This is a genomic window from Bacillus sp. AFS017336 (genome assembly GCF_002555445.1).
Classification (GTDB): Bacteria; Bacillota; Bacilli; order Bacillales; family Bacillaceae_G; genus Gottfriedia.
Genome location: NZ_NUCO01000134.1, coordinates 1 through 57,671 on the forward strand (window position 1 = coordinate 1; position 57,671 = coordinate 57,671).

Sequence of the window (57,671 nt, forward strand, 5' to 3'; positions counted from 1 at the left end):
AAAGTTTACGAAAACAGCCTATTTTTAAAATCAAACACACTTTAAACTATTATATGTACTTCGATTCCCTCGTTAATAATTCTTACTTAATTATCCACTTCATCTGAATTGTATAAATTTGGGGGAATTTCACAATTTTTCATATAAAGTCGCATAATCGATATTAAACTAATTATGACATTTAATTTAATTAAAAAAACTGCATCTAAGCAGTTCTTGATTTTCAACATGTGGAATGGTTAGTTACTTAATGAAGTTTCTATTGTTCCTTATATCCAAGCATTTTCTTTAATATTTTTGCTTCCGATTGATCAATTTTTCGATAATCTCCCATATCAATAATCGCACCATCATCAGTAAACCATATTCGTATTTCCATCAAACGGATCCCTTGTTTTGGACTATTGATAAACAAGTGTAAATCTGATTTTCCAAGGTCTTTTTTATTAACGTTAATTTGCTTAGCAAAGGTTAGCATTTGTTGGATAAAATCAATTTTGTCTTGATTATTTACATCATTAATAACCTTACGTATTTCGATCACACCTTGTTGACCTGGTTCTTCATATCCCACTTGTATCTCCCTTGTTGGTTTGTTATAAAGTAATTTCGCGCTAATAAAACCACCACTAAAAACAATTTTGATTAATAGTAGAAACCCAACGAACTTTATAAATTTATTCAAATAAATGACCACCTCTCAGTCTCACTATATGAATACTAATTTTATAAAATTTATTTTATTTTTACTTAGATAGAATTTTAATTCAAAAAACCCCTAGTACCTCATGTTCTTAAACTATTGTATTCTCTGAACATCAATAATTTTACAAATCAATATTATTACTTATTATGACTAAAATAACCGTTCCCACAATAAAAGTACCAATATGAATTAAGATTTTGTATCTTAGCTTATTTTTCACGTTGAAATATAGCTTAAATGTGAAATATAAAATAATCAAATCAACAAGTGTCTTAATCATTGAAACAACAAGTTTATTATTAATGTGAAGGACTTGATCACTAAACCCCTTAAAAAAATAATTATTTGCTATACCAATAATAGAAAAAACGACTAGATAAATAAAGAATCTAAATAGATTCATATAATACAACTCTCTTTCATTAATTCCATATGAAAAAATCTACTAAACACAACAAAGCTACAAAAAAATGAAAATATGTTCTTTTGTTGTTTAAGCGAAATTCTCTTAATCCTGACATCAAGAACACTAATCCTAAGATAAGGAACATATAATGTAGCATTAATTCCGTCTCATTCATTATATAGCCGTATATAGCTAGGACTACAACGACTAAAGGAAGTAATATACCTAAAATTGTTACTAAAAGTCTCAACAATATTTTCACCACCTGTTATTACAAAACTCTTTCCTAACTAATACTTAATTATATCTCTCGTGGAAGTGATTGTAATTTGGGGGAATTTAACATTTTTTATATTAAATTTCATTTTATCTTGGGCCAACTAAACTTTCACTATATTATTTTCATTTGAAGACATTTTTCCCTTTATCCTGAATAACTTGTATCAAGTATTTACTAGGAAATAAATATTTCATTTAGCAATACAATTAGTTGAGAAAACCCTATATTCGCAACAAAAAAACCTTTGTTAACAAAGGTTTTCAAATGTATTCTATTTCAATCGTAAAAGGCGCGTTCCGACGGATAGGATTATTTGGTGATAAGTTTTGCAGATCTGAGTCTAGCATCCGTTTATAATATATTTTACGTATAAACCTTTTCAAGTGCATATTGATTTCTATTGGATCTGCATTACCCTTTTCAATTTCATCCAGTACGGTTAAAACATTGGACAGCTTTTCTGTATCTGACGCAGAATGAGTATTTGCGAGTCTAACAGTCAATTCTTCATGTTCTGCTTTTAAAAATTCTATAGTATCGGTTATTGCTTCCTTCTTACTTGCTATTTCATTAACCGTAAATACTCCACTAATGGCTAATTCAATTAACTTGTTAAATTGTTTTGTTTGCTCTTCTATTTTCCCATTTAAATGGACTAATTGTTCTTCTAAATTGGTTGTTAAATCAGTTGTATCATTATTTAGTAGGCGTTCAATTTCTAATTCAATTTCATCTCTTAACTTCCCTACTTCTTGCATAACTAACTCTTCAACATAAATAGCATTTATACCAATATTCGGGCATTTTGTGCCATCATCCATTAAGTACTCGCACCCTTTAATGTAATAACTTGCATTTCGATTGTTTTTACAAATAACTAGCTTTCTACCACAGTTATAGCAAAAACATAAATCTTTTAATCTGGTTACACCTGTAACTGAGCTAGGTCTTTCTCTATTAATATTTGCCGTTTCTGCCCTTGCATCACGTATTCCATTAGCTTTTTCCCAATCTGCTGCAGTAACAATTTTGGGATGTGCATTTTCTACCTCTATCGTATTAACGTTAACATAAACATACTTACCATTTTGTTTAACTCGCTTACGATCATTAAACACAACCGTCCCCTTATAAGCTGGATTACGAATGATCCGTTTAATACTAGGTAAGTTAAACGCTTTACCTGTTGCACTTTTATATCCTTCTGCATTCAGTATGTCTCGTATACGATAGCTCCCTAATCCTTCATTATGCAGTTTAAATATGTAACGAATAATTTCTGCATTTTTCTCTTCTATTTCTAACCGTTTCGTATTTTTATTTCGTTTGTATCCAAATGGTACAGTACCACTAACGTGCATACCTTGTTTAACCATTGATAATTTATTATTTTTACTGCGAGCACCTATTAAGGAGTGTTCTTGTGAAGCAATTAAACTTCCAAAACGGTACATTAATACGTCGGATTGACTATTCGCCAAGTCGTAAATTCGTTCTCTAGTAATGATCGGCTTATTATAATCTACACATGTCTGCAATACTTTTTCACTAATTAGTCCATTACGGCTTAAACGGCTTAATTCTACTACCAAAATACCATCGTATAACTCGATTTCCTTTAACATTCGTTGTAGTTGGGGGCGTTCACTTAATTCGGATTTACCACCACTTAATACTTCTTGGTACAGTTCGAATTCCCATCCACATTCCTTAGCAAATTCCGTTAAAATGGTTCTATGGTTAAATAATGTGTCCGCATTTTCACCTTTCTTTTCTTGGGATATTCTTAAGTAAATAGCAACATGTTTTATACTGTTATTTATCTTACTTTTTTCTACGATACTCAATAATAATCCCCCCTAGTTATTATTACTGTTAGGATCGTTCAAAAATTAATATAAATATAAAAAATATAGGATTAAATAGTTCTGCATGATAAAAATGCAGTAGGTACTGCATAACCAGAAGTATGACCTCTCAAACCTTCAATGATCTCTAATCCTTTAGCTACTGGCGCTCTAAAATGACCAATCCCTTCTGATAAATCACATTGATAAATATAATATGGTCTGACTCTGATTTTTACTAAATCATGCATTAACTTTTTCATAATTGGTACACTGTCATTAATTCCAGTTAAGATAACAGACTGATTTCCTACTGGAACTCCAGCATTTGCAAGCATTTCACATGCTTTTTTAGCTTCTTCGGTAACTTCAATACTTGTATTAAAATGCGTGTTTAACCATACTGGATGGTATTTTTTTAAAATTTCGCAAAGGTTTTCTGTAATCCGTTGAGGAAAAACTACAGGTGCTCTTGTGCCAATTCTAATAATTTCTACATGATCAATTGCTCTTAAATTTTTTAAAATATATTCTAAAATATTGTCATTAATTAATAATCCATCTCCACCAGATATAAGTACGTCTCTAATTTCTTCTGTATCACGAATATAGGCAATTGCTTCGTCTAATTGTTTTTTTGGTACGCCCATTCCAATTTGGCCTGAAAAACGACGTCTTGTACAGTAACGACAATACATTGAACATTGATTTGTCACTAAAAAAAGTACTCTGTCTGGGTATCGATGTGTTAAACCTGATACTGGACTATCGTCATCTTCTCCGAGCGGGTCTTCTGAATCATATTTTGTTTTATTTAGTTCTTTACTAATTGGTACAGATTGCATTCGAATTGGACACCGTGGATCAGTAGGATTCATTAATGAAGCATAATATGGAGTGATATTTAAAGGAATGGTTTTTGTGGATATTCTAACTCCTTCTTCTTCATCCTTTGTTAAATCAATCACTTGCTTCAAATCATCCAAAGTTCTTACAGTATTCGTTAATTGCCATAGCCAATCGTTCCATTGTTCATCGGTAACGTCTTTCCATAAAGGAATATCCTTCCAATGTCTTTGCGGTTTATAAAGCTGATTTTTCATTTATGGTCCTCCTTGTTTAATAGGACAAATTGAATAAACTAATTTAAGTAGAATTTCTAGTTATATACCTACTTCTTTATATGCAATTTATAAAAAGATGGTGAAAAAACTACTAATTGAATTCATAGTTAGAAATGAAATAAACCGACTAACTTGTTGTTAGTCGGTTTAAGTGGCTGACGCTCAATAGTTTTTAGCAATTTACAAATGAAGCACCGATGATAATTAATAAAATAAACAATACAACGATTAGCGCAAATCCTCCGCCGCCACATCCAAAGCCACAACCGCCACCGCCGTAGTAAGGTGAATAACCTTTCATGTATATTGCCTCCTTCAAATACATATTAGAAATCACAATAAAGTATATGTAAGGTTCACAATCCTTGTTACATGGGCATTCGTCTATATTTTAGGTAAGATTTAATCAATTATCATTAATACTCAATGAATGACTACTAAAATGGCATTAAAAAATTATAAAAGTCCAATCGTAAAAAGAAAAAGTCTCGAGAAAATAATTTCCCAAGACTTTTTCTACTCTCAATTAGATTGCGAATTAATAACAAAAAAGACCTACGTCAATTGAAGTTTTATTGTACAAATAGTCATGATTATTCTTTATTCTCAAATCAGTTATGTATTATCAAAATATTTGATGGGAAATATAAACTAAATTACATACAAATAAACTTACTTATTTACATAGAAGGAGTAATAGAATATGTTGAAATTTTTTCGAATATGCCTCCTTTCGATCCTTGTTTTTTGTCTAGTTGGTTGCCAAATTAAACCTTCAAATGAGGGGCGAAATGAAGCAAATCATAAAAATAGGTCAGAAATGAGCTTTAAAAATAAGCTGTTAAAAAACTCTTTATTTTTCCTTGTCATCGGTGTTGATTCTCGTGGTGAAAAAAATTCTAGATCAGATAGTATTGCAGTTGTTCAATATAATGTTGAGGACCGTACTTTAAAGGTAGCTTCAATTTTAAGGGATTCATATGTCAAAATTAAGGGCTATAAGTATGGATATGGAAAAATAAATCAAGCCTATTATTTAGGTGGTGAAAAACTACTAAAGGATACAATCTATCGTAATCTCGGTATTCCAATTGACCATACAGTCATCATCGATTTTAAAGGTTTTGTTGGCATCGTAGATACGCTAGTTCCAGAAGGTATAACGGTAGATGTAAGTCAATCTTTAATTGATGATATGAATTTGAAAATGAAACCTGGAAAAAACAACTTACATGGTGAGCAGCTTTTAAAATACGTTCGCTTTAGACATGATCAAAACAACGATTTTGGAAGAGTCCAACGTCAACAGGAAGTATTATTAAAAGTAGTAAGTGCTGTTAAAGAAAAGTTAAATACATTCGGTGGTATTGCTAGAGTTCCGCTTTTACTAGACGAAACAACAAAATATGTCTCCACCGATCTAAAGCTAGAAGACATACTTTCACTAGCCTCTATTGCATTTACTCAACCAATTGAAAAAATTGATCGCTTAAGTATTCCAGTAGATACCGGATATACGAATGAAACTGTAGAACACTCGGGGGCAGTACTAAAGTTAGACTTGACTAAGAACAGGCAATCAATAAAACAATTTTTTAAAGCTCCTTCACCTGTCATTAAAAGTAAAAATAGTAATGGGCAAAAAAAATTAAAGAATAAATGAAAATTTGAACTACAAATTTTCATGTAAAAAAGCAAATCAAAAAGGTAGGGGGATCCCTACCCTTTTATTCTCTAAACCCTCTACCGATTACTTTCTGTTTTTCACCATCAAAATACACTGTTATATCTCCTAATAAATCGCTGTTTTTCACTTTAAATGTTACTGCATACACTTCTTTTCCATCGTATTTCATATCGATTAGGTGTGCGATATCTTTTGTAACAACTTTCCTTTCCACTACACCATCTGGTTTGTCATTCACTAATTCAGTTCTGTCACCAGCATCAAGGCTATCATATGCCATTTTTGTAATTGATAAGGAGTGTTCTTCTTTTACTGTTTTTTTTGTATTGTTGATACAACCAGCTAAGATAAATACTATTAATGTAATGCTTACTACTATTAAATTTAGTTTTTTCAAATTCATCTCCTTTATTGTGATTTGTTATTAACTATTCTTTTTACAAATATTAAAAACCTTTTAATATTTTATAATTACCAAAATCGCATAGAGCAACAACAATGAATATTGTGGCATTTTAAAACACGAGATTTAGGTTTAGAATTTTTGATAAAAATAGGCAACTAATTTTATGCTAATTAGTTGCCTTTTCTTTTGGTGTTTTCTTGTTTTCTTCCCGCGCAGAGACTTCTTTTTTGCTTATTTTTATGGTTTTGTATCGTTTTTTTAGTTCTTACTGTCAAATTCATTGTTTTGTCTTGATATTTCTCTGAATCACTCATTTTTATTCTTAAATGAAGGTCTTATTTGCAGTTTACACGATTTTATTTGTAGTTTTACTATTTTTAATTGCAGATCCTTCAATTTTATTTGCAGTTTTAGCTTTTTTATTTGCAGTAGTAAGAATATATTTGCAGTTTTAGCCTTTTTATTTGCACTTTCACAAAGTTTAATTGCACTTTTCACCTTTTTGTTTGCATTCCAACATTATCAATTACTGATTAAAAGAAATCACTTTATATGTTTCAGATGAATATTCCAATAATGTAATACTAGCGTTCTTTATTTCTAATTCAATATTAAATTCCTCTGAAAATTTTTTTACGATATTGCGTATTGTATTTCCATGAGTGACGATTAAAACATTTTCATCGTTTTTATTGTTTTCTATAATGAGTTCATCAAGGCCTTTTTCTATACGATTCCATAGCTCACTATAGTTTTCGGCATGATGGTATGGATCAGATTCTTTAAAAAAATTTGTTATATCTTCAAGTGTTCGATTTCGCAATAGATCCCCAAATGAAGAATAACCATTATCTTTTGCAACTTTACCTAAGGCTACAGCTGAAAATTCTCCTTCAAAACTACCAAAAAAAGATTCTCGAAAGGCTTTTGTTTTTCTGATGACAGGTAGTTCGTAATTGTTTTGTTGTAAAATTAATTCGGCCGTTTCAACCGTTCTGCCTGAATCACTTGTATAAACGCGATCAAATTGAATATTGGATAATCTTTTACCACAATCAATCGCAACAATTTTTCCTTCTTCTGTTAATGGACTATCGGCCCATCCTTGCATTCTTTTATAGCGATTTAAATAAGTTTCACCATGTCGAATTAAATATAAATGAATTTTATTTGTCATAGAATCACCTACAATTTGAATTTTTAAATCTTAAAAGAAATTTTCATTTAGTTACTTCAAGTTCACTTTTTTCTTTATTAGCCAAAAAACCACCTAAATAAATTCCATTAGCCGCTGCTTGAGATAACGAATGTGTAACGCCTGAAGCATCGCCAATGACAAATAATCCGTCTAAACTAGTTTGAAAGTTTAAATCTGTTTCAATAATAGGAGAATAAAACTTTCCATCGATCCCATAAAGGAGAGTATCTTTATCAATCGTTTCTCCTATAAATTCTTCTAATTGATTTAAAAATCCTTGTAAAATAGTTAAATAAAATAAGGGTACTTCTTTCGTTAAATCACCGCAGTCTGCACTTAATGTAGGTTTGATACTGTTTTCTTCCATTTTTACTTCAGTAGTTGGTTCTCCACCTAGTAGATCACCTAATCGCTGTACTACGATTCTATCTGAATCATTATTAATTTTGCCTATGATTTTACTAGCATAAAGATTTGCTTCTTTTAAAGAAGGAAAATAGTTAGGAGTGAACAATGTAAAATTTAAATTAGTTGTTCCGGTCTCTTTTTCTTTAAAATTTTGTCCATCAGGCATGACTAAACCTTCCTGAAACTTTCGAACGATTCTACCTTTTGGATTCATGCAATATGTAGTTGAAATAACATCATCATATTCAAACGCTAGTTTTGTTTCAAAAGTATCTTCCAAAATTGAACGCAATTGTTGTTCTTTCATTTCAACTCTAATTCCTAAATCTAGACGAGTTTTCCCTTGCTTAACATCGAGATTTGTACATTGCTCTTTTAACCAATCTGTTCCAGATCTACCAGTAGCAAAAACAACATTTTTAGATTCAAATTTACCTAGATTCGTATGTATATTGAATGTATTCATTTCTTTTCTCAGATTTTGAATATCAACTTCGAAACGAATATCAACTTTACTTGCTAAAATAGTATACAAACGTTGAAATATTTCTGTTGAAAGCTGTGTTCCAAGATGTCTTACTTCTGTAGTTAACATTTGCAAATTACAATCTTGCGCTTTCTTTGCTAGCTTTTCATTTACAGTCGAATATTTTTGTACCGAGTCAGCACCGAAAAGGCATAATAATTCATCAACTTCATCCATTAATTGTATTAACTTTTCTTTTCCTACTTTTTGGGCCAATTCTCCACCAAAATCACAGGAATAATTAAATTTACCTTCTGATTTCCCAAGTCCTGCAAAGCCATAAAATTTACCACATACTTCACAATTACAAGTTTCCCCTCGGTCGAGTCCACACGTTCTATCCTCTAATGATTTTCCTTTTTCAAGTATTAATACCTTTTGATTTGTTTGTAATAATGTATATGCTAAAAAAATACTACTTACACCTGATCCGATTATTGTAATATCATACATTTCTACATCCACCTTCTTAACTTTTTCACTTAATCTAGTGTAATTGTACAATAATTATTTTAGATTAAGTGAATTTTGTATAAAACTGAAATAAAAAAAACACGCTTTTATAGCGTGTTACAAGGCTTACTATCTAATATCATGAGCGTCTTTAAGAATCTTTATTTCGATCCTTTTCTTTAAATTCTAAAATGGCGATTACAAACATTCCAAAGCTAATCATTAATGATAAAACTTCAAAAGTAACCATTTTAACGCCTCCTTACTTTAAGCCTTCCCGGAAGCAAGTTTGTCCTATACATGCTAATACACAATATTTTTAACAGTTCAAATTGTGTATTTCTTACCACTTTAGATTAACTTTGTTATGAAAATTTTATTTTAGTTCCGATTGGATTGATAAACACTCAATTTTCGGTTAGCTTTTGAAAACTTCTTTTAAATAGCGAAAGTAATAACAAGAATAAAGGAATTATGGTTTGAACAAAAAGAGCATAAAATGGGAATGCTGCGGTTTCATAATGACTAATTTCAACTGTACTAGGCAATGACCAAAAGCAAAATTCAACAATTAGAATCCCAACTGGTAATACGATTGGACGGTAATCAGATAGATTCAATAACTGAGCAACGACTAGTACCGATGCGTAATAAAATATAGATATTTTAACGAATGTTCCTAAAATCCATACTGCCATAAAGATTGCCTCTAAATGTTCAAAAAAATTGGCAATACTAATATATCGGGCTACATTCATTAAAGGATAGACTTTGTAGGGTGTTGTTGTTCCAAGAACTGCATAGGCTGACATATTCACGATAACTAAAGTAATCATTACTGCAAATACAGTCCAAGAAATTGATTTTGGCCCTTTTTTAGAATCCTTTAAAAATGGAAGGAGAAAGATGATTAAAAAAAATTCTGTAAACCAGCCTTGTAGTATGATTGACCCTTTAAATGAAGGCATGAATCCATCTTCCATTATAGGCAATAAATTGTTGAAGTTAAAATCTGGAAGTAGTAAGAGTAAAAGTAAAATAAGGGTAATTATAAAAATCGGCACAAATAAATCTGCCACTCTTCCTAGTAATTCAATACCTCCTCGAATCGCAAAAGAACAGACTAATATCATAGATCCCGTTATAACAACTACTGGCGTATGAGGTAGAAAGGAGTCGACCACAAATTCTCCATAACTTCTAGTAATTAAACCTGTAGTAGGAATGTAAAATATCAAAAATAGTAATCCAACTATTTTCCCAAAGAAGCGACCTACTATTTCCTGGCTAAATTGAATCACTGTTTGATTCGGGTATAGTTTATTTAATTGAATTGCTATGAAAACAGTTAAAAATCCGATTAAGCACGCCCAAATCGGTGACAGCCATAGATCTTGTTTAGCGTATTGAGCAGTGAAACTAGGAAGCATGAGAATAGCTGTAGCAATTATGGTTGGATACAGCATGAATGCCATTTGAAGCGATGAAATTTTACCTTTCTCCATTGTCTACCTCCTTTTTGGAATATTGCTATGACCGAAGTTTAGATTATTTTTTTCATAGCTCTACTAAACAACCGCTCTCAAATAATCTTGTTCCTTTAAGAATTGTAAAATTGATCAGTAATTACATATATTTTTCAAATGGTTTAAAAAGAGCTTCAACCCATGTAATTGGTCCAGCCATTTGCTGTAGATTAAACAATGAAAAAATCCATGCTAATAAAAGGATCAAAACAAAGCCAATCTGATCTTCTTTAGGAGCTAATTTCATTTTTTTCCATTCAAAAAAGAAAATTAGAGCTACAATTACTGTTGTACAAATAAAAGAACCCCACCTCATTTATTCCGAACCTCTTTCTCAGGTATTGCTCCTGGTTTGTTAATATATCCTTGTCTTCGAATGTTTGCATCGACGTCAATTTTTACTTCTACAGTAGGAAATTTCTCATCCCAGTGATTTTCGACTTTTTTCCATTGTTTCGGATAGGTTCTGTGAAACTCATCTGCGAAACCGATAATATCAGTTTTAAGATTTTGTTGAACTTCCTTAAGAGATTGTTCTATGCCATCTTTAATCTTTTCTTGAAATACTTTTTCTAGTTTCTTTTTAAGTAGTTCATTTGAATAATCTAGGTCTGTTCCATTTTGGACAATAGCGCCATTTGCCTTAACTTTCACAAGCATTTTCCATTTATCACCCTGAATTTCTGGTACAAGCTTTGTACGAAGCAAAACGGGATACAATGACACATTACCTTTCATATCAACAGATTTTAATGTTACAGTAAATTCTTTCTGTTCATTTCTTAATAATAGAACTCCTCTTGTTTCACGTTCCGAAATCTGTCCAATCATTTTATCCTTTTTAAAAACAGCCGTACCGATAATGGCTGGTAGACTATTGGATTGATCTGAGTCCTCATTCTTTGGTGCTGACTGTATTTCTAGTAATGGAATAGCAGCTGCATTTGCTTGGCTTGTTAACATTGCTTCAAAAGACTGCAAATTGACTTGCATTGAAAATCGGAAATCGGATAGTCCCATAATTGTTTCGGCTGAATATCGTTCTATGGGAGTAGACAACTCGAGTATTTTCTTTGGATCAATTTTACTCACGAATAAATAGGCTCTTTCCCTTGGTTGAGGATGACGAAGTAAAAAATCCATTTGCTCTTTTACCCCTTTTTTAGCTAACTCTTCGCTAAAAATGTATACCTCACACTGCCCCCAAAATATTTTACGCGGTAATTTCGTTTGCAGTTTTGAGATTGCATCGGCAATATTTTTTCCTTTTTGAGATCTAACAATAGTTAATGAACTTTGTTGACCTACTCCAGCTTGTCCATTACCAGAACTTAAATTTTTCGGAATAATTACTTGAGTTGAAAGTTCAATCGTTTTATCATCTATTCTATCTATGGCTACTGCAGTGACAATGGCTAAATCATTTATTTCCAATCGATCCCAGCAACCACTTAACAATAAAATCGATCCACATAAGGATAACAAATAGAGAACACGTTTCATTAATTGATTCTCCTTTCGTCTTTCCTTTAAATTTTTTACTAAAGGCCATTTCATTTATCATTTTTTGGTGATTGCCCGTCGGTTTGACGGTTTAAATTTGTCTTTCCAGTGAGATGAGGCCGTGTATCCATCATCCAAAATGGTGCTCTCCATAAGACATCCTTTAGTTCTTCAGTTTTAAGCGGAGCAAGTGGAGATAAATATGGAACACCAAATGAACGTAAGCTACATAAATGGATGACGATCAGGATTATTCCTAACATGATTCCAACTAACCCTAATGAACCAGCAAGCAAAATCATCGGGAATCTGAGCAAACGGATCGCAATCCCTGCAATATAACGAGGCAACATGAATGAAGCTATTCCAGTAATCGCTACTACAATTACCATTGGTGACGAAACCAAACCTGCCTGAACAGCAGCTTGACCAATTACTAAAGCACCTACAATACTTACGGCCGCTCCTATTTGTTTAGGTAATCGAACTCCTGCTTCCCGCAGTGCTTCAAATGAAACTTCCATAATCAATACTTCTACAATTGATGGAAAAGGAATTGGTTCTCGAGAAGCTGCCATACTTAGCAACAAATTAGTTGGTACCATTTCTTGATGAAAAGTCATAATCGCAACATAAAATGATGGAAGCAAAAGTGAAATACCAAGAAATAAATAGCGTAACCATCGAATCGCTGAACTAACGATAAATCGTTGATAGTAATCTTCATGTGATTGAATCAATGAAAAAAATGAAATGGGTGCAATTAAGCAAAATGGCGTTCCTTCAACTAAAATGCCTACCCTTCCCTCAAGTAAATTAGAGCAAACTACATCTGGACGTTCTGTAGACAAAATCTGTGGAAAAGGCGAAAAAGGATTATCTTCAATCAATTCCTCAATGTATTCACTTTCCAAAATTCCATCTACTTCAATACCTGTTAATCGGCTAACGATTTCATCGATTAGCGTTTGATCTGCAATACCTTCTATGTAGGTAATAACAATTGTCGTATTCGTATAGCGCCCAATTTTCAGCGATAGCATTTTAAGTGAAGGACTTTTAATAATTCTACGTAATTGAGATTTACTAATTTCTATCGACTCATTAAATCCCTCTCGCGGTCCTTTAATGCCAACTTCAGCTGTTGGCTCCTCTATTGAGCGTTTTTCCCACTTTGCAAGCCCTAAAGAAAACCCAGCTTTTACACCTTCTGATAAAAGAATTGGATTGCCAGATGAAATTGAATCAATACATTGCTGAAATGAAATGACCTTATTCACTTTAGAAACTGGAATTTTATCCTCAATTACATCATTTATTGATTGCTTTGTGGTTATTACTTTTTCCATTAGTGGCACTAAAACAAAATTTTCAATTCCTTCTTTATCTGTTAGGCCTTCAATATAAATAATCGTTGCCCTAGTATTTCCGAATAGTAAAAATGAACGAAAAATTACATCTGAGCAATTATCAAAAATTAATTCGAGTGCTTCGATATTTTGACCATAATTGTCATATAGGGGATCTTGTCGAACATTTATTTCGTCATTCTTTTTTGACTTAAACGTTCTTAGCAATTTATGTTTATTTCGAATCAAATAAGCCCCCCCTTTTTTGCAGCATTGTCTTTTCTATAATTTTCTATTTTTAACTTCTATATACGGAAATTATTGGCAATTTTAATTATACTTTGCTGTCGATTGACCCAATACGAAAAAAGCGAACTAGGAAAAGGATCTTTTACGCTTTATAAACTTAAATTCTTGCGTATTTTTTTTATAAGTTGGAACAATATCATCGATAGGAGGAATCAATATGGATCATTATGAAGCATTTTTAAGTAGTAAAAATTGGATTGATAATGATTTAGATGCAAGATTTATCAATTTAAACCATCCATATGCAATCTTAATTTCTGGAGAAGAAGGACAAATTACTTTAAGAGGTAATAATGGTACTGATAACGGACAAAATGGTGAAGAAATTTTTTCCTTTACTTCTTTAAAAGAGCTGCAGGAATGGTTTGAAGATAATATTGGAGAATGAATACTACATCCTTAAGAAGCAAAACGATTTTTACTTATTTAAAATGAAAAATCCCACTCATGCCAAAATTAAATTATTGGCTGAGTTTTTTTACTTTATAGAAATGTTAAAAATACTTAATACAAAAAGGATATTGAATATTATGTAACGAATAATGTCATTGGAGGTGTTTGATATGAGTAGTAAGCTGAATGAATTAAATCAGAATAAAGAAGATTTGTTTTTAGAGGTAATAAGTGAAATGAAAGGCATACAAATTGAATTGTTAGAAGAGATTCATCGATTAAATAATGAGGTTAATTTCCTTCTATCCGTTGTCATGCCAACAATTCATAAAGAAAGTCTAAATAATGATCAATTAGCCATGTTTGGCGAAATCGTATTAAATAAAAGAACTTAAGTTGTCGTCAAAAACGTTTAATCCAAACCCTACCTTTTAGATAGGGTATTTACCTGACTAGCTAGATTATTAACTTATCGAGTTGTTTTCAATGTGAAATTTTAATATTAATAAAACTAAATTTTAGTGATTCATTTTTTTAGAAAATACCTTTCCGTTATTTAATTGACACCAGTCTAGATCTGTCGTATCACTATATTTCCCGTTAAATTCATTTATCGAAAGAAATACTTCAATCGTACCTTTTTCAAGTTCTAAAAGAAGGGTATATGGAGTTAATCCGTACACGTTTGAAACTGCAATCAATTCACCTATATGGATTTTTTCTGAAAAATCTATCTTATCACTCAACACAATCTCTCCTTATGCATTGTAATACATACTCTTCACATTTAGTTCGTCTTTATCATTCGTTCTTTATATAAAAATTTCTTCATTATAGATTTTGTTGATTTGAATAGAATTAACCCTAAAAAAATCAAAATGACTCAAGAATTGCTTGAGTCATTTTCAATCTGTTCAAATATATCTCAGCTTTTTATGATTTTAGTGACTAACCCAAGTAAAGAAATCCTATCCTTTGTCCATTTTGTGAACTAATTAACAATATGACTTATACCCTTTTGAACTAGATTTTTTAAAAAATCCCCCTGTATACCTTCAAAATAAAGAACTCTACAAATAATTTATTTACTTTTTCATATTTTCACTTTAATAAAAAAACCAAAACTTGTGATATATATCACAAAGAATTGTTCATTAAATTGTTATTCTTTTTCTAGTTAGAAAAAAAATGATGGAGGCTTTTTTATGAATCAACTATTTAATGAATTTGATAAAATTAGCAAGATTGTTACCGAATTTCCAAAGGCTAGTGACCTTTTTAAATCATATCGAATTGATTTTTGCTGTGGTGGTAATAGACCACTAATTGAAGCGATTAAAGAAAAAAATTTGAACGTTGAAGAGATTTTAACAAAATTAAATACACTTTATCATGAATCGAAACAAATAAACGAAGCAAATATTGATTATAATAAAGCTTCAAATAAAGAATTAATTACTCATATTGTGAACAAACATCATCACTTTTTAAACGAAGAATTACCACTTTTAAGCCCTTATGTAACGAAAGTAATGCGAGTTCACGGTCAATCTCATCCTCATTTAGTACGCTTACACAAATTATTTTTTGACTTAAAAACAGAACTGGAACAACATACTTGGAAAGAAGAAGCAGTAGACTTTAAGCTAATATTAGAGCATGAACAAAATCCAACTGCTGAAAATCGTAATAAACTAAATAAAATCGTTGAAGAATTAGAAAGTGACCATAACTCTGCTGGTAATATCTTAAAGGAATTACGTGAAATTACGAATGACTTTACACCTCCAGTTGACGCTTGTGGAACTTATCGTCTTGTCTATCAAAGACTTGAGGCTCTTGAGGCTGATACGTTCCAACATATCCATTTAGAAAATAATATCTTATTTAATCGAGTAATCGAAAGAGATTAATCAAATATTACGGGTTTAAAAATATGTGAAAACTTATAAAGGCATATGAAATTTAACTTCATATGCCTTTTTTTTATTCTTAATAAAGCTCATTTTCGAGTTTGTCTATATTTATGATAAAAAAACCTTCAGAATCCATGCTAATTACTTCTTTTTTTCTTAATTGATTGATTGTTCGATTAACCGTTTCTCTTGATGTACCAATCATATTTGCAAGCTCACGATTGGTAAAATGGGTTGTTATTTTAAATTGATTACTATTTAATGGTATTCCATTTGACTTACATAGTCGTCTTAATAACATTGTGATTTTATCGTATGAATTATGTAGTGTTTGTTCAACTAACCTAGCTTGTAAATCAACAATCTTTTCGCTAAGAAACTTAAATAATTTAATGCATAATTCAGGATGTTTAATTAGAATTAGCTCAAAATCTGCAATTGGTAAAACAATTAATTTGGCAGCTTTAATAACTTCAGCATGTGCAGGAAAAGTACCTTTAAGAAATAAACCAACATGAGGAAACATTTCCCCAGCTTGTGGAATCGAAACAATTTGCTCTTTCCCTGACTGATCATTTATATGTATTTTTATTTTACCGGAATGGATAAAAAATACTCTGTCTAGACTTTCTCCCTGCATAAAGACAAATGATTTTGCAATATATTCTCTTGTATATGAAATGTCCACAATAGATTGAAGCTCATCATCTGTAAGGCCTTTAAAGAGTGGAACATTTCTTAAATGGTTAAAAATCACTTCTGACATGCATTCTTCTCCTCAATCCATTTTAACCTGATTGTATATCGAATGTTTCTCATTTACTATTGTATAAGAATTTCATCAATTCTATTTAAAAATTCAAATTTAATTTTAGGTAATGTGACCTTCAAACTGTTTAAACTTCAAAAAGACCCCAATTCTCGGAGTCTCATTTAGTACAGTATTCTATTTTACTCATTTACCAAAACAGGAATAAATTTAAATTCATTTACATTAAATAAACCTTTAGTCGTAATTTTTATACTAGGTATAACTGGCAATGCAAGGAAAGATAAAGTTAAGAAAGCATTAAATGTATTGTTAGGTCTGATTTTTAACAATGAATTCTCAATTTGATGTAAACCTGCTTCTACTTCTTCTGCAGACTGATTACTCATTAATCCTCCAATTGGCAATGGTAATTTAACGATTACTTTTCCCGAAGATACGACGACAATTCCACCGTTCATTTCTTCAATTGTCTTAATCGCTACATACATATCCTCATCATTCATGCCGGCAACTATTAATTGGTGAGAATCATGAGCAACGGTCGTTGCGATCGCTCCATCAATTAAATTTAGGCCTTTAACAATTCCTAAACCAAGTTCTTTTTCTGAATGATAGCGATCGATTACTGCTATTTTACATAAATTTTCTTTTGCACTTGGCTTGAATGAATTATTTTCAATCGTGATTTTATCAATTATATGATTTGTAACGATACTATTCGGATTAATTTCAATAATGTTAGCGAACGTTTGTGAGTCTGTTTTCAACTCAAAATCTTCAATCTTTATATCACCTAAGCTTAATTTAGATTCAATCAATTTTGACTCTTCATTTTTAATAAAATTGATATTTTGTCTATTTCTTACGATAAATTCATTTTTACACCATACATCAGTAATTTCTACTAATTCTAAATCACTTAAAAATACAAAGTTTGCTTCATATCCAGGAGCTATTGCACCTTTTTGTTTTAAACCATAGCAAGTAGCTGGATTTAAAGTCGCCATTGAATAAGCAGTTACTGGATGAATCCCATATTCGATTGCTGTTCGAATACAAAAATCAATCGAACCCTCTTTCATGATATCGTCTAAATGTTTATCATCAGTACAATACATAATACGCCCAGCATTTCTTTCATTTACTGCAGGTAACAAATCCTTTAGATTTCTTGCAGCGGAACCTTCTCTAAATGCAACATACATCCCTACTCTAAGTCTTTCAAGTACTTCTTGAACATTTGTACATTCATGATCTGTTGAAATACCAGCATAGGAATATGCGTTAATTTCATTTTTAGTTAGTCCTGCTAAATGGCCATCTATAGGCTTTTGATACTTATGTGCTAAATTTAATTTATCCATCATCTGTTTTTCCATCGCCATAACAGAAGGATAATCCATTACTTCTGCTAAACCTAACACTCTTGGATGACTCATAAATGGCTCTAAATGCTCTGCATAAAGTACCGCTCCCCCTCGCTCTAACGAAGTTGCAGGAACACAAGACGGTAGCATCACCCGAACATCTAATGGAATATTTTCCGAAGCATCTAACATCATTTTAATCCCATTAACCCCAGCAACATTTGCAATCTCATGCGGATCTGTTATGACAGTCGTAACTCCATGTGGTAGGACTGTTTTTGCATATTCACTAGGTAAAACCATAGAGGACTCGATATGAACATGCGAATCAATGAAGCCTGGTGAAATATATTTACCATCTGCATCTATTACTACATTCGCTTCATACTCACCGATTCCAACAATGATCCCATTAGTTACAGCAATTGAATCCTCTATTATTTCTTTCGTAAATACATTAATTATTTTTCCATTTTTTATTAAAAAGTCAGCTTTTTCAGCCTTTGTGGATGTTTTCATTTCATGTAAGTTCATTTGCTTATTCCTCCTAAAAATAGGAGAGATTATGTTATGTCATATCTCTCGTAGTCAAACTATGCGGCAGTTTGGTAGAAACTCTTGGACCGTTTATTTCCAAAATTATACGAGCGTATTAAGAATCACTATAAAATAAAAGTGACTGAACTTAATTAGCTTATATTTAGTTGTAAAAAACTATATTAAAAGTATTCTATTAAATTTTGAGTATAATATGCAATAACTATTTTAAGAGTTTTAAATATAAAATAATTCTCAATTTTCTTTCTAATGAATTATATTATAAATGGGAATAAAGGTTGGTGTTCATAGAAGGAATGGAGTTTGAAAAAGGGGAAAAAAAAGGTGTTTATGTTCCAAGTTAATAATAAACAATTTGTCTCGTTTCAACGAATAAAACTAAATTTAAAGAAAATACAGTATATGATTTAGTATCAGTAGGGTGTGTTAAAGAGGAAACAAGATTTGACGTTAATAAATTATTTTAGGATTATTATAATAGGTGTTGAAAAACAGGATTGTCAAATTAGACAATCCTATTTATTTTTGCAGTTTTTTAGTCGAGGAAGTTATTTAACTCATACATCCATTAGTTGACTTTTTCTATATAATTATATTAATAACATTTTCTTAAGTGCATTGTAAATTCCATGCTCATCGCAACTATCTGTGACTAAATTGGCTTTTTCTTTTACTTCTGTTTCGGCATTTCCCATTGCAACCCCAACTCCTGAGTGTTCCATCAGTTCAATGTCGTTCATTCCATCTCCGAAAAAGATGATATCCTCCTGCTTAAATCCATTTTCTTCTGCGATTTTTAAAATGGTTTTTGCTTTTGATCCTTCTTTCGGAATGACATCAGAGCCAAATTTATGCCAACTAACATATCTGAATTCATTGATATCATATTTTGGAAGATCTTCAGGCTTGCAAAAAAGCATCGCTTGAATAATTGAATTTTGTTCCCAATACAGATCATCAAACTCCGGAATGGTCAATCCTAGACTATCGTAGGCATTCGTTAACGAATCTCCTGGTAGCTCGAAATGTCTTTTTAATCCGCTCGCTGTTTGGAATACAATCTGATCATTGTTTTCCGTTGCAATTTTAATTAATTGCATAATAGATTGCTTTGTAAAGTTTTCCTCATGCGCCAACTCATGTCGGACATATCCAATTGATCCATTACATAAAACATAAGTATCAATTTCAAGCTCATCAACGATTGCTATTGCTGAAGTATAGTCCCTTCCTGTCGCAATCCCGATCTCATGTCCTTTTTCTTTAAGAGAAATTAATGCTTCTTTTGTACTATCTAAAAACTTCATTTCTGTCGTGAGTAACGTTCCATCAATGTCAAAAACTATAAATTTTTTACTCATTTTCTTTCCCCACTTTAAACTAATTTTTTATCTATGTTATAAATATTCTCTTTGTTAATACCACCAAAAATGTGATTTAAACAGAATCTCTTTCCACAATGCGATACGGTATTTTTACTTTTTCTGTAGACTTATTTATTACTAAGTCACAAGCCTGTGCACCAACTTTCATTAATTGGTGATCCACTGTAGATATTCCCATACCGATTCCAATTGGTTGATTTTCTTGACCAATGATCGCTAAATCACTTGGGATTTTCAATTGTTGAGACTTAGCAAATAAAAACATACCACCAGCCACTTCATCGCCATTCGCATAGATTGCAGTTGGTCTTTTCGACAATTGCAGGAATTTCTTTGCTGCCATGTAACCATCTTCTAAGGAATGACAATCAGATATATGATATTTAGGTTGAAGCTCACCAAAAATCTCAGTATAAGCTTCAATCATTTGATTTGTACTATTGCTCTTTAGCCTAGCTGTTGTGAAAGCTACCTTATAATGGCCTTTATTTTTTAATAATTGAAAGGCATCTAGATAAGAAGAATAACGGTCCATATAGGAACAGCCAATTTCCTTGTGCTGTGTATATTCACAAGCTACGATTGTTCCATATTCGCTAAAAGGAATGATCGTCTCCCAATCATTTGCTCTTGAAGCAATAATGATCCCATCATACAGCTTACTTTTTAATTTTTGCAGATATTCCACTTCTTTTTCTTTACTATAATTTGAAGGAAGTACTGTAATCAAAAAATCATTTTCTAATGCTTTATTCAAGATCCCGTTCAGGATTTGATCGAATGCCGGGTTATTGTTATATGGGAGAATCACACCGATTGTTCTTGTTTCTCCTCGAATTAAATCAATCGCATTTTTATTTGGTGTATAATTCATTTCTTCAATAACTTTAAGGACAGCTTCTCTTTTATCACTAGCAACATACTTATAATTGTTAAGCACTCTAGAAACAGTAGAGACGGATACACCTGCTAATTTTGCAATATCGTTAATATTTGCCATCACTTACCTCCCACAACAACCTCTGATGAAGAATACTACGCATTTTCTTTTAACTTCTGAAAAGCTTTTATAAAGTAAATTAGATTTCCATTGTACGCCCATCTTACCTCAATTCTGTGTTCCCCTACAATAAGGGTAGAATTTTTAATAGTGTCCATCTCTCCTTCAAACCAAAAAGACTTTTCAAAATTTATAAGTTTATTGCTTTCTATAAATAATCTTTTATTTGTTAAAAACAAGTCTCCATAGTAGATATTTTGCATCCCATCAAAAATTTCTACTAAACCTGTAATAGTAGATAGTACAAATTCGTCCTGGTGAAGATTAACTTTTCTAATCATCTTTCTTCCCCCTTTGTTGAAATTTAACTTATTTTCAATCTAAATTATGAAATGGATTTCAAGTCAAGAAAAAAAATCAAAATATTTCTAAACCACATATATAAAGCAGACTATAGTTTAAAAGCGTATAATGATTTGTCATTTAACATAAAAAAAATAGACTGCCGAAACAGTCTACATGTTATTAAATTTCAATTCTCTAATGAATATGTATAAACAAAAGATATAGAGGCATGCTTTTATTTATTGCTAATTTGTCTTAAAACAAATGAATGTTTTCCTTCTTACATGCTTCTCGCATTTCATCAGGCCATACAGAAGATTGAACTTCACCAATATGTGCTTTACGTAAGAAGTACATGCACATTCTTGATTGCCCAATACCACCACCAATTGTTAGTGGAAGCACATCTTCTAAAATGCCTTTATGAAAATTATACTCGCGTTTGAAATCTTCACCTGTCTTTGTTAGCTGCTCATCAAGTGATTCACTATCAACACGAATACCCATTGATGATAATTCAAATGAAGATTGCAATACTGGATGCCAGAATAAGATATCACCATTTAATTTCCAGTCATCATAGTCAGCTGCGCGTCCATCATGTTTTTCACCAGAACGAAGTACATCGCCGATTCCAATAATAAAGACTGCTCCGTGCTCTTTTGCAATCGCATGCTCACGATCTTTTGGTGTTAACTCTGGATATTTATCTTCTAACTCCTGGGATGTAATAAATACGATCTCTTCTGGTAAATACTTCCCAAGATACGGATATTTTTCAAACAAATGATTTTCCAATTCTTTAAAGATTCCATAAATTGTCTGTACAGTTTCTTGTAAATAATCTACTGTTCGCCATTCTTTTTGAATAATTTTTTCCCAATCCCATTGGTCAACGTAAATTGAATGCGTAGCATCAAGTTCCTCATCACGTCGAATCGCGTTCATGTTTGTATAGATACCTTCACCAGCTTCGTAACCGTATTCATGCAGTGCAAATCGTTTCCATTTCGCTAGTGAATGAACAATTTCTAACTCTTCTCCTGAATGAAGCATATCAAATTCAATTGGGCGTTCTACACCGTTTAAGTGATCGTTTAAACCTGATTTTTTCGTTACGAATAATGGTGCAGATACACGGAACATTCCAAGACGTTTTGCTAATTGATCCTCAAAAAATGTCTTAACTTCCTTAATTGCGATTTGAGTCTCTCTTACTGTCATTAATGATTGATACATGCTTATTTCCCCCTAAAATGTTTGGATGTTATAGAAAAAAGCCAACAAAAAAAGCCCTTCTTTCCCAAAAAAACTGGGACGAAAGGCTTTGGTTCCGCGGTACCACCCAAATTAGCAACAGAGGTTGCTCACTTATTCAGTACGGAGATTAGAGAGATCTCGATACTGCTCTTCTTGTAACGTCGAAGATCACGGCTAAGTCTACTTTCCTCTAAAGGATTTCGGTCAGCGACTCCAGGAGGTTCTTCATAATAGGCTTCGTATCAGGCTCACACCACCCCTGACTCGCTTTGTCTACGTCCTACTACTACTCGTCCTTTCACAGTCGTTTTGTTGTCACATCTCTGAAACATTTTATTAATAATTATTCTATACATAAATATGAAAAAGTCAATATTTTTTTAATATTTTTATTCTTTATCAAGATTTTTATTTCCATTAAAAATTGACCAAATCAAGCCATTATCGAGTTCCTTATTATTGTTTAAATCGATAATGTGTAGTGTTTCATATAACCAAGATAATGAAAGATACAGGACAAAAAGCTTTTCTTATTTTACATAAGAGAGTTCTATAGTTTGGAGGAATTCCACCTTTTTTTATGTAGTTTCAGACAATCCTTTTTCAACTAAGGCATTGCATTAGTTGAATAAAATTTACTTAAGATTCAATAATTTTTCAATTGCTATAACTAATGTTGCATCATCTTTTTTTGTCTTTCCTTCTATTTCGCTTGTTGTGAAACTCTTTAACTTTTTGTCTTGATTATACAATGTAACACTGTATACCCATCCCTTTACATCAGTATTTTTATTTTGGGCAACTTTAATATCTTTAATATCACTAATAAAATTATCAATTGCCTTCTGTTCCGTTATTACTGTGTTTCCTCCGTTCTGACCGTTAGTAATTTTAATTTTGCTGATTTCATTTAAATTTCCGTGATACAACTCTGAAAAACTCTTGTTATCCGAATTGCATCCAGATAATAATGAAAATACAAAAATACAAAGTAGTAACCATATAAATTTCTTCATATTTACACCACCTACAAATATTTTTAAGTTAATTATATCAACTTAACGTCTTGTATAATTTGGGGGAATCTCACATTTTTTCATATAAAATTAAACAATCCTTATGGTACTAAACTACCATTTTTTCAAATAAAAAAAGAGCTGATTAGAGCTCCAAAATGTTATCGAACTAACAATGTTTTAGTTACATAGGCATAATTTCTTTTTTAACCAATTAGTTTTATTAACCTAATCAATCACCTATAAATTTTACATAAGTTACCTCATTGAAAGTATATATTTTTCTCAGATCAATCAATATTTTTTCATATTCTATCTGATAAGTAGTTTGGATCCATTTTGAATATTCCTCCCACTCTTCAATAAATTGAAAAAAATCTTTTTTATTCATTTTCAATCCATAAAGATAATAATCACTTATCTTTGAAAGTTGTTTATAGGATTTCCACACTGTATTTTTTTCAAATATTTCATCATGAAGATGTTCTTCTATTACAAAGCTTTTAACAGTTTTATCTTTATAATTTACAGTTGCACTTAAAGCCATAATTTTCTCCTATACCTTTTTTAAGTTAGTATATTATTTATATCAATTTTGCTAATTTTATCAAAGCCTTATATTCTTCTATCAAAAGAATTGCTTCCTGTTACCTATTTTCAAAGAACTTACTATTCCCCTCAATATCATTTGAAGAAAAGAAAACGAATTGGCTGTTCGATTGCGCCATACGTTACCCACCAATTCATTTTAATTTCCCTCAAAAATCATTAGGTACTACTCGTTACAATCTTTTGCTTAAAGTGTTAAACAGAAAATAACTCATAATTATCTATTTATTGAATATTAGTTTAAGTGGGACGGTTGAATGATACATATAGGAGGTGTGCAATTTGAAGAAAGTAGCGCATATGGATCGTTTGAAACCAAATATAGTTAATCACTTTTCATCCTATTCAAATAACAATGATGATTTTTACCATATCAAATATCAGCAGTTTGATTCGTTTGAAAGATTAATTATAAATAATGCACCATTAAGTCATGAAAAACAGGCGATAAAAAAACAAAATTTATCCTTTATTAGACTATTAAATGTAATTCCTAACAACATTAGCATTGATATTTTTATTAATAAAAAACCATTAATTTCTAATTTATCATTTAAAAACTCGACTCATTATTTAACCATTTCTTCTGGAGTACACCAAATTGACATTTTCAAATCTGGGGATTTATCCAACCCGATACATTCTGAAGAAATATCGTTACTTGATGAGCAAAATTATACAATTGCAATTGGTGCTAACGTAGAGAAGATTTCACTTTTTTCTTATACTGATGATCTTTCATTATCTTTAGGAGAAGCTAAAATTCGTTTTATTAACTTATCTCCTAGTTCAACTAATCTTGATTTTGCTGTAAAAGCTGGGGAAGGAGACGTTGTTTTTTCAAATGTACCATATAGAAATGCATCAGAATATCTCCCAATTTCACCTATGACTGTTAATTTAGAAATAAGGTTATCAGGTACAAAATTAATTATTCTGCCGCTTTATCAATCAAAATTCCAAGAAAATATAGTATATGATTTAGTGTTAGTTGGGAGTATTGGTGGGGATTTAAAATTTGATGTTATAAAATTATATTAGTAAAATAAAAAAACTCGGGTTTTTTTCCGAGTTTTTTTATGCCTCTTTTGGCAGAGTTATGCAAAATGCTGTCCAATCCTCATCAGAAATACATTCGATTTTACCATCGTGTTTTTCTACAATTTGTTTACATACAAATAAACCAATTCCAGTACCATGATTTTTTGTCGTAACAAATGGTTCAAAAATTGTCCGTATGCTTTCTTCACTTATTTTAGGGCCATTATTTCTAATTTGAATTTCAATTTTATCTTCTAAATCGACAACTTGATAGTGAATCGTTTTTTGACCGTTGTTTTCAGCAAGTGCATCAATTGAATTCATCAGTATATTAAGTAAAACTTGGCGAAGTTCGTTTCGGAAACCTGGTATGTATATATGATTAAAAAGTCCTTCTTGTAAAATAACATTCGAATTTACAATACTTGGATATAGAAAATCAGTTATCTCTTTGAATAAATCATTTATTAAAAAGTTCTCCACCATTTGATCATGATCTTTTTTCGAAACATGAAGAAATTGATCAATTCTAAAATTTAATTGATGCAATTCATGATCTATTATGTCTAAATATTTCAATTCTGGATGATCACCTTTAAGCAATTTTACAAATCCAATAATTGAAGTAAGTGGATTTCTAAATTCATGTACAAAGCTAGCTGACATTTGACCAAGAATTGTCAGTCGTTCTTTATGTGTTTCATCTATGAAGTGCTTCTTTTCTTCAATGTCTTGAGTAATAATATAAGAATACTGTTTAACTGTAAAATAAATAAACTGATCAAAGACATAGTTTATTTTATTAATTAGTGGTTGAAGTAAGCTAATACTTTCTTCAAATTCTGACAAATGTTTAAAAAGTTCACTTCTGCCTATATTCGAGTTATACACAAAATCACCGATGTTTGCGCTAGCCTTCGCTCGTTCAAGGGCTATTTTATGTGCCAAATCAACTACTTGATCCTCATTAATTTTACCTTCAATAAATAATAATGTATAATCAATCAATTTGGTTCCATTAATGATAATCTCGGATTTAAATGGATCATCATCGCTAATTACCGCTTGAGCGACCCAATTCTTCGTTAATGTAGGCATACTTTCCTTTATGAAAGAGCTATACCTACTCTCTATTGATTTATCAATAAGGAACACCTCCAATAAAAATCTATTAATTAAATAGTATCAAATTTTTAAATATTCGTTAAGTAAAAAATAAAAATTTGTCGAATTTATTACAAAAAGGTATTATTTTTTACAATTTTCCGATTTTACATAAAATTAAAATTATAATTATAATGAAGTTAAAATCCAATTAATTTTAAAATTGGCTTTCAAAATTCTCATTATCAATCTTATAGTCAGTTATTAATAAACTAAAAGTATGAAAAAATGTCAATAATATCGTATGTAGAATAGAATAAATTTAGATACAATTAAATTAATAAACTGAAAGTAGGTTTTTTTATGGCTAGTAATAATGTTGAAGATTATTTAATTAAAGGTATCTATGGTGAAAAGCAAGTAAAAATTGAAGAACGAAACGTTTTTTTAGGCACAATTCGCGAGAGAATTGAAATTGCATTAACAACTAGTCAAGTTATGTCGAATTCAATTTATCCAAACGTTGAAAATTCAATTAAGAACAAGGATGTCACATTATTATTAAATGGTACCCTTCCTTACAATTCAATCTCAAAATATATTTTAATGGCTAAGAATAAGAATATTCCATTCTCACTTGTCAACAATCTACCCGTCCCTACCCCAATCGGACTAGTGGTGACTCATAGCAAAGCAATTGAAAAGAACGAAATTTTTGTAAAAGATGCACTTTTTAAATCAACTGATTTTTAATCACTACGGTATGTGAAATTTTAAAAATGATAGATAAAAGCGCAGCTTAATTGTTTGACAATTTAAGTTGCGCTTTCTTCTTGGCTTTCAGTTTTTTTAACTGGTTCACGTGTTAATTCAATTGATTTTATATAATGCCCATCTAGTTTAAGTACTTTAAATGTACAGTTTTGAAATTTAATAAAGTCTCCCTCTTGGACATCAAAATTTTCGGTTAAAATCCAACCACCAATTGTGTCGACATCTGTATCGTCAATATCCAAACTAAAAACATCATTGATTTCACTAATTAATACTTTACCAGCGATAATAAATTTATTTTCGTTTACTTTCGTAATATCCTCTTTTTCATCAACATCAAACTCATCTCGAATTTCTCCAACAATTTCTTCTAAAATGTCTTCAACGGTTACAAGCCCAGAAGTTCCACCATATTCATCAACTAAAATCGACATATGTATATGTTCTCTTTGCATTTTCACAAGCAGATCATGAACAGAAATTGACTCGATAACCTGAATGATCGGTCTAATATATTGTTCAAGTGTTTTTACCTCTGCATCTCCTTTGTGAAGGACAAAATCAGTAAAAACATCTTTAAAGTTTATTAATCCGACAACATGGTCTTTATCTCCATCTACAACAGGGAATCGAGTATACTTTTCTGTGCTCATAAAATGAATATTCTCATGAAAAGGTTCACGCAAATCAATTGCTGTCATTTCCGTTCTAGGTACCATAATTTCTTTAGCGACTCGCATATTAAAATCAAAGATATTATTTACATACTTAAATTCTGATTGATTAATTTCGCCACTTTTATAGCTTTCTGAAAGTAAAATTCTTAATTCTTCTTCTGAATGCGCTACCTCATGCTCCGAAGCAGGTGGAAGTCCAAATATTTTTAAGACTAGCCTTGCTGAATTGTTAAATAACCATATAAACGGATATGTAATTTTGTAAAATAAAATTAAAACTGGAGCAAACATTAACGTAATTTGTTCAGCCTTTTGAATTGCAATTGTTTTAGGAGCCAATTCACCAACAACTACATGAATAAATGTAATAATACCAAATGCGATTAAAAATGAAATCGTTTTTGTTATAGCAGGATTCAAATTCATATGTTCAATTAAAGGTGTAAATAGCTTATCTATAGTGGGCTCACCTAACCAACCTAAACCTAAGCTCGTAACAGTAATACCAAGTTGACAAGCTGAAAGATATTCATCAAGATGGGTAATTACTTTTTTAACAGCTCTTGCTTTTTTATTTCCTTCCCCTAACAACTGGTCAATTCTTGAACTTCTTATTTTAACAATCGCAAATTCTGAAGCAACAAAAAAGGCCGTAAATGCAATTAATACAACAACTAAAAGTAAATTAGTTCCAATTCCTAACAACTGAGTCATCCCTCCATTTGGAAGTGAAGGCTATCTTCATAATCTAAATTTTAAAATTAGGCTTATCTTAGTATATTCAGTTAAATAATTTGTTATCAAAAAATTTTTAAAAAGTATTTCATCAAAAGTGCAAATTAAACACCTATGTCCTGCCCTTCGCTAAAAAACAATATAAAAATAAGAAAGTTTACATAATCAGTCATTTTAATAGGTATATTAAATAAATTCGAAGTATTATAAGAACTTTTGCCGAGTCAACACTAGTTTTGTCAACCATAAAGGAAAGTCGAATTTAATAAAGAACTGTTTATATATAAATTATTAGAGGAGGAATGGCAATGTATACAACTTCTCAAGTAGCGGAACAGCTTCAACTAACAAATAAAAAAGTTTTATTATTTTCAAAAAAAGGTAATTTAGAATTAGAGAAATCCAATAATGGATATTTATTTACAGATGAACAAATAGAGCAAATTAAAGAAATTTATGAAGAATCAATTCAAGTAGTTGAATCAAAACAAATGGAAACTGACAATATTGATCTGATTAGAGAGTTAACTCAAAAATTAATCAAACTTGAAGAAAAAGTTGAAACAAAAGCAAACGAGGTTGTTTCAGTGCAAATCTTGGAACATCGCTGTGAAATAGAAGATTTAAAAAAAGTAATTGGTACTCTTGAAAATCAAGTTGACCAATTAAATGAACAAGTAACTTTACTAAAGGCTGATTTAGAGGATCAGAAAAAAATTCTAACATTTAAACCAAAAAAACGGTTTGCAATCTTATCAATTTTTGGAGTTTAACCGTAAGTTATTCAGTGCGAAAACTTAATAAGAGTTTTGAAACGTAGCAGATTTTCTCTGCTGCGTTTTTTACATACTTAAATTAATGTTGGTAAAAATAAAAATGAATGAATGAAGGGAGGAATTTCTATGCAAAAAAATGCACGTCAATTTACTCAGGATGCTACGACTGAACTTAAACACGCTATTGAATGTCTTCAATCTGCATTAGAAACTGTTGAAAAACCACAAAATCACGAAAGAATTGAACAAGCTCTACAAGCTTGTCAAACAGCTTATAATCAAACAAATCAAACTGCTTCTATTCTTGAGCAAGAATAGTGCAAATTGAAAAACTCAGGAATTCCCCTGAGTTTTTTTAGTGTGTTGAAATTATAGGTAGATAATCGGTCGAGATTAGCGAATATATTGAGTAATTCATTTCTATATTAAGACCCCGCATGCGCGCCTAGGAGACTCAGGTCCCGCCCCATGGAAAGCGAGAATCCTGTAGTTGAAATCAACATCACACCGCTTCCTCTACATTAAAAATATGCTCCTTAATTGAATAGTTCTTTTTTCAATAGACTGAAAAAACTCAGGTATAACCCTGAGTTTTTTAAAAAATTATTTATCGTAATACATCAATATTTCTTTAAATTCATCTGAATGTTTCAATAGTTTAATAGCATGCTTGATATCCAGTAAAAAAGGAACAGCAATAATATCATCACTAATTTCGAAATACTCGTCTATAGGTAAGATTTTAAACCCTACACTTCTAGCAAACATATAAAGTCTTTTATTAATTGTACCAATATACCAATCAGCGTTACTATTCATCGCATGATCATAACAAGCCAATAGAATATGTTTAAAAAACCCTTTACCTCTATTTTCCCGGGTTATTAATAACTTACTAATTTCATAGATTTCTTCATTTTGGATATATTTAATATACTTGTTTTCGGAAAAATTATAATAATATTTGTTTTTGTCTTCACTGCCAAACTCAAATTTATCAAACTCCAATGTGCCAATTAACTTTTTATCCGAACTACAAATACCATAACGAGTAACTTGATTATGCCTTTTTAAAAAAGGTATTTCGTTTTCTTCACAAAAATCTCCCCAAAGCTCGTTAAATAAATTATTCTCTTCATTTGTATGAATAACACGAAACACTCTCATTCACCCCTAAAATTCCTATATAAATATTCTTATCTTACGTCTATAAACCTATGTTTATACCAAATTTTAATAAACTCACATGAATTCTATTTAGTTATTTTGTTAAAAAAATATATAAATATCTTGAGTACATGGCTCTATTGTATGGTAAAATTTAGCTTTTGGCAACGCTTTCATAAGTAATTATGTATAAAATGTGAATTCCGAATTATAACATTATTAGTTTTGTAATATAAATTTCCAATTTAAAATAATTATTTTAATGAAATTTCATTTCTTAAAATAAGATATAGACAATGTAACGAAATGTCAAACCACAATACTTGTTGTTTAGAAAAAATATGCCCTACGCCTTTCGTTCGGTATAGGGCACTGTTTTTTCTTATAGCGTAGCTAACTTTGAACAATTTGTTCCAAGTTTACTTTCGAAAATCACTTTATTTCTTCAAGGGTTTTATTAATAATTTCAACTAATTCCCTTTCACCTACTAGCTCATAAAAATCCTCGCCCTTTTTCTTAGGGTAAAACTGAATATAAGTTCCGCAACCTGCCTCTAAAACTTTACGATGAACATTACTTCCTGGATATAAGCAAATTACTTCATTGATCGGTTTTCGCACAAATGATAATTTACCATTCACGCGTTCCACATATTTAAGTCCCCAGTATTTATACATTTGTTCCATAGCTTTTGTGTTTCCTACTGGCTGGTAAATATTAAACATAGGGCTATATTTAATTTCAAAAATGATTGATGCAACATATTCATTATTTTTTTTCCGGTAAAAATCTAACCGAATATCGGGTTTCTTAGATTCTTCACCGCTAAAAAAATTAGTTCCTTTCAACAGTGATACTTGTGGGCTTCCTTCAATGATTTCGTTATACACTAAACTAATAATCCATTCTTTGTTTTCAAGCTTTACAAAGGCACCATCCATTAGCTCATCATCTTTAATATGCATTAAAATCTGTTCAGCTAACGGTTCTTCATCATTATGAAACTTCAACTTAAGGAAAATATCGCATAATGAAAAAAAAACAAAGTATTCGTATAGTAAAAAAGTTGGCTTATAAACAGGTAAAAGCATTTGTTTTTTACCATATTCCTTTACCTTTTTATCAAACAAGCTTAACGAGTGAATAAAATTTAAAAACACTTTAGAAGGACTGGAAGGGTAATTAGACGTATCATTATCAGTCGCGATCCGAAAAATACCGATTGTATATTCTCTAAAATAAACTTCATAAAGTTTTTCTAAGGAATTCGTAATTCGTTCTTTCTCTGAAACGCTCTTCACTAATTTTTCTAGCTCGATTTCCTTTAATAATTTTGACTGTCGATATTTAGCTTTTTCCCGATCCGTAATTGATCCATTACCGACAACGTTCTGCATCATTTTTTCAATATCTCTTATTTGAAAATCGATTTGATTCATTTTATTTTTGTCTTTTACTAATTCATATTTTACAAAAGTTAATAGCGTTTCAATTGTTAATAAAAATTTGCGCACTTTATTTTTTGCATACTTGATTTCATCTAAATAATTTTCCTCTTGAACAACAGGCTGCATCGTTAAATTCGTTGCGTTTGAAATGTCTGGATGCAATAAATTCCATCTAATCGTAGTGAAATCTAATTTTTTAACTTGCCTTTTTAATTCATATTCTTTTTTTTGTTTCCGCTTTAGTTTACTAATAAATTGCTGAATAGCTACAAGTAGTCGCTCTTCATTCGCTTCGATAAAGCGAATAATTGGCCAAAAATACATAGTTCCATTTTGTGTTAAAGAAGCTGAAGATTTTTTAAAGTATTGGGAATCATTCATTATTCCATTTATTTGTTGATGTAAAGTGGCATGCATCCACTCTAATTGATCGTACTCTAAATTTTTCGGTACGATTTTAATCATTCCGTAAAAATGTTGTTCCTGATAAACAATGCAAAATTCATAATAGCCACATCTCCAAGGATATGCATTTTCCGTTTTCCCATGTTCATAAATTAGTATTCTTCTATTTTCAGAGGTGAAAATATATTGATGATCATCTAAATTTTCTTGTTGAAAATGATACAAATTGTTCCAAATGAATGTAATTTTACCGTCAAATTCACCATCAACTTGAAATAAAAACCTTTTTAATTCCTGTATTTCATAGGCAAATAAATAAGCTTCCTTTGGGTTCATTGTTAGTGCATCAAGAGAGATTTTTTCTTCTTTGCCTCTAGTTCCAACTAGAATTGCAATTGTAAATGGTAGATAAAGAGGTTCAAAAACTTCTGGACTTTCGTTAGTTGACATATCCATCAATCTCCAGCTGTTTTCTTTTCTTTTTCAATTCTTTAATAGAATTCTCAAAATCAGAAATTGATCTACCTAAATTTGATTTCATAATCATGTTTAACAGCCCTTCTTGTTCATTCCCCTCTCCGGTACCAATTAGTTCTTCTAAATTTGCAAACAGTCCCCTGACCTTCGTTAATACACGTTGCTTTACAAAAAGATCGATTGCTTCTCTACGTTCAAATTGGATATGTGAGGGCAATGTAGGGATATTAGCTAAATAATTTGATAAATCTTTTATCATTCGAGGAGAGATAATTCGTTCACTAAGCGACTGCTCAACTATTTTATTAAATTCGTCAAAAAACTTAAGCTCGTCATTTGTAAGCTCTGAAGAACTAAACGTTTTCTTCGTCCAATTATTAAAGGATTCTGCATTAATATAAATTTGAGGTACATTTTCATATATATTTTCATTACTCATTTTTTCAGCATAATTTACAAAAGACGTAGATCTAAGTGAGATGATATTAACACGGTCTAATAATCTTAAAGAAAACTCACTTGAAGTTTCATCAAAATTAACTGTACCAACAAAAATAATATTATTTCCTATTTTTACTTTAGGCTTATAATATTGGTTAATTACGACATTGTGATCATGAAACAATGTAATAACTCTCTTATCTTGTGGCATTTCTAAAATTGATAAAAATTTACTAAACCAATGTTCAATTTGAGAAAGATTCATCTCATCAAAAATCACCATATACATCCTGTGTGGAAATTGCTCTGCCTCTATAAGTAATTTTGTTAAACCAGTCTCTGAGTCTATATAGATTCCTGTTGCCGGATTTAAATAGCCTAATAAATCGTAATGTTCTCGATAAGATGGAGAAATTGGAACAAAAAGTAGCTCTTTTCCAAACTCCAGTCCTAAAGTTTCACCATAAACCCTTGCTAGCTGTGACTTCCCTGTGCCGCTGACTCCACCTAATATTGTCAATGCCTGGAACTTACAACATATATGAAAATTTATGATGTCTTTTTTTTCATATAATAAGCCTTGCTGCAAGCAATTTTGATAAAACCTTTCAATGAACGCATTTTCAGAATCACTACTCCATTCAATTGGAAATGGTTGTTTCTCAGTAAATTCTTGAGTATAGATCAGTTCTCTACATTCTTTTTTAAAGTCCTTTTTCAGCTCATCCCACTGTTTTTCCGGGATAAAATAAATTAAATTATTTAAATGAATAAAAGACTTTTTCAGTTCATTTTCATCATATTCTTGAAAAGTAACTTCATTTTGCTTTTCTAAGTAACTGATATCATTCATCATCGATTTTAAAAATAAATTTCCATATAGTCTATTTTCATAAAAAATAAATTCGGGTTGTTCAAAGTCATTAAAATATTTTGGTAGATGAATTGGCAAGGATCCTTTTATTAACCGATTTTCCACCTCTTCCCGTTTACCATCCCCTCTAAGTTCAATAACTGGTAAAAGATGATAGAATGAATCTCTTTTCCCATCAAAAAACTCAACTAAATCTGCTGTAATTACTTCATTCGCATATTCTAAACGAAACATGACTAACTTAGAATCAAACACCTTTTTTAGTCCGTCAATTATATCGTCTTTTTTCTTACTTTTAATCCATGGTTTTATTTTACTTTCATTATTTTTATTTGCAGTTGTCCCTACAAACAGCACGTCTTGAGTCGAAAAACTAGCCTTTAATTTTGATGGAATTGGAGATAAGCATTCTACATAAAAACGAATATGATCTTCATCCTCATAAAAAAGCAAACTCTGCTTTTCTTGATCCACTACTCTTTCTGTAACAATTTTTCCAAGAAATAAGAAATTATGAATTTTTTTCACTAATTTCTGGGTCAATGCGCGTTTTAATTTCAAAGTCATTTCCCCCACTTTCCGACATTTCTCCTACATTTTACGTTCAAAGTAAAGAAATTATGAATACTACGGCCTTAATACAAATAAAAACACCTAGGAAATCCTAGATGTTTAAATAGTAGACAAAGTATAAAATCAAGTTGTTGTTAATTGTTGCTTCTAATGTAATTTGTATAAGTTAAATAAATTGAAAAAGTCCTAAAGCATTAATTGATAATAAACAATATCTAACCATTGATTAAACTTCTGGCCAACTTTATAAAAATGTCCAACCTTTTGATATCCTAATTTTTCATGCAATCTTTCACTAACTTCATTTCCACTAGTTATACATGAAATAATTGTATAATGACCTAATTTTTTAGCTGTTTCGATCATCTCAACCATTAATGCTTTTGCTAACCCTTTACGGCGATGATCTGTATGGATATAAACAGATAGCTCTACAGTATGTTTATATGCATCTTTTTCTTTAAATTGTGTTATGGAACAATAACCAGTGACGATTCCATTCTCTTTAGAAACAATAACTGGATAAAGTTCTGGATGATTATGAAACCATATTAGCATTTCCTCTTCCGTTTTAATTTTCGTGTCAAATGTAGCAGTTGTGTTCATGATTGCGTCATTATAAATTGTTACAATATCTTTTACATCTTCTTTTGCTGCAAATGTTAGTTCCATTAAACTTCCTCTTCTCATTTATTAATTTTATTTTCTTATTTTACATTATAATAAACTTTTTCAACTAATGGTTTTATCAATTCTGGCTTATCCTGATTATTTTCTTTATCTTTTTTCACGTAATACCTGCACCTATATTAGGCTCATTACATATACTGCGTTAGTCGGAATGTTAGGAGGTATAAGTATGAGTGAAAAAGAAAATAACAACACTCCAGATGAAAAACAAAGCCATTCATCTATTGATTTACAACATTATTTAAAAAAGGTGGATGATTTAATCGATCAATCCCCTATTAGAGGTCTTTTTGATGAAATTGATAAATTCTTCCATAAACACGGTGTATTTTCTTCAATTGGAGTAGAAATCATCGAAAATGGAGAAGAGCTAATTATTCAAGCAAGTATGCCTGGTGTTAGCAAAGAACAAATTTATATGGACTTAGAAGGAACAATCTTAACAATAGGCTTAAAAGCTGATACGACTACTGAAGTTTTAAACGATCAAACAAACTACTCATATAAAAAATATTCTTATAGCCAATCACAACGAATTGTTAAATTACCATACCCAATCAATGCAACGACAGCGGCTGCAATTTACGAAAATGGAATGCTTGTCATAAAAGGTACAAAATTACCAGAATACCAAAAACAAATCTTTTTAGACTAAAATGACAATTTAATCATTTCAATTAGCTAGCAAAAACTAAATTAAATAATAAAAAAACTGAGTATCTTTTAAGTACTCAGTTTTTTATTAAATCATATTTTATTTTAACATTTAACCATTATTGCCCGTTCAATGTTTTAATATCTGACAAAATGTCATCAAATGGCACATTACTTACACCGCTGTAATCTTTCACAATCTTGCCTTTTTGATCAACTAAATAAAACATAGTACCATGAATAACTTGAGAATTGTTTTCTGGTTTTTTAACAATTGTTTTAAAATTTTCTGAAGCAAATTTTTCGATATGATTTTGAGAATAACCTGTTAAGAAGTTCCAATTACTAAAGTCAGCATTAAATTTATTAGCGTATTTCGTTAATAATTGTGGTGTATCAACTCCTGGATCGATACTAAACGATATAAAGTCCACGTTCAATTTCTTTTCTGCTGCCTTTTGTTGTAATTTTGCCATATTTGCTGTCATCGGCGGACAAACTGTTTGACAACTTGTAAATATGAAATCAGCTAGCCAAACTTTACCTTTTAAATTCTTTGTACCAAATGACTGATTTTCTTGATTTTTGTATGTAAATTTCTCTAAATCCCAATTTAAAGGATTATCAAGTTTATTTCCACAACCACTTAATAATGAAAGACATAAAATCACTATTAATGTCATGAATAACCTATTTTTCTTCATATTTCTCCCCCTAAGTTGCGTTGTACTCGTCCATTGTATCAAAAATGGCTTACTCTTTTCTAATATTTTAAATTAATTAACATATAAACTTTAAATTTTTCAAAAGATAATTTTACAAACTAAAGTTACACTAATCATGTTGATTAATAATCTTCGAAAGGATGACTGATCATGGCAAATAAAAAATACAAAAACTTAGACACGAGTTATCGTAAAACTTTTAAAGATTATGTCAAATGCGGAATTGAAAGAAGTAAAAAAAGAAAAGATTACAGCAGTACAATTCAACAAAGTAGTCAAAAGGAAATCTCATTTTTAAAAGAAAATCGTCATAAAACAACTATTACATGGATTGGACATTCTACTTTTCTAATTCAAATTAACGGAATCAATATTTTAACTGATCCAGTTTATGCGAATCAAATGGCTTTAAAAAAACGTTTATCAAATCCAGGGCTATCTTTATCCGAATTACCTCCAATTGACATAATTTGTATCTCACATGGTCATTATGATCATCTTGATTTTAATACATTACGCCATTTTCCAAAAAACACATTGTTCATTTTACCAATAGGTTTAAAGGAAAAGTTTCATAAACGTGGCTATCATAACGTAAGTGAAATGAAATGGTGGGAATCAAAAAACTATTCTGGAATTAATATTTCATTCGTCCCTGCACAACACTGGACGAAGCGAACATTATTTGACAGAAATAAATCACATTGGGGTGGGTTTGTTTTCAAAACATCTACAGAATGCTTATATCACGTTGGTGATAGTGCATATTTCTCAGGCTTTAAAGAAATTGGGAAAAAATTTAAAATTGATACAGCGATCATCCCAATTGGAGCATATGAACCTGAATGGTTTATGAAATACAACCATATGTCACCTGAGGAAGCTGTGCAGGCGTTTATCGATTTAAATGCAAAATTATTTATCCCAATGCATTACGGAACCTTTAAACTTGCAGATGACACTCCAATCGAAGCATTAGAGCGATTATGTTCTGAATGGAAAAGAAAGAAATTAAAAACAGAAAAGCTTAAAATATCTTTACTAGGCGAAACAATACTGCATTCTAAAATACTTAATAAAAAAGAAGAAGCCATTTTTTATTGAGGCTTCTTCTTTTTAGTATGAAAAAATATTATTCAGCGTAAAAAACAAACCCAATTGCACCTTTACCTGTATGTGTGCTTATTACTGGTGTCGTATAACCAGTTTTATCTAATTCAAAATTTGAAAATTGTTGAATTGAATTTCTAAGAGCATCTGCAAGTTCTGGAGCATCTGCATGGGCAATTCCTACGCCTTTAATCGTTTTTCCATTTGTATCTTGCTCAAAATACTTCGTTAAAGTTTTTACGACCTGTGGATGGCTACGCACCTTTCCAACTGGAGAATAAACGCCTCCATCAAGTGATGCGATTGGTTTAATATTTAATAATGAACCAATAAATGCTTTACCCTTCCCAATTCTTCCGCCTTTAACTAAATTTTCAAGTGTATCTACCATTATATATAAATATGAATTATTTTTAATTTCCGTAATACGTTTAACGATTTCTTCTTTTGTTGATCCGTCTTCTGCCATTTTTGCTGCTTCTATTACTTGAAAAGCCATTGCTCTTGTAATAAATGCTGAATCTATTACTGTAACATCACCTTCCACCATACCAGCTGCTACACATGCAGTTGAATAAGTACCACTTAAACCACTTGATAAATGAATTGAAATAACTTTACTACCATCAGCTGTTAATTTTTCAAATGTCTCTACAAATGTACCAACAGCTGGTTGAGATGTCTTTGGCAATTCGACTGTTTGTTGCATTTTATCGATAAATTCCTTCGGTGAGATCGTAACACCGTCTATATAAGTTTCACCATTTATTTGAATTGATAATGGAATTACTGTTATATTTAAATTTTCAATTTCTTCTTTTAATAAGTCGGCCGTTGAGTCAGTAACAATCTTAATATTCGCCAATTGATTCACATCTTTCTCTTCTAAAATTCTACAAATTTTGCAAGCTAACTTATTATATCATTTTTATTTTCAGTTAACAGTAACTATTAAAATTCCATTAAAAATTCAAAATTTATTAAAAAATCGTATTGACTTCAGAGAAAAATTAGGTAAGTGAAGCGATAAACTATTAGAAGGGACATTCAAATTGACCTTAATAAAATAAAAAAACTCGGTACTAGTCCGAGTTTTTTAGTAATTTATTTACTTTTTCTTCTCATCTTTATCTTCTAAAAGATCATTTGTAAGGCCTTGTGTAGAACGCTTAAATTCTCTAAGTGTATCTCCAAATGCCTTTCCGATTTCAGGTAATTTTTTTGGTCCAAATATAATTAAAGCTAAAATTAGAATTAAAATTAAACCTGGAAAGCCTATGTTAGCCATTATTTTCCCCCAACTTCCATCCACTATTAATAAGTAAGTACCAAACTTTCCTTATATAGTAATATTGTCAAAAATTTGTCCATTCGTCAAATAATTTCAAGGATTTTTATAAAATTTTAATAAGTATTAAGATTTAGTTTACATAATAATATTATTTCCATTTTATCCGCATTTTATTTAAGTTAAATTTTCTTTGAACTTCAAGTATTCATTTTCATTACTTGGTACAACAATACTACCTGATTCAATTTTATCTTTATATTCTCCAACCTTTAATAAAATGGGGTCCTCTACATTATTTTTAGCCCATATTAACCTTATGCCACCTTCATTAAGCCCATAAATTAATGTTTTATCACCATGAAATTCATTTGTTTTTGCTTGCTTAGCTAAATCATATACAGCTTGATCAATTTTTTTTACAATGGAGAAAAGAGTTACATTTTCAGGTAAACCTTGTTTATATTCGTTTTTGTTTACTCCAATAACCCACAATTCTCTTTTATTTGATTTCTTTATTTTTTTGGCAGTATTAAAAACACCCTTACTTGTTAAACCTGCGACAGGAAAAATAATATCTACATTTTGATTAAAAAAATCGGTGGCTATTTTAGAACCTTCTTTTGGATCACTAAAAGTATCAGAATAAGCCGTAAAAACTTCGATGTCTTTATTGATCGATTTAACGCCAGAAATAAAACCATATTTATAACGGTTTATTATTTCATTGTCGACACCGCCGATAAACCCTAATTTTTTTGTTTTTGTTTTCATAGCCGCAATTACGCCTGCTAAAAAGCCTCCATCTTGTTCTGAAAAATTTATACTAATCACATTAGGTAAATCGACCCTTGAATCAATTAAACCAAAATTTATATTTTTATATTGCGTGGCAACTGTATTCATGGAATTAGTTAAATTACTTCCGATTCCAATAATTAAATCATAATTTGAATCTGCCATTTTGCTTATTTTCTTTTCAAATTTTTTAGTACTTGTTGTTTCAATGTAATTATAATCTTTATCTATTTTTAGCTTCTCCTCTTTTGCAAATTTAGAAATCCCTTTCTTTGCAATTGAGTTTAAATAACTATCATTTTTACCATTAGAGTTTGATACGATCCCAATTTTAAATGAATCACCAGAATTTTGTTTAACACTGCAAGCCGAAATAACGACTGCAATTAACATCGTGAAGATTAATGCAGTCCTTTTTTTATACAAATCATTCACCTCATTCAAATACAATTATTTCTAGTATGAATTTCGGTTAATTCTTTTATTCGTCTCTAAATGCAGGTATTAGGAAATTAAAGGTTTTTAAGACAAAAGAAAATTATCAACTAGGGATTCAAAAGAGTATTAAAAAAGTAAATCCTTTCCTTGGACCGCTCTCAACCCATTAACCCCCAACTATTCAAATGTTCCTTTGACTAATAACTCATTATTTCGCATCATGATTTTACCTTTTGATATAACGCTTTCAATTTCTAAAGTAGTTTTATTTAAAAATACTAAATCAGCATCGAAACCATTTTTGATTTGACCCTTTTGTAATTTTAAGATGTTGGCTGGATTGATTGTGATGACACTAATTGCATCTTCAATCGAAATACCTTCGATTAAAATAGCATCCTTCACTTCGCTATATAAACTACTTACTCTTCCAACTTTCATTCCTCTTAATTTTCCCTTTTCATCAAAATCAGGGAGACTTCCTTGTCCATCAGATGTAAATGTAATTTGTTCAATATTAACTCCAGAGTCGAGCATTCTTTTTAAACCTACACTACATTTGACTTCACCATTATTTAAAAAGTGTGGAATGGAGCTTGTTGTAAAATCTACAAATCCACCATTTTTTGCAAAATTTATCCCTGCTTCAAATAAGTAACTATTTCGGTTAATATGCGTGGGATAGAATTGAGTGATTGGTAATTCAGTTTCATCTACAATCTCCTCAATCATTGATAGCATTTTTTTACTATCCCCTATATGTACATTCACAACACCAGCTTTTCCAGAAAGTAACCCTCCATTTCGAGCTTGTGCTGCTATTCTTGCAAATTCATCCTTTGTCGGTTGAGAAGATCGATGGTCTGAAATTGCAATTTCCCCAACACCAATAATTTTATCAATAAGGATGATGTCTTCTTCAATTTTAGGAAATAGTGTTTTAACAGGTGTTTGGTATGAGCCTGTGTAGACAAACGAAGTTATTCCTTCTTCCTCTAAAGTCCTACATTTCGCAAGTAAGCTTGCCATTGTTCTCGTTGTTCCATCTGTACCAAGCACCCCTACTACCGTAGTGATTCCACCTTTTATACAGTCAGATAATAATAATTCAGGTGTTCTAGTTTTAAACCCACCTTCTCCTCCACCTCCAATAAGATGAACATGTGCATCAATGAAGCCAGGCACAATATAGTAGTCAGTTGCATCCAATATTTGTATAGGCAGATTAGCTGAAGTAAAGTTTATTTCCTCATGAACATACTCAATTTTTTCATTCGAAATTAAAATATCGTTTTTACCTATTGATTTGGGTGTAAAAATTTCTCCATTTTTTATGAGTAACATATATACCTCCAATGATCTAAATCGGTTTAATTTCAGATTAACATAAATGGCTGTTTTAGGAATCTTTGTTGCTTTTAAAAGCTAATTAAAAGCTGTCTTCCCACAAAGATTACATACTACTAACAAAAGTTGAAAACATTAAATCTCTACATTTGTTCATAATACTCTCATGGATAAAAATGATTCAATTAATATAGGAGGCATTTTTATGAGTAGAGCAATGAAAGAAGAATTAGCAAATGCAATTACTCACGGAGTCGGCGCAATCCTGAGTATTCCAGCACTGTATTATTTAATTAGTAAAGCGCTTAATAACGGAACGCCTTGGCATTTATTTTCTTTTACAATCTTTGGATCTTCCATGTTGCTCCTTTATATTTGTTCAACTTTACTTCATAGTGTAAAAGACCCGAAGCTTATTAAAATATTTACCATACTAGATCACTCAGCTATTTATTTATTAATAGCTGGAACATATACTCCATTTTTACTCATAACATTAAAAGGGAAAATTGGTTGGTCGTTATTAACTATTGTTTGGGGATTAGCCGTTTCTGGTGTAATCTTTAAATTTATATATGTTAATCGGTTCGAATTATTTTCTACAATTGTTTATTTAATAATGGGTTGGCTAATGATGTTTGCAATTAAACCTATTTATGCTGGACTATCTGGAATTGGATTTTTCTACTTATTATTAGGTGGATTATTTTACTCTATTGGCACGATTTTTTTTCTCGTAAAGCGTTGGCCTTATAGTCATGCAATATGGCATTTATTTGTTTTATTAGGAAGTGCCTCGATGTATTTTTGTATTTTTAAATTCGTTGTTTAAAAAAGCAGGTTGAAAAACAAAGTAGAAAAGCGCTCAAATGATAAATTGAGCGCTTTTGTTGATTATTCGATAATCTCTTTTATATATTTAGTTAGTTCTTTAGAATCAGTAATGCCGATTTGTTCAGGATATACCGGCGGAAATACTTTAAGCGTCACATTTGCTGGTTTAATTCGATTTCCATTTGCCTCTAAAATATTATATGTACCTTCAATTCTAACAGGAATTACTGGAACTCCAGATTTAGTTGCTAAATGAAGGCTTCCTGATTTAAATTCACCCATTTTACTACTCTTACTTCTAGTACCTTCTGGAAAGATAACTAATGAATGACCATTTTTAAGTTTATCAACACCATCAATTATGGCTTTAAGTGATTGTCTTCGATCGCTTCTGTCCATAAAGACACTATGCATTTGTTCCATCCAGTCTGGAACGATTGGTAGTTTTTTTAATTCGACTTTTGCAATAAATCCAATTGGCTTTTTTAAATATCCTAATAGTAGGGGAATATCAAAATTACTTTGATGATTACTAACAAATAATACACCTTGGTCTTTTGGAATATTTTCTAATCCTTCAACGGTTACTTTACTACCAGTACAACCAATCATCATTTGACCAAAATAGTCAGGAAATTCATGCATTCTACGGTCTCTTTCACTTACTGGCAAATCTTTTGGTAATTTTTTTACTGATGATAATTTTAGCTTGGCTTCAATTACACCAATTACAATGCGTGTTGCAGCATATATTGTGCGAAACATACTATTCCTCCGATAATTGAGTATGTTAATTATTATACAAAATGCCCAACCACTTGAAAAGTATTATTCATTTTGTTTATAAATGTAAGGTAATTTAAAGACAGAGGCTTAGTTGGGATCTACTTTAATTTAAAATTCTAGAATTGCCAATTCAGTATATTTGTCTTCTAGATTGCAAAATTATATACTTAATAAAAAAAAAGAATCGACAAGTATTTGCCGATTCTTCGATATTGTGAATCTTTAGTTCGAAACTTTTGCATTGCTGAATTCTGCAGCAAGAACTTTAGCTTTTTCGATTGCATTAGCTTTAATTTCTTGTGCTTTATCAGGCATTGCAGCCATACCTTCAACGAATAAAGTAGTTACATCAGTAACACCAACGAAGTTTAAGATACTAGTTAAGTATGGGCTAGAGAAGTTAATTCCAGTAGCAGGACCTTCTGAATATACGCCACCGCTTGCTTGGATGTGTAATGCTTTTTTGTTTTCAAGTAAACCAACTGGACCATTTTCAGTATATTTAAATGTTTTTCCAGCAATTGAAATATTATCAATAAAGTTTTTAACTACTGATGGGAAACTAAAGTTCCAGAATGGAGTAACGAATACATACTCATCAGCTTGAGTGAAAACTTCTAAATTATGATTCATAGCAGCTAAAGTAGCTTGTTGATCTGCACTTAATTCTTCAAAAGCAGTACCGCTTGCTAATTTACCCCATGCATCAAATACAGTTCCATCTAACATAGGAACATTTTCTTTAAATAAATCGAAATGAACAACTTCATTTTCAGGATTTGCTTTCTTGTATTCAGTAATAAATGCTTCCCCTACAGAAAGACCAAATGAATTTTCAATCGCATTTGGATTTGCAGTAATATAAAGTAATTTTGTCATTTTAACAACTTCCTCTCAGTTTCGTTTATCTTTAATTCGAGATTTTATTTTAAAAAATTAAGGGATAACCAAATCCCTTAACCTCATAATAATATCTTTAATTCAAGATGTCAACACTTTTTTTCATATACAAAATAGCGATATTTTATTTCTGATTTTTCATCAATCTGCACTTCAGATACGGATTTAACATTCCAATCTCCCTTTAAAAAGTTTTGGAAAAATGTATCTCCTTCAAAATTATGTTCAATTTCAGTAATATAAAGGGTATCTAAATACGGGAAGGTTAAATTAAAAATTTCAGCCCCACCAATAATAAACAAATCCTCATTTTTATGATCTTCAAGATAACTGATCACATCATTTATAACCGTAACACCATCAGGATGAAAATCCTTTTGTCTTGTTACAATGACATTCTCACGTTTAGGAAGTGGTCTACCAATCGAATCAAAGGTTTTTCTTCCCATAATAATTGTATGTCCAGTAGTCACTTTTTTAAAATAAGCAAGCTCTTGCGGAAGATGCCAAGGCATCTCATTATTTAAACCAATCACATTGTTTTCTGACATAGCAACTAATGCAGCGATCATACACTTACTACTCCTTTAATCGCAGGATGAAATTCATAGTCTTCTAATGTAAAATCTTCAAATTTAAAATCAAAAATGTTTTTAATCTCAGCATTTAACTTCATTTTCGGTAATTTATGTGGCTCTCTTGATAGTTGTAAATTAATTTGTTCAAGATGATTTGTATAAATATGAGCATCTCCAAATGTGTGTACAAAATCACCTAATTCTAAATCACATACTTGAGCAATCATCATAGTTAAAAGTGCATAAGATGCGATGTTAAATGGTACTCCTAGGAAAATGTCAGCTGACAAGATCTTCAACCAAGCTCGTTACGCCTGGCCCGTCCTTTAAAGAACTGCTACATGTCACCATGCAGATGAGACTATATCACGACCTCTTAGACGAGGCCCCTTGCATTTCGAGTGCCAATCACTTGCACCCTACTCCATATTTGGATAGTCGTTAGGCATTTATTATTCTTTTTTATTTTGCAAAGAATAAATTTAGCACGGGATTGTCTTTAATTAAAGAGTTTCCCCGTTTAGCAAGGTTTTCGGTACAGATCACTCTGTAAAGGCGCTCAAATTTAACGCTGATAAAGCTGACAAGATAACTTTCCATCATTCACGTAAAATTGGAAGAAACAATGACATGGTGCTAAAGCCATTTTATCAAGTTCTCCAACATTCCAAGCTGAGACAATTATTCTTCGTGAATCTGGATTTGTTTTTATTTGATTAATAACTTCGGAAATTTGATCAATTGTTGAACCATCAGCTGCTTTCCATGATCTCCATTGTTCACCATAAACAGGACCTAAATTACCATTTTCATCGGCCCACTCATTCCAAATACGGACACCATTTTCTTTTAAATATGCAATATTCGTGTCGCCTTTTAAAAACCATAGTAATTCATGAATGATAGATTTTAGATGAACTTTCTTAGTCGTTACTAAAGGAAAGCCATCTTGAAGATTAAATCGCATTTGATAACCGAATGTACTGATAGTTCCTGTTCCAGTACGATCTGTTTTTGTCATGCCATTGTCTAATACGTGTTTACATAAATCTAAGTATTGCTTCATACTTGGCCCCCTAATTATGTATTCTTAATTCTTAATACTCCTCTTTACGAACCTCAATAAAGCCAAAGTGAAATTCTGAAGACTTACGAATTAACTGATTAAAACCATATTTTTTATATCTTTCACTTCTAAAATGATCTTTCAAAACTACTCTTTTTTTAGCAACGCGTCTAGCTTCGTTAATCACTTCATAATTGAGGTCATCATATGATGCTAAGTTTTTCAACGCTGCAATACCAGAAGAGGCTTCAATATTTTTTTCAAACATCGGATCAAAATAAACGATATCAAAAGAATGATCAGGAAGAGACTTCAAATAATTTTTATAATCAATATTTTTCACTTCAATTTTGTTGATGATATTCGACCAGTCATTAATGTTCTGCTTATTTGTTTTTAAGCCTTTTGAAGTTAAGTAAGCAATGATTTGATTTTTCTCTAATCCTAAAATTTTCCCTTGGTCACCTACAACATAGCTTGCAACAATGCTATCTGATGCCATTCCAAGTGTACAATCTAGAAGTGAATCACCTTTTGTTAGTAAACAAGCATCACAAAAAGGATCATGTTCACCTTTCATCAATCGTCTAATTCTGAAAACAGAGGAATTCGGGTGAAAAAAATATGGAATTGCTTGATCATCCTCATACCATTCTAATCTATTTTTACCTAAAACTAATATAGGTTTATTAAATTTATGATAAATTTCTTCTAAGCTAAGTTCATTTCGGATTATTGCCTGTCCATTTAAATCTGAGGCAATGATTTCAGCTTCTTTTACTAAATTAATATCCGGCCTTAAGCAAGTTGTAATAATCATAGTTCTCCTTAATTAAGAAAAAAAGAGGATAAATCCTCTTTTCAGACTGTTGACAAACGCTCGCTTTCTTCGTTGCTTCGCCTGTCTGCGGTGCTCATTACCGTTTTAGGTAACTCCGCTCCTCACCAGGCTTCGCGCCTCGAAAGACAAGCGCTCGCAATCAGTCTGAAAGTCAAATTGTTGAATTTTGTCTAAATACTGAAAAGAGGAATACTCCTCTTTTTACATTTGTTCGAATATTGATTGAATTCTAGCTTTAATATCTTCTGGTGTTGAACCTTCGATTTGTTCACGAGGTATAAAACCTACTACCTCTTTACCTTTAAATACTGCCATTGAAGGTGAAGAAGGTGGGAAATCTGCTAAATATTCTCTTAATGTAGCTGTTGCTTCTTTATCTTGTCCTGCAAACACTGTCATAACATTTGCTGGTTTCTTTTCTGAATCGATTACTGCTTGAACTGCAGATGGTCTAGCAAGACCAGCAGCACAACCACAAACTGAATTAATTACAAAAAATGCAGTATCATTTAATTCATTCATAAATGATTCTACTTCTTCCCCTGACGTTAATTCTGTAAAACCATTTGAAGTTAATTCTTCTCTCATTGGTTTTACAATACCTTTCATGTACTCATCGTATGCATTCATTGTTTTGTTTCTCCTTTTTCATTTTCTGATTTCATACGTTCAGTCATTTGCTTCCAAACTGAACCTAATGCTTCCTCACCATTTTCAATTCGATGTAATGCTAGTTGAACTTGTAACTTCACTTCGAATTCTGGGTCGTCTAATGCAGCTCTTAATGCTGGAATTGCACTTTCATCACCTAATTCGAAAAGAAACATTGCCGCACGCCATCTGACTAATTTACTTGAGTCATTTAACGCTTCAATCATAGCAGGCATAGCTTCTTCATAACCGATGTCAGATAAACAATCTCCAGCAATTCTTCTTACACCTACTGCTTTATCCTTTAATGCCTCATATAAATAAGGTAACACTAATTTAGATTTTAACATACCTAAATAAGCTGTTGCTAATCTTCTTATTGAAACATGCTCATCTTTTAATGCTATTTTTAGTAAAGGCAAATCTTCAATTGTCGGATCGATCTTTACAAATCTAGCATATCTTTTTTTCCAATCTTTTTCTTCAAAAATATCTGCAGTAAATGGTTCAAATTTAGGAGCAACTTTTTTCTCAGAAATTGTAGCATCGTTTGTCATTACTTCGTTTACAATATTTTTAATATCATTTTCAGAATGAGTAGCAGTTAATTCATCGATAATTTCTTTCTCGATGGTAGACAATTCACCGTAGCGAATTCCATAATCAATCCACTGTCTTTCAAATACTACATTTGATGCAGCCGTTGTTAGTTTCATAATTGCTTCTTTATAGTACGGTGGTAAAGCCGCTCTTTGTTCTTCACCATTAACAATTAATTTTAACTGCATTGGGATGTTATGATACATTTGAACAAATACTTGTACTTCACCAAAATGATTATCAATTACAGGTTCATCAGTTGCTACATCATTTACATCTTCTCCAAATACATTGCGTACTTGTAGTAAAATACTTTGCCAATTTGCATTTGACTTACGATCAATAGCAATAAAATCAGCTACATGGTATACACTTTTAATTCCTTCTATCCCTAATATTTGTTTAATAATTTCGGGTGCTTTTTCTATATTATCAATAGAATAGTGATTTCTACTGCCAGATGGCAATTCTTCATCTAATAGTACTTTCATTGTATTAGGACTTGGTGTTGGTTCAATCGATTTAATCTTCATTTTTAACCCCTCTTCTTGTTATTTAATTCATTTTATCAAAAAGAGGAGAAACTCACTATTGTAATGCTTTCACGAATTGCTCAAAATCATTTGCATTTGATTCCGCTACATTGTGAGTTAACTCTTCAGATTGACGAGTAAAAAGGTGAAATTTCTCAACTATGATTTCAGTCACATAAATAGGTCTTTCAGATTCCTTTACATAACTTGAAGTTTTAATAATTCCTTCAATTGAGACTTCCATACCTTTTTTTGCTTTTTTAGTAGCATATTCGGCAATAGGACCCCATAATTTTACTGATACATAATTCGTTCTTGTTTTTTTCAGATAGTCTGAATAAACATTTGTAGCAATATTAATAAAAGTTGTTTTTCTACCATTCGCTGTTGTTTGTAAAACCGGTTCTTTCGTTAATCTACCTACTAATACAACATTATTAATCATTATTACCATCTCCTTTATTTTTTTCTACAATACAAAATATTTGTACGTTCGTAAAAAAAGGAAAATAGTATTTTCAATTACTTTTTCATGTAAAGAATTCAATAAATATTATATAGATATTGAATATTAGTTCAGATTTATTGCTAAATACTTAAAATTAATACTTTACTTTAAACTTTCTACAAGGTCACTTAAAACTGACCAACGTTCCATTTTTTCCTCTAATAAGCCTTCTTTGTCTTCAATCTGTTTAGAAAGTTTAAATGCTTCATCAAAATCAGAGCCGACTGCTTGTAAGTCTTCATTTAGTTTTTCAATTTCATTCTCCAGCTTCTCGATATCTGACTCAATACTTTCCCACTCTTTTTGTTCTTGATAACTTAATCGTTTTTTCTTTTGCTCTTTTTGATAAACAGGTTTTTCAACCGCTACTTTTTCTAATTCAACTTCACGCTTTTCGACTGATTGACGCTCTAAATATTCTGTATAACTTTCTAGAGTAGATGATACTTTTCCTTCACCTTCAAATATTAATAATTTATTTGTAACTTTATCTAAGAAATAGCGATCATGTGATACTGTCACGACTACGCCACTAAAATTCTCAATATAATCCTCTAAAACCGTTAAAGTATCAATATCTAAATCATTTGTTGGCTCATCTAGTAATAGTAAGTTTGGAGCAGTCATTAATAACTTTAATAAGTAGAGTCTTCTTTTCTCACCGCCTGAAAGCTTACCTAATTGAACACCGTGTGATTGAGTTGGGAATAAGAATGTTTCAAGCATTTGAGAAGCTGAAATTGTTTTTCCATCTGGTGTATGGATGATTTCTGCTTCTTCCTTAATATAATCAATCATTCTCATAGTTGGATTCATTATTTCTTGTATTTGTGTATAGTACGCTACTTTTACTGTTTGCCCAACTTCAATTTCACCTGAATCAACTTGTTCATCTCCAACTAGCATTTTTAACAAAGTTGTCTTACCAGCTCCGTTTTCACCAATAATGCCAATTCGATCAGTTTGAAGTAAAAGTAAATTAAAATTATCTAAAATTTTCTTTTCATTAAATGCTTTACTCACTTCTTTAAACTCAACAACTTTTTTTCCTAAACGAGTTTGTTGAAAATTCATTTCCATTTCAGCTTTTTCTTGGTTATTCAATTTACCTGAAAGATCTTCAAAGCGCTGAATACGAGCTTTTTGCTTTGTCGTTCGAGCTTTTGCACCTCTACGCATCCAAGCTAATTCTCTTCTAAATAAGTTGTTTCTTTTTTCATTTGTAGCTGCTTCTTGCTCTTCTCGAGAAGCTCTTTGTTCAATATAATACTGATAGTTACCTTCGTATCGATAGATATTACCATTTGATAGTTCTAATAATGCAGTAGTAACTTCATCTAAGAAATAACGATCATGTGTTACGAATAGTACTGCATTTTGAAGTCTTTTTATGTACTCTTGTAAAAATACTATACATTCATAGTCCAAATGGTTGGTAGGCTCATCTAAAATTAATAAATCACACGGATGAATTAATGCTTTTGCTAAAGCTACCCTTTTTTTCTGACCACCAGAAAGTAGAGTTACATCTAAGTTTAAATTTGATAAGCCTAACTTAGTTAAAATGGTTTTAGCATTAGCTTCTATATCCCACCCATTTAATGAATCCATATCAGCTTGTAATTTTAATAACTCATTTTGTAATCCTTGGTTAGCTGGATCTACTTGAAGAGCTTGTAATGTTTTCTCATAAGATTTTACTAAAACCATTACTTTGTCTTCGCTCTCAAAAACTGCTTCAAGAATCGTTTGTTTTTTATCAAAATCTTCATGCTGGGGCAAATAACTGATTACATAATCCTTTGGAGTAATAATTTTGCCATCATCTGCAGCTTCTTCACTTGCTATGATCTTTAATAAGCTTGATTTACCTGTTCCGTTTATACCTAATAATCCAATTTTTTGCCCTTCACTTACGGTGAATGAAATTTTATTAAATAAACTTTTTTCTCCATACGTTTTAATTAAATTTTCTACACTTAAAATCTTCATATTTTAAAATTCCACTCTTTCATAAATTCGTCAATGAATTTTTCTACAAATTGATGTCTTTCTTCGGCTAACTCTAACGCTGCCTCTGTATTCATTAAATCTTTAAGTTTTAATATTTTTTCATAAAAATGATGCATTGATGAACTTTGATCACTTCTATATTCTTCAATTGTCATGTTCTCTCTTATTTTAAATTCAGGATTGAACATACTTCTGCTTTTTTTCCCACCGTACGCAAAAGTTCTAGCTACCCCTATTGCACCAATTGCATCCAAACGATCTGCATCTTGTACAATTTTACCTTCAATTGAAGTAGGAATAACTCCATTTCCACCTTTATACGAAATATTTTCAACTATGTACATTATTTCATTTACATCTTCACTAGTTAATCGGTCATTTAGAAAAGATTCTAACTGGGCTTTTTGTGCTTCAAGATTGTCATGTAATTTATCATCAATCACATCATGTACTAATGCAGCACACTCTACAATAAATTGATTTGCATTTTCTTTTCGCGCAATATGGACAGCTAAGTTTCTAACTCGGTCAATATGATACCAATCATGCCCACTACTATCACCTTGATGAAGATTTCGGACATAGTTTTCTATTTGTATAATAATTTCTTGCTGATTCATACTACTTACCCCCATAGATTGACTAGTGATATTATATCATTTTTTGTCGGTAAAACATTAATAGAGTACGTTTAGATTAAAAAATAGGATCTGCTTGTTTTTGATCTATAAAAGGGTTGTCGATTTAGACAAACTAATTTCAAAATTCTAATTAAACTAAGCCACTTACTTGAATAGGAACGTTCCCTATTCACTATCAGATTGTGGTGAAACCAAAATGCTTAGTCCTATTTTTTCTCCATAATCCCACATTTTTACCCAAGGATAAGTTTTTTCTGGTAAGTGGAAAGAACGTTCTTCTAGTGGCTTTATTGCACTCATATCACATTTTATGCCATTAATTTCAGTAGCAGGATGAATACTTACATCTCTACCTGTATCATTATAAAACCTGAATTTCATTTAGTTCACTACTTAGTCATGAATCTATCCTCGTTTGACTCATACAGAGAAATAGTTACACTGGTCATTCGATTTTTCTTCACCGGTTCCACTTTATATTTTCTAATGCGTAATAAAAAAACCTTCATTTCAAATGAAGGTTTAAATGTATTGGCAAAATCCAATATAATCTACTTAAATCTTTTCACAAGTTTAAGCTTTCAATAATTTTTCGATTGTCGGTCTTAGCTCTTGAGGATTTGTTTGTGGTGCAAAGCGTTCGATTACTTCACCGTTTTTATCAATAATAAATTTTGTAAAGTTCCATTTAATTGATTTTAATCCCATAATGCCTGGAGCTTCTGAACTTAAATATTTAAATAATGGATCTGCTTTATCTCCATTTACGTCAATTTTACCAAAAACAGGGAATGATACACCATAATTTAATTCGCAAAAACTTTGAATTTCTTCGTTTGAACCTGGTTCTTGATTCATAAATTGATTACATGGAAAACCTAGAATAACTAAACCTTGTTCTTTATATTCTTCATATAATGCTTGTAAATCTTTATATTGAGGAGTATATCCACAAGCACTTGCAGTATTTACAACAATAATGACTTGATCTTTATAATCAGAAAGTGCTACCGTTTCGCCTTTACTATCTTTTACTTGAAAATCATAAACACCCATTTTACATTCCTCCTGCTTCCATATAATTTTATAGTAAGTATTTTCCATGAAAAAGTCTAATCTTAAATACTATATTTTGAAAAAATTCTTCAAACGTATTAGAATTAATATGAACGTTAAATTAAACCAAATTATTTCTTCACCTTTTTAGAAAAGAACGGAGGTAAGAGTATGCAAGATTTAGGATTTAATACATATTTAATTGATTTATATGATTTATCATTTCCGGAACGAACAGGTTGCTATGTTATTTTAGATGAAGATATTACAATCATTGAAACTAGTGCAACTCCTTCTCATGAGCATTTAGTGGCAGGGTTAAAAGAGTTACAAATTTCATTTGACAAGATTAAAAATGTAATCGTGACACATATTCATTTGGATCACTCAGGTGGCGCTGGTGTATTGATGGAAAAATGCCCTAATGCAACGCTTTATGTACATCCTAAAGGTGCAAGACATTTGGAAGATCCAACAAAATTAATTGCAAGTGCAAAACAAGTATATGGAGAAGATTTTGATCGATTATTTAATCCAATTCTTCCAATTAAATCTTCTCAAATTTATCAAGTAGAGGATGGCGAGGAGCTTGTTATTGGTAATAACCGTAAACTAACATTTTTATTTACTCCTGGTCATGCTAATCACCATATTTCAATTTTTGATTCTACTAGTAAATTTATGTATACAGGTGATACACTAGGGATCTATTATCCACAGCTTCAACAGGAAATAGGTACTTTTATTTTACCATCGACATCTCCTAATCAGTTTTCATATGAAGCAACACTTAATTCATCTAGAAAAATTCAATCATTTAAGCCGGAAGCTATTTGCTTCGGTCATTATGGATTAACTAGAGATACAAAATTCGTTTATGAGTCTTTAAAAGTATATTTAGATCGTTTTATAGACCTAACTACATCTACGATTGAAGAAAATAAAGAGAAACCTTTTTATGAGAAAAGTAAGATTTTATCGGATTCATTATTTAAAGAAGTAAAACAAGATCTTCAAAATAAAAATATAAATGAGAGTCATCCTGTTTTCCAGATCATAAAACTGGATCTAGAAGTTTCAGCTATGGGATTAGTACTAGCAATGGATCGAAATGAATAAATAAAAAAACTTCAGCTAAAAGGCTGAAGTTTTTTATTTATTTTTTAAATTTTTTCACTGGTTTCTTTTTACTTGAATCAGCTTTTTTAATTGGATTTGAAGTAGGTTTCGTTCTTTTTTCGTCAGTTGAGTTCTCTTTCATTACGTATTTTTGTACTTCACCATGCGATACCATTAGTTGTTCAAAATACAATTTTTGAGTTCCTCTTAGGGTAAATAAATGCTTTTTCTCACGAGGTGTTGTTAAGTTAATAACAGTACCTTGTTTACCCATTCTTCCGACACGACCACTTCGATGAGTATACTGTTCAACTTTTTCTGGCACATCAAGTGTAATGACGTATGGTAAATCTTGTAAATCAATACCACGCGCTGCTACATCTGTTGAAAATAGCAAAGTGATTTTACCAGTTTGAAGGTCTTTTAAAACTCGGCTTCTTTCCATTTTCCCTAGTTTCGAATGAAGAACCGCTGTTTTAACTCCTCTAAAGTTTAATTTAGATGCGAAACCTTCAAGTTTAAATGGCTCATTACTAAATACAAGTGCTTTCATATTTTGAACAGAACCAATTCTTCTAAGTAGTTCTAATTTTTCTCTTTCTTCACATGGAATAAAGCCATGGATGATATTACCCTCTAAGCTTTGTTCAATCGATATTTCTTTTAAATTTGAACTTGTTTCCTTTGCAAATTTCATTGCCCCAGGAGTGATTGTTGCAGATAAAAATAACAGCTGGCGATCTTTCATTGTAGCTTTGACAATTTGTGGTAAGTCTTTTTGATCATCCGTTTTAATTAGTTCATCAACTTCATCAAATACGATTGTTTTAACACAATGCATTTTTAATTTTTTTTGTTTAATTAATTGGGAGATTCGTCCAGGTGAACCAACAATAATTTTTGGTTTTTGTTTTAATTTTTCGATTTGACGTTTAACGTCTGCTCCTCCAACTATAGAAGCAGTCTTAATATTTGTATTTTGTGTATAGTCTTGTACAACTTGAAAAATTTGCATAACAAGCTCCCGGGTCGGGGCCATTATTACAACCTGTGGGCTTTCTTCTTTTTCATCGATTTTATTAATCAACGGTAAAACATACGCAAGCGTCTTACCAGTACCAGTCGGAGATTGTGCGATCACATCATTTCCCTCTAAAATAGCTGGGATTGCTTCCTCTTGAACTGCTGTCCATTTCGTAATATTATTTGCTTTTATTTTTAATATTGTTTGTTCTAGTAATTGAAAATGTTCCATTTAAATCTCCTTTAATGTTTGCTCATCGTACCATTGTAACATTATTTCTGCTATATGTACCAATTCTTCTATCTTATCAAAGTCATCTTCAGTCATTTTTGCCTTAAATTTTATGTTTACAGATGATTCAATCTTATTTTTGTCTAAAATGGATTGTTTAATGTTATAAAACGGCGTATATTGTTCATTTGTTTTATTTTGAAATAAAAGGAGACTTCTTTGAATAATTTCAATTTCCATTGTTTTAGGTAGGAAAAATTCAAATTCTATAAAACATCCTACATCAGTATTTCCATTGATTAATTCATTAAATAAATCACTTGCCGTAGTACTCATCGTAATTTTACAACTTGTTGTATAGGACAGCTTACTTAATTTTTTATATTGGATTGAGAACAGTCGATCCATTTTTGAAAGATTAACATAATCATTCCGATCAATTATTTCATAATCACCATCTAAATCTTTATCATAAATAAGCCCTTCTAATATAACCTTCATATTGTCAAAAGCAGTTGGATCAAACATAAAACTTTCTCCTTTTATTTTAAATTTTACAAACAAAAATAATCCGATAAAATCAACTTGATTTAATTTTATCGGACATAATTTTTAACTTATTATTTCGAATTGACTATTATAAAGATTTGCATAGAAGCCTTCTTTTTCCATTAACTCGTCATGAGTACCTTGTTCAACAATATCTCCGTCCTTCATACAAAGGATTAAATCTGCATTTCGAATCGTCGATAACCGATGGGCAATTACAAAACTTGTTCTTCCCTTCATCAGATTATCCATTGCCTTTTGTATTAAAGCTTCAGTTCTAGTATCAACACTACTCGTTGCTTCATCTAAAATTAATATTTCAGGGTCTGCCAAAATTGCTCTAGCAATTGTTAATAATTGCTTTTGACCTTGTGAAATATTATTCGCTTCTTCGTTTAGTTTCATATTATAGCCGTCCGGTAAAGCACGAATAAAGTGATCAGCTTGAGCAGAAATCGATGCATTTTTAACATCTTCATCACTTGCTTCAAGTTTTCCAAATCGGATATTTTCGGAAATGGTCCCATTAAATAACCATGTATCCTGAAGAACCATTCCAAATAATGATCTTAGTTCATCTCGTTTGTATTTCTTTATGTCATGACCACCAATTGAGATTTCTCCACTATTAACATCATAAAAACGCATTAATAAATTAACGATTGTTGATTTACCTGCTCCAGTTGGTCCAACAATGGCAATTTTCTGCCCAGGTTCTACAATTAAATTAAAATCATGAATAATCGTTTTATCTGGTGTATAACCAAAAGCAACATGATTAAATCGAACTTGGCTGTTGACTTCATTTTCCTTTATTGAAATCGCATTTGTCTCTTCAGGTACTTCTTCTACTTCTTGTAAAAATTCAAATACTCTTTCTGCTGCCGCTGCAGTTTGCTGAAGGATATTTGAAATATTTGCGATTTGTGAGATCGGCTGTGTAAATGATCTTACATATTGAATAAAAGCTTGAATACCACCAACTGTCATTGAGCCGTTCGCTGTAAAATAACCGCCTAATATACAAATAGCAACATAACCGATATTTCCAATAAAAGCTGTAATTGGAATCATCAGACCAGATAGGAAATTAGCTCTCCATGCTGATTTATACAGTTCATCATTATACTGACCAAATGTTTTTGTCGATTCCTCTTCACCACTAAACGCCTTAACTAAAACATGATTACCTAACATTTCTTCTACATGACCATTAACTTTCCCTAAAAATCTTTGCTGGTTAATAAAATGCTTTTGAGACTTTTTAACAATCATCATAACAAAGACCATTGAAAGTGGTAATATACATAGCGCAACTATTGTAAGTTTCCAACTAATTGAAATCATCATAATTGAGATCCCAATTATAGAAGTAATCGATGTAATAATTTGTGTTAAACTTTGGTTTAATGTTTGATTAATTGTATCGACATCATTTGTAATTCTTGAAAGAACTTCACCATGATTAGTCTTATCAAAATAGCTTAAAGGCAATTTATGAACTTTGTCATTTATATCACTTCTTAGCTTAAAAGTTACTTTTGCAGTAACACCGCTCATTACATAACCTTGTAAGTATGCAAAAATAGAGCTTAATACATATAATCCGATTAACCACAAACCAATGACACTAATTTTCCCAAAGTCAACATGGCCAGTACCACTGATTTGTTTCATTACGCCAGTAAAAATTTGATCGGTTGCTTTCCCAAGTATTTTTGGACCTAAAATTGTAAAAAAAGTTGAAAGAATCGCCAAAATAAATATGAAAAAGATTTTACTTTTATAGACCCCAATATAACTCATCAATTTAGCCATTGAACCTTTAAAGTCTTTAGCTTTTTGACCA

Annotated in this window: 59 protein-coding genes, 2 pseudogenes, 1 riboswitch and 1 other annotated feature (1 of these 63 running past the window's edge); of the genes and pseudogenes, 12 read left to right on the forward strand and 49 right to left on the reverse strand. The window is 31.0% G+C overall.

Going from position 1 to position 57,671, the window contains the following annotated elements; all coding sequences use genetic code 11:
• Window positions 1-259: 259 nt before the first annotated feature.
• From CN601_RS22510 to CN601_RS22535, 5 genes and pseudogenes are all read right to left on the reverse strand, one after another.
• Window positions 260-685: a hypothetical protein gene (locus CN601_RS22510; RefSeq protein WP_098172380.1), complete on the reverse strand. Its 426-nt coding sequence runs from the start codon at window positions 683-685 to the stop codon at window positions 260-262.
• Between the two features lie 443 nt (window positions 686-1,128).
• Window positions 1,129-1,287: a DUF3953 domain-containing protein gene (locus CN601_RS28220; RefSeq protein WP_373604999.1), complete on the reverse strand. Its 159-nt coding sequence runs from the start codon at window positions 1,285-1,287 to the stop codon at window positions 1,129-1,131.
• 365 nt (window positions 1,288-1,652) lie between these two features.
• Entirely contained in the window at window positions 1,653-3,239 is a 1,587-nt protein-coding gene (locus CN601_RS22525; RefSeq protein WP_257131790.1) for a recombinase family protein, read from the reverse strand.
• A gap of 98 nt (window positions 3,240-3,337) precedes the next feature.
• Window positions 3,338-4,342, reverse strand: a pseudogene (locus CN601_RS22530) (KamA family radical SAM protein); the annotation flags it as partial.
• Window positions 4,343-4,535: 193 nt separating this feature from the next.
• Window positions 4,536-4,664, reverse strand: coding sequence for a YjcZ family sporulation protein (locus CN601_RS22535; RefSeq protein ID WP_098121598.1), 129 nt, complete (start codon window positions 4,662-4,664; stop codon window positions 4,536-4,538).
• A 402-nt stretch (window positions 4,665-5,066) separates the two neighbouring features.
• Here CN601_RS22535 and CN601_RS22540 point away from each other — a divergent pair, with 402 nt between their 5' ends.
• The gene (locus tag CN601_RS22540; RefSeq protein ID WP_098172382.1) at window positions 5,067-6,026 is read left to right on the forward strand and encodes an LCP family protein; all 960 of its coding nucleotides are present in this window, start codon (window positions 5,067-5,069) and stop codon (window positions 6,024-6,026) included.
• A 64-nt stretch (window positions 6,027-6,090) separates the two neighbouring features.
• Here CN601_RS22540 and CN601_RS22545 read toward each other — a convergent pair whose 3' ends face one another.
• The 8 genes from CN601_RS22545 to CN601_RS22580 form a co-directional block, all read right to left on the reverse strand.
• Window positions 6,091-6,447 (reverse strand): hypothetical protein, encoded by a 357-nt coding sequence (locus tag CN601_RS22545; protein WP_098172383.1) that lies wholly within the window; start codon window positions 6,445-6,447, stop codon window positions 6,091-6,093.
• Window positions 6,448-6,982: 535 nt separating this feature from the next.
• A complete protein-coding gene (locus CN601_RS22555) occupies window positions 6,983-7,633 on the reverse strand; it encodes a histidine phosphatase family protein (protein ID WP_098172385.1) in 651 nt (216 codons plus the stop codon).
• 43 nt (window positions 7,634-7,676) lie between these two features.
• Window positions 7,677-9,041 carry an NAD(P)/FAD-dependent oxidoreductase gene (locus CN601_RS22560; protein WP_098172386.1) on the reverse strand — a complete coding sequence of 455 codons (1,365 nt, stop codon included), beginning with the start codon at window positions 9,039-9,041 and terminating at the stop codon, window positions 7,677-7,679.
• 151 nt (window positions 9,042-9,192) lie between these two features.
• The gene (locus CN601_RS27730) at window positions 9,193-9,291 is read right to left on the reverse strand and encodes a putative holin-like toxin (RefSeq protein ID WP_257131791.1); all 99 of its coding nucleotides are present in this window, start codon (window positions 9,289-9,291) and stop codon (window positions 9,193-9,195) included.
• A gap of 157 nt (window positions 9,292-9,448) precedes the next feature.
• Window positions 9,449-10,546, reverse strand: coding sequence for a GerAB/ArcD/ProY family transporter (locus CN601_RS22565; protein WP_098172387.1), 1,098 nt, complete (start codon window positions 10,544-10,546; stop codon window positions 9,449-9,451).
• Window positions 10,547-10,667: 121 nt separating this feature from the next.
• Entirely contained in the window at window positions 10,668-10,883 is a 216-nt protein-coding gene (locus tag CN601_RS22570) for a hypothetical protein (RefSeq protein ID WP_098172388.1), read from the reverse strand.
• Entirely contained in the window at window positions 10,880-12,070 is a 1,191-nt protein-coding gene (locus CN601_RS22575) for a Ger(x)C family spore germination protein (RefSeq protein WP_179865660.1), read from the reverse strand. The genes CN601_RS22570 and CN601_RS22575 overlap by 4 nt, the downstream gene beginning before the upstream one ends.
• Before the next feature lie 50 nt (window positions 12,071-12,120).
• Window positions 12,121-13,668, reverse strand: a complete 1,548-nt coding sequence (locus tag CN601_RS22580) for a spore germination protein (RefSeq protein WP_098172390.1) — start codon at window positions 13,666-13,668, stop codon at window positions 12,121-12,123.
• A gap of 217 nt (window positions 13,669-13,885) precedes the next feature.
• Here CN601_RS22580 and CN601_RS22585 point away from each other — a divergent pair, with 217 nt between their 5' ends.
• Together CN601_RS22585 and CN601_RS22590 are read left to right on the forward strand one after the other, a co-directional pair.
• Window positions 13,886-14,116, forward strand: a complete 231-nt coding sequence (locus CN601_RS22585; RefSeq protein WP_098121607.1) for a hypothetical protein — start codon at window positions 13,886-13,888, stop codon at window positions 14,114-14,116.
• Between the two features lie 175 nt (window positions 14,117-14,291).
• Window positions 14,292-14,516, forward strand: a complete 225-nt coding sequence (locus CN601_RS22590; protein WP_098121608.1) for a hypothetical protein — start codon at window positions 14,292-14,294, stop codon at window positions 14,514-14,516.
• A 123-nt stretch (window positions 14,517-14,639) separates the two neighbouring features.
• Here CN601_RS22590 and CN601_RS22595 read toward each other — a convergent pair whose 3' ends face one another.
• A complete protein-coding gene (locus CN601_RS22595) occupies window positions 14,640-14,867 on the reverse strand; it encodes a hypothetical protein (RefSeq protein WP_257131792.1) in 228 nt (75 codons plus the stop codon).
• Window positions 14,868-15,326: 459 nt separating this feature from the next.
• On the opposite strand from CN601_RS22595, the gene ric reads away from it, so the two are divergent.
• Window positions 15,327-16,034: an iron-sulfur cluster repair di-iron protein gene (gene ric / locus CN601_RS22600; protein ID WP_098172391.1), complete on the forward strand. Its 708-nt coding sequence runs from the start codon at window positions 15,327-15,329 to the stop codon at window positions 16,032-16,034.
• Between the two features lie 79 nt (window positions 16,035-16,113).
• Here ric and CN601_RS22605 read toward each other — a convergent pair whose 3' ends face one another.
• The 8 genes from CN601_RS22605 to CN601_RS22645 all read right to left on the reverse strand — a co-directional run bounded on the left by CN601_RS22605 (window position 16,114) and on the right by CN601_RS22645 (window position 24,287).
• The gene (locus tag CN601_RS22605) at window positions 16,114-16,803 is read right to left on the reverse strand and encodes a Crp/Fnr family transcriptional regulator (protein ID WP_098172392.1); all 690 of its coding nucleotides are present in this window, start codon (window positions 16,801-16,803) and stop codon (window positions 16,114-16,116) included.
• Window positions 16,804-16,988: 185 nt separating this feature from the next.
• Complete coding sequence (gene ade, locus CN601_RS22610) at window positions 16,989-18,710, reverse strand: adenine deaminase (protein ID WP_098172393.1); 1,722 nt, start codon at window positions 18,708-18,710, stop codon at window positions 16,989-16,991.
• A 31-nt stretch (window positions 18,711-18,741) separates the two neighbouring features.
• Window positions 18,742-18,843, reverse strand: a riboswitch (purine riboswitch).
• A 481-nt stretch (window positions 18,844-19,324) separates the two neighbouring features.
• Window positions 19,325-20,095 carry a Cof-type HAD-IIB family hydrolase gene (locus tag CN601_RS22615; RefSeq protein WP_098172394.1) on the reverse strand — a complete coding sequence of 257 codons (771 nt, stop codon included), beginning with the start codon at window positions 20,093-20,095 and terminating at the stop codon, window positions 19,325-19,327.
• 76 nt (window positions 20,096-20,171) lie between these two features.
• A complete protein-coding gene (locus tag CN601_RS22620; RefSeq protein WP_098121613.1) occupies window positions 20,172-21,119 on the reverse strand; it encodes a LacI family DNA-binding transcriptional regulator in 948 nt (315 codons plus the stop codon).
• 35 nt (window positions 21,120-21,154) lie between these two features.
• A complete protein-coding gene (locus CN601_RS22625; RefSeq protein ID WP_098172395.1) occupies window positions 21,155-21,460 on the reverse strand; it encodes a hypothetical protein in 306 nt (101 codons plus the stop codon).
• Between the two features lie 259 nt (window positions 21,461-21,719).
• Window positions 21,720-22,703 (reverse strand): aspartate--ammonia ligase, encoded by a 984-nt coding sequence (gene asnA / locus CN601_RS22630; protein WP_098172396.1) that lies wholly within the window; start codon window positions 22,701-22,703, stop codon window positions 21,720-21,722.
• Window positions 22,704-22,774: 71 nt separating this feature from the next.
• Window positions 22,775-23,035, reverse strand: a binding site (T-box leader).
• Window positions 23,036-23,359: 324 nt separating this feature from the next.
• On the reverse strand, window positions 23,360-23,740 hold the full coding sequence (locus CN601_RS22640) for a hypothetical protein (RefSeq protein WP_098172397.1): 381 nt from the start codon (window positions 23,738-23,740) through the stop codon (window positions 23,360-23,362).
• Between the two features lie 232 nt (window positions 23,741-23,972).
• A complete protein-coding gene (locus CN601_RS22645; RefSeq protein WP_098172398.1) occupies window positions 23,973-24,287 on the reverse strand; it encodes a hypothetical protein in 315 nt (104 codons plus the stop codon).
• Window positions 24,288-24,631: 344 nt separating this feature from the next.
• Between CN601_RS22645 and CN601_RS22650 the strand changes: the two genes are divergently transcribed.
• Complete coding sequence (locus tag CN601_RS22650) at window positions 24,632-25,390, forward strand: DUF4397 domain-containing protein (protein WP_098172399.1); 759 nt, start codon at window positions 24,632-24,634, stop codon at window positions 25,388-25,390.
• A gap of 36 nt (window positions 25,391-25,426) precedes the next feature.
• Here CN601_RS22650 and CN601_RS22655 read toward each other — a convergent pair whose 3' ends face one another.
• The gene (locus tag CN601_RS22655; RefSeq protein ID WP_373605000.1) at window positions 25,427-26,566 is read right to left on the reverse strand and encodes a histidine kinase N-terminal domain-containing protein; all 1,140 of its coding nucleotides are present in this window, start codon (window positions 26,564-26,566) and stop codon (window positions 25,427-25,429) included.
• Between the two features lie 291 nt (window positions 26,567-26,857).
• Here CN601_RS22655 and CN601_RS22660 point away from each other — a divergent pair, with 291 nt between their 5' ends.
• Window positions 26,858-27,247 (forward strand): YueI family protein, encoded by a 390-nt coding sequence (locus CN601_RS22660; protein ID WP_098121620.1) that lies wholly within the window; start codon window positions 26,858-26,860, stop codon window positions 27,245-27,247.
• Between the two features lie 62 nt (window positions 27,248-27,309).
• Here CN601_RS22660 and CN601_RS22665 read toward each other — a convergent pair whose 3' ends face one another.
• Entirely contained in the window at window positions 27,310-28,659 is a 1,350-nt protein-coding gene (locus tag CN601_RS22665; RefSeq protein WP_098121621.1) for a hemolysin family protein, read from the reverse strand.
• Between the two features lie 329 nt (window positions 28,660-28,988).
• Here CN601_RS22665 and CN601_RS22670 point away from each other — a divergent pair, with 329 nt between their 5' ends.
• Both CN601_RS22670 and CN601_RS22675 read left to right on the forward strand, forming a co-directional pair.
• Window positions 28,989-29,453, forward strand: a complete 465-nt coding sequence (locus CN601_RS22670; protein WP_179865661.1) for a MerR family transcriptional regulator — start codon at window positions 28,989-28,991, stop codon at window positions 29,451-29,453.
• A gap of 129 nt (window positions 29,454-29,582) precedes the next feature.
• Window positions 29,583-29,774: a hypothetical protein gene (locus tag CN601_RS22675; RefSeq protein ID WP_098121623.1), complete on the forward strand. Its 192-nt coding sequence runs from the start codon at window positions 29,583-29,585 to the stop codon at window positions 29,772-29,774.
• A 285-nt stretch (window positions 29,775-30,059) separates the two neighbouring features.
• Here CN601_RS22675 and CN601_RS22680 read toward each other — a convergent pair whose 3' ends face one another.
• From CN601_RS22680 to CN601_RS22695, 4 genes are all read right to left on the reverse strand, one after another.
• The gene (locus CN601_RS22680) at window positions 30,060-30,617 is read right to left on the reverse strand and encodes a hypothetical protein (protein WP_098172400.1); all 558 of its coding nucleotides are present in this window, start codon (window positions 30,615-30,617) and stop codon (window positions 30,060-30,062) included.
• 438 nt (window positions 30,618-31,055) lie between these two features.
• Window positions 31,056-32,927, reverse strand: coding sequence for a hypothetical protein (locus CN601_RS22685; RefSeq protein ID WP_098121625.1), 1,872 nt, complete (start codon window positions 32,925-32,927; stop codon window positions 31,056-31,058).
• Window positions 32,917-34,830, reverse strand: a complete 1,914-nt coding sequence (locus tag CN601_RS22690; RefSeq protein WP_142317423.1) for a hypothetical protein — start codon at window positions 34,828-34,830, stop codon at window positions 32,917-32,919. Before CN601_RS22690 ends, CN601_RS22685 begins: the two co-directional genes overlap by 11 nt.
• 198 nt (window positions 34,831-35,028) lie before the next feature.
• Entirely contained in the window at window positions 35,029-35,514 is a 486-nt protein-coding gene (locus tag CN601_RS22695) for a GNAT family N-acetyltransferase (RefSeq protein ID WP_179865662.1), read from the reverse strand.
• 187 nt (window positions 35,515-35,701) lie between these two features.
• On the opposite strand from CN601_RS22695, the gene CN601_RS22700 reads away from it, so the two are divergent.
• Window positions 35,702-36,187 (forward strand): Hsp20/alpha crystallin family protein, encoded by a 486-nt coding sequence (locus CN601_RS22700; RefSeq protein ID WP_179865663.1) that lies wholly within the window; start codon window positions 35,702-35,704, stop codon window positions 36,185-36,187.
• A 118-nt stretch (window positions 36,188-36,305) separates the two neighbouring features.
• On the opposite strand, the gene CN601_RS22705 is transcribed toward CN601_RS22700, so the two are convergent.
• Window positions 36,306-36,890, reverse strand: coding sequence for an SCO family protein (locus CN601_RS22705; protein ID WP_098172402.1), 585 nt, complete (start codon window positions 36,888-36,890; stop codon window positions 36,306-36,308).
• Between the two features lie 171 nt (window positions 36,891-37,061).
• Here CN601_RS22705 and CN601_RS22710 point away from each other — a divergent pair, with 171 nt between their 5' ends.
• Window positions 37,062-38,015 (forward strand): MBL fold metallo-hydrolase, encoded by a 954-nt coding sequence (locus CN601_RS22710; RefSeq protein ID WP_098172403.1) that lies wholly within the window; start codon window positions 37,062-37,064, stop codon window positions 38,013-38,015.
• A 28-nt stretch (window positions 38,016-38,043) separates the two neighbouring features.
• Here CN601_RS22710 and CN601_RS22715 read toward each other — a convergent pair whose 3' ends face one another.
• The 4 genes from CN601_RS22715 to iadA form a co-directional block, all read right to left on the reverse strand.
• Window positions 38,044-38,886 carry a DegV family protein gene (locus CN601_RS22715; protein ID WP_098172429.1) on the reverse strand — a complete coding sequence of 281 codons (843 nt, stop codon included), beginning with the start codon at window positions 38,884-38,886 and terminating at the stop codon, window positions 38,044-38,046.
• A gap of 243 nt (window positions 38,887-39,129) precedes the next feature.
• Window positions 39,130-39,312: a twin-arginine translocase TatA/TatE family subunit gene (locus CN601_RS22720; RefSeq protein WP_098121665.1), complete on the reverse strand. Its 183-nt coding sequence runs from the start codon at window positions 39,310-39,312 to the stop codon at window positions 39,130-39,132.
• A gap of 174 nt (window positions 39,313-39,486) precedes the next feature.
• Window positions 39,487-40,533, reverse strand: a complete 1,047-nt coding sequence (locus tag CN601_RS22725; protein WP_098172404.1) for a BMP family lipoprotein — start codon at window positions 40,531-40,533, stop codon at window positions 39,487-39,489.
• Between the two features lie 189 nt (window positions 40,534-40,722).
• Window positions 40,723-41,889, reverse strand: coding sequence for a beta-aspartyl-peptidase (iadA, locus tag CN601_RS22730; protein ID WP_098172405.1), 1,167 nt, complete (start codon window positions 41,887-41,889; stop codon window positions 40,723-40,725).
• Between the two features lie 208 nt (window positions 41,890-42,097).
• Between iadA and trhA the strand changes: the two genes are divergently transcribed.
• Window positions 42,098-42,724: a PAQR family membrane homeostasis protein TrhA gene (gene trhA, locus CN601_RS22735; RefSeq protein ID WP_098172406.1), complete on the forward strand. Its 627-nt coding sequence runs from the start codon at window positions 42,098-42,100 to the stop codon at window positions 42,722-42,724.
• A 62-nt stretch (window positions 42,725-42,786) separates the two neighbouring features.
• Here the strand turns inward: trhA and CN601_RS22740 are convergent, their stop codons facing one another.
• From CN601_RS22740 to CN601_RS22800, 13 genes and pseudogenes are all read right to left on the reverse strand, one after another.
• Complete coding sequence (locus CN601_RS22740; RefSeq protein ID WP_098172407.1) at window positions 42,787-43,491, reverse strand: lysophospholipid acyltransferase family protein; 705 nt, start codon at window positions 43,489-43,491, stop codon at window positions 42,787-42,789.
• Window positions 43,492-43,734: 243 nt separating this feature from the next.
• Window positions 43,735-44,391 (reverse strand): FMN-dependent NADH-azoreductase, encoded by a 657-nt coding sequence (locus tag CN601_RS22745; protein ID WP_098121635.1) that lies wholly within the window; start codon window positions 44,389-44,391, stop codon window positions 43,735-43,737.
• 110 nt (window positions 44,392-44,501) lie between these two features.
• Entirely contained in the window at window positions 44,502-44,984 is a 483-nt protein-coding gene (locus CN601_RS22750) for a dihydrofolate reductase (RefSeq protein ID WP_098172408.1), read from the reverse strand.
• A complete protein-coding gene (gene thyA / locus CN601_RS22755; protein WP_373604998.1) occupies window positions 44,981-45,280 on the reverse strand; it encodes a thymidylate synthase in 300 nt (99 codons plus the stop codon). Before thyA (CN601_RS22755) ends, CN601_RS22750 begins: the two co-directional genes overlap by 4 nt.
• A gap of 278 nt (window positions 45,281-45,558) precedes the next feature.
• Window positions 45,559-46,056, reverse strand: a pseudogene (gene thyA, locus CN601_RS22760) (thymidylate synthase); the annotation flags it as partial.
• Window positions 46,057-46,087: 31 nt separating this feature from the next.
• A complete protein-coding gene (locus tag CN601_RS22765) occupies window positions 46,088-46,876 on the reverse strand; it encodes a class I SAM-dependent methyltransferase (RefSeq protein WP_098172409.1) in 789 nt (262 codons plus the stop codon).
• Window positions 46,877-47,098: 222 nt separating this feature from the next.
• Window positions 47,099-47,527 carry a BrxA/BrxB family bacilliredoxin gene (locus CN601_RS22770; protein ID WP_098121639.1) on the reverse strand — a complete coding sequence of 143 codons (429 nt, stop codon included), beginning with the start codon at window positions 47,525-47,527 and terminating at the stop codon, window positions 47,099-47,101.
• The gene (locus tag CN601_RS22775; protein WP_098121640.1) at window positions 47,524-48,681 is read right to left on the reverse strand and encodes a conserved virulence factor C family protein; all 1,158 of its coding nucleotides are present in this window, start codon (window positions 48,679-48,681) and stop codon (window positions 47,524-47,526) included. The genes CN601_RS22770 and CN601_RS22775 overlap by 4 nt, the downstream gene beginning before the upstream one ends.
• A 55-nt stretch (window positions 48,682-48,736) precedes the next feature.
• The gene (locus CN601_RS22780; RefSeq protein ID WP_172444238.1) at window positions 48,737-49,126 is read right to left on the reverse strand and encodes a single-stranded DNA-binding protein; all 390 of its coding nucleotides are present in this window, start codon (window positions 49,124-49,126) and stop codon (window positions 48,737-48,739) included.
• 165 nt (window positions 49,127-49,291) lie between these two features.
• Window positions 49,292-51,181, reverse strand: coding sequence for an ABC-F family ATP-binding cassette domain-containing protein (locus CN601_RS22785; protein WP_098172410.1), 1,890 nt, complete (start codon window positions 51,179-51,181; stop codon window positions 49,292-49,294).
• A complete protein-coding gene (locus tag CN601_RS22790; RefSeq protein WP_098172411.1) occupies window positions 51,178-51,822 on the reverse strand; it encodes an HD domain-containing protein in 645 nt (214 codons plus the stop codon). Before CN601_RS22790 ends, CN601_RS22785 begins: the two co-directional genes overlap by 4 nt.
• 186 nt (window positions 51,823-52,008) lie before the next feature.
• Window positions 52,009-52,224: a hypothetical protein gene (locus CN601_RS22795; protein ID WP_098172412.1), complete on the reverse strand. Its 216-nt coding sequence runs from the start codon at window positions 52,222-52,224 to the stop codon at window positions 52,009-52,011.
• A 192-nt stretch (window positions 52,225-52,416) separates the two neighbouring features.
• Window positions 52,417-52,899 (reverse strand): glutathione peroxidase, encoded by a 483-nt coding sequence (locus CN601_RS22800; RefSeq protein ID WP_098172413.1) that lies wholly within the window; start codon window positions 52,897-52,899, stop codon window positions 52,417-52,419.
• Between the two features lie 171 nt (window positions 52,900-53,070).
• On the opposite strand from CN601_RS22800, the gene CN601_RS22805 reads away from it, so the two are divergent.
• Entirely contained in the window at window positions 53,071-54,018 is a 948-nt protein-coding gene (locus CN601_RS22805) for an MBL fold metallo-hydrolase (protein WP_098172414.1), read from the forward strand.
• A 37-nt stretch (window positions 54,019-54,055) separates the two neighbouring features.
• Here CN601_RS22805 and CN601_RS22810 read toward each other — a convergent pair whose 3' ends face one another.
• The 3 genes from CN601_RS22810 to CN601_RS22820 form a co-directional block, all read right to left on the reverse strand.
• Window positions 54,056-55,273, reverse strand: coding sequence for a DEAD/DEAH box helicase (locus CN601_RS22810; protein WP_098172415.1), 1,218 nt, complete (start codon window positions 55,271-55,273; stop codon window positions 54,056-54,058).
• Window positions 55,274-55,801, reverse strand: coding sequence for a hypothetical protein (locus CN601_RS22815; RefSeq protein ID WP_098172416.1), 528 nt, complete (start codon window positions 55,799-55,801; stop codon window positions 55,274-55,276).
• 84 nt (window positions 55,802-55,885) lie between these two features.
• Window positions 55,886-57,671 carry the 3' portion of an ABC transporter ATP-binding protein gene (locus CN601_RS22820; RefSeq protein WP_098172417.1) on the reverse strand. It continues 86 nt past the right edge of the window, so 1,786 of the gene's 1,872 nt are visible here — the last part of the coding sequence; its start codon lies off the right edge, out of view; it ends in the stop codon at window positions 55,886-55,888.

Coding starts and splice junctions, on each gene's coding strand:
- CN601_RS28220 (WP_373604999.1), bottom strand. CDS start 1,287: ATGAATGAGACGGAATTAATGCTACATTATATGTTCCTTATCTTAGGA.
- CN601_RS22535 (WP_098121598.1), bottom strand. CDS start 4,664: ATGAAAGGTTATTCACCTTACTACGGCGGTGGCGGTTGTGGCTTTGGA.
- CN601_RS22540 (WP_098172382.1), top strand. CDS start 5,067: ATGTTGAAATTTTTTCGAATATGCCTCCTTTCGATCCTTGTTTTTTGT.
- CN601_RS22555 (WP_098172385.1), bottom strand. CDS start 7,633: ATGACAAATAAAATTCATTTATATTTAATTCGACATGGTGAAACTTAT.
- CN601_RS22560 (WP_098172386.1), bottom strand. CDS start 9,041: ATGTATGATATTACAATAATCGGATCAGGTGTAAGTAGTATTTTTTTA.
- CN601_RS27730 (WP_257131791.1), bottom strand. CDS start 9,291: ATGGTTACTTTTGAAGTTTTATCATTAATGATTAGCTTTGGAATGTTT.
- CN601_RS22565 (WP_098172387.1), bottom strand. CDS start 10,546: ATGGAGAAAGGTAAAATTTCATCGCTTCAAATGGCATTCATGCTGTAT.
- CN601_RS22570 (WP_098172388.1), bottom strand. CDS start 10,883: ATGAGGTGGGGTTCTTTTATTTGTACAACAGTAATTGTAGCTCTAATT.
- CN601_RS22575 (WP_179865660.1), bottom strand. CDS start 12,070: ATGAAACGTGTTCTCTATTTGTTATCCTTATGTGGATCGATTTTATTG.
- CN601_RS22585 (WP_098121607.1), top strand. CDS start 13,886: ATGGATCATTATGAAGCATTTTTAAGTAGTAAAAATTGGATTGATAAT.
- CN601_RS22590 (WP_098121608.1), top strand. CDS start 14,292: ATGAGTAGTAAGCTGAATGAATTAAATCAGAATAAAGAAGATTTGTTT.
- ric (WP_098172391.1), top strand. CDS start 15,327: ATGAATCAACTATTTAATGAATTTGATAAAATTAGCAAGATTGTTACC.
- CN601_RS22605 (WP_098172392.1), bottom strand. CDS start 16,803: ATGTCAGAAGTGATTTTTAACCATTTAAGAAATGTTCCACTCTTTAAA.
- ade (WP_098172393.1), bottom strand. CDS start 18,710: ATGAACTTACATGAAATGAAAACATCCACAAAGGCTGAAAAAGCTGAC.
- CN601_RS22615 (WP_098172394.1), bottom strand. CDS start 20,095: ATGAGTAAAAAATTTATAGTTTTTGACATTGATGGAACGTTACTCACG.
- CN601_RS22620 (WP_098121613.1), bottom strand. CDS start 21,119: ATGGCAAATATTAACGATATTGCAAAATTAGCAGGTGTATCCGTCTCT.
- CN601_RS22625 (WP_098172395.1), bottom strand. CDS start 21,460: ATGATTAGAAAAGTTAATCTTCACCAGGACGAATTTGTACTATCTACT.
- asnA (WP_098172396.1), bottom strand. CDS start 22,703: ATGTATCAATCATTAATGACAGTAAGAGAGACTCAAATCGCAATTAAG.
- CN601_RS22640 (WP_098172397.1), bottom strand. CDS start 23,740: ATGAAGAAATTTATATGGTTACTACTTTGTATTTTTGTATTTTCATTA.
- CN601_RS22645 (WP_098172398.1), bottom strand. CDS start 24,287: ATGGCTTTAAGTGCAACTGTAAATTATAAAGATAAAACTGTTAAAAGC.
- CN601_RS22660 (WP_098121620.1), top strand. CDS start 26,858: ATGGCTAGTAATAATGTTGAAGATTATTTAATTAAAGGTATCTATGGT.
- CN601_RS22665 (WP_098121621.1), bottom strand. CDS start 28,659: ATGACTCAGTTGTTAGGAATTGGAACTAATTTACTTTTAGTTGTTGTA.
- CN601_RS22670 (WP_179865661.1), top strand. CDS start 28,989: ATGTATACAACTTCTCAAGTAGCGGAACAGCTTCAACTAACAAATAAA.
- CN601_RS22675 (WP_098121623.1), top strand. CDS start 29,583: ATGCAAAAAAATGCACGTCAATTTACTCAGGATGCTACGACTGAACTT.
- CN601_RS22685 (WP_098121625.1), bottom strand. CDS start 32,927: ATGTCAACTAACGAAAGTCCAGAAGTTTTTGAACCTCTTTATCTACCA.
- CN601_RS22695 (WP_179865662.1), bottom strand. CDS start 35,514: ATGGAACTAACATTTGCAGCAAAAGAAGATGTAAAAGATATTGTAACA.
- CN601_RS22700 (WP_179865663.1), top strand. CDS start 35,702: ATGAGTGAAAAAGAAAATAACAACACTCCAGATGAAAAACAAAGCCAT.
- CN601_RS22705 (WP_098172402.1), bottom strand. CDS start 36,890: ATGAAGAAAAATAGGTTATTCATGACATTAATAGTGATTTTATGTCTT.
- CN601_RS22710 (WP_098172403.1), top strand. CDS start 37,062: ATGGCAAATAAAAAATACAAAAACTTAGACACGAGTTATCGTAAAACT.
- iadA (WP_098172405.1), bottom strand. CDS start 41,889: ATGTTACTCATAAAAAATGGAGAAATTTTTACACCCAAATCAATAGGT.
- trhA (WP_098172406.1), top strand. CDS start 42,098: ATGAGTAGAGCAATGAAAGAAGAATTAGCAAATGCAATTACTCACGGA.
- CN601_RS22740 (WP_098172407.1), bottom strand. CDS start 43,491: ATGTTTCGCACAATATATGCTGCAACACGCATTGTAATTGGTGTAATT.
- CN601_RS22745 (WP_098121635.1), bottom strand. CDS start 44,391: ATGACAAAATTACTTTATATTACTGCAAATCCAAATGCGATTGAAAAT.
- CN601_RS22750 (WP_098172408.1), bottom strand. CDS start 44,984: ATGATCGCTGCATTAGTTGCTATGTCAGAAAACAATGTGATTGGTTTA.
- CN601_RS22765 (WP_098172409.1), bottom strand. CDS start 46,876: ATGATTATTACAACTTGCTTAAGGCCGGATATTAATTTAGTAAAAGAA.
- CN601_RS22770 (WP_098121639.1), bottom strand. CDS start 47,527: ATGAATGCATACGATGAGTACATGAAAGGTATTGTAAAACCAATGAGA.
- CN601_RS22775 (WP_098121640.1), bottom strand. CDS start 48,681: ATGAAGATTAAATCGATTGAACCAACACCAAGTCCTAATACAATGAAA.
- CN601_RS22780 (WP_172444238.1), bottom strand. CDS start 49,126: ATGATTAATAATGTTGTATTAGTAGGTAGATTAACGAAAGAACCGGTT.
- CN601_RS22785 (WP_098172410.1), bottom strand. CDS start 51,181: ATGAAGATTTTAAGTGTAGAAAATTTAATTAAAACGTATGGAGAAAAA.
- CN601_RS22790 (WP_098172411.1), bottom strand. CDS start 51,822: ATGAATCAGCAAGAAATTATTATACAAATAGAAAACTATGTCCGAAAT.
- CN601_RS22795 (WP_098172412.1), bottom strand. CDS start 52,224: ATGAAATTCAGGTTTTATAATGATACAGGTAGAGATGTAAGTATTCAT.
- CN601_RS22800 (WP_098172413.1), bottom strand. CDS start 52,899: ATGGGTGTTTATGATTTTCAAGTAAAAGATAGTAAAGGCGAAACGGTA.
- CN601_RS22805 (WP_098172414.1), top strand. CDS start 53,071: ATGCAAGATTTAGGATTTAATACATATTTAATTGATTTATATGATTTA.
- CN601_RS22810 (WP_098172415.1), bottom strand. CDS start 55,273: ATGGAACATTTTCAATTACTAGAACAAACAATATTAAAAATAAAAGCA.
- CN601_RS22815 (WP_098172416.1), bottom strand. CDS start 55,801: ATGTTTGATCCAACTGCTTTTGACAATATGAAGGTTATATTAGAAGGG.